Source organism: Paenibacillus anseongensis, from assembly GCF_009757995.1.
GTDB lineage: Bacteria > Bacillota > Bacilli > Paenibacillales > NBRC-103111 > Paenibacillus_E > Paenibacillus_E chondroitinus.
Genome location: NZ_WSEM01000034.1, coordinates 510,683 through 568,353, shown reverse-complemented (window position 1 = coordinate 568,353; position 57,671 = coordinate 510,683). Strand labels below are relative to the sequence as shown.

General features: G+C 39.6%; 51 protein-coding genes and 2 pseudogenes (1 of these 53 cut by a window edge). 41 read left to right on the top strand and 12 right to left on the bottom strand.

The genetic code is table 11. The annotated features are described in order from the left end of the window. Positions 1 to 1,271 carry the 5' portion of a DEAD/DEAH box helicase gene (locus GON05_RS33580; protein ID WP_157325725.1) on the bottom strand. Its footprint begins 520 nt before the window's first position, so only the first 1,271 of its 1,791 coding nucleotides appear in the window; it begins with the start codon at positions 1,269 to 1,271; its stop codon lies beyond the left edge, outside the window. A gap of 258 nt (positions 1,272 to 1,529) precedes the next feature. Between GON05_RS33580 and GON05_RS33575 the strand changes: the two genes are divergently transcribed. After that, positions 1,530 to 2,369: a lipoate--protein ligase family protein gene (locus GON05_RS33575; protein ID WP_157325723.1), complete on the top strand. Its 840-nt coding sequence runs from the start codon at positions 1,530 to 1,532 to the stop codon at positions 2,367 to 2,369. Positions 2,370 to 2,654: 285 nt separating this feature from the next. Here the strand turns inward: GON05_RS33575 and dat are convergent, their stop codons facing one another. After that, complete coding sequence (gene dat / locus GON05_RS33570; protein ID WP_157325721.1) at positions 2,655 to 3,482, bottom strand: D-amino-acid transaminase; 828 nt, start codon at positions 3,480 to 3,482, stop codon at positions 2,655 to 2,657. 323 nt (positions 3,483 to 3,805) lie between these two features. On the opposite strand from dat, the gene GON05_RS33565 reads away from it, so the two are divergent. The 10 genes from GON05_RS33565 (at position 3,806) to GON05_RS33520 (ending at position 18,151) form a co-directional block, all read left to right on the top strand. Then, a complete protein-coding gene (locus tag GON05_RS33565; RefSeq protein WP_157325719.1) occupies positions 3,806 to 6,457 on the top strand; it encodes an adenosylcobalamin-dependent ribonucleoside-diphosphate reductase in 2,652 nt (883 codons plus the stop codon). Between the two features lie 680 nt (positions 6,458 to 7,137). Then, on the top strand, positions 7,138 to 8,358 hold the full coding sequence (gene avs1a, locus GON05_RS33560) for an AVAST type 1 anti-phage system MBL fold metallo-hydrolase Avs1a (RefSeq protein WP_157325712.1): 1,221 nt from the start codon (positions 7,138 to 7,140) through the stop codon (positions 8,356 to 8,358). Positions 8,359 to 8,369: 11 nt separating this feature from the next. Continuing rightward, positions 8,370 to 9,452 (top strand): ABC-three component system protein, encoded by a 1,083-nt coding sequence (locus GON05_RS33555; protein ID WP_157325706.1) that lies wholly within the window; start codon positions 8,370 to 8,372, stop codon positions 9,450 to 9,452. Then, a complete protein-coding gene (locus GON05_RS33550) occupies positions 9,452 to 9,958 on the top strand; it encodes an ABC-three component system middle component 2 (protein ID WP_157325704.1) in 507 nt (168 codons plus the stop codon). The genes GON05_RS33555 and GON05_RS33550 overlap by 1 nt, the downstream gene beginning before the upstream one ends. Then, complete coding sequence (locus GON05_RS33545; protein ID WP_157325702.1) at positions 9,955 to 11,859, top strand: SMC family protein; 1,905 nt, start codon at positions 9,955 to 9,957, stop codon at positions 11,857 to 11,859. Before GON05_RS33550 ends, GON05_RS33545 begins: the two co-directional genes overlap by 4 nt. Before the next feature lie 52 nt (positions 11,860 to 11,911). Then, positions 11,912 to 13,066 (top strand): ATP-binding protein, encoded by a 1,155-nt coding sequence (locus tag GON05_RS33540; protein WP_157325700.1) that lies wholly within the window; start codon positions 11,912 to 11,914, stop codon positions 13,064 to 13,066. After that, positions 13,059 to 13,838: a hypothetical protein gene (locus GON05_RS33535; protein ID WP_157325697.1), complete on the top strand. Its 780-nt coding sequence runs from the start codon at positions 13,059 to 13,061 to the stop codon at positions 13,836 to 13,838. The genes GON05_RS33540 and GON05_RS33535 overlap by 8 nt, the downstream gene beginning before the upstream one ends. Positions 13,839 to 14,218: 380 nt before the next feature. Further along, positions 14,219 to 14,968, top strand: a complete 750-nt coding sequence (locus GON05_RS33530; RefSeq protein ID WP_157325695.1) for a PDDEXK family nuclease — start codon at positions 14,219 to 14,221, stop codon at positions 14,966 to 14,968. Positions 14,969 to 14,974: 6 nt separating this feature from the next. After that, entirely contained in the window at positions 14,975 to 17,080 is a 2,106-nt protein-coding gene (locus GON05_RS33525; protein WP_157325693.1) for a Mu transposase C-terminal domain-containing protein, read from the top strand. A gap of 120 nt (positions 17,081 to 17,200) precedes the next feature. After that, positions 17,201 to 18,151 (top strand): TniB family NTP-binding protein, encoded by a 951-nt coding sequence (locus GON05_RS33520; protein ID WP_157325691.1) that lies wholly within the window; start codon positions 17,201 to 17,203, stop codon positions 18,149 to 18,151. Positions 18,152 to 18,206: 55 nt separating this feature from the next. On the opposite strand, the gene GON05_RS33515 is transcribed toward GON05_RS33520, so the two are convergent. Beyond that, positions 18,207 to 18,551, bottom strand: coding sequence for a helix-turn-helix domain-containing protein (locus tag GON05_RS33515; RefSeq protein WP_157325688.1), 345 nt, complete (start codon positions 18,549 to 18,551; stop codon positions 18,207 to 18,209). Between the two features lie 147 nt (positions 18,552 to 18,698). On the opposite strand from GON05_RS33515, the gene GON05_RS33510 reads away from it, so the two are divergent. From GON05_RS33510 to GON05_RS33495, 4 genes are all read left to right on the top strand, one after another. Continuing rightward, positions 18,699 to 19,031 carry a hypothetical protein gene (locus GON05_RS33510; RefSeq protein ID WP_157325686.1) on the top strand — a complete coding sequence of 111 codons (333 nt, stop codon included), beginning with the start codon at positions 18,699 to 18,701 and terminating at the stop codon, positions 19,029 to 19,031. After that, entirely contained in the window at positions 19,031 to 20,752 is a 1,722-nt protein-coding gene (locus GON05_RS33505) for a TniQ family protein (RefSeq protein WP_157325684.1), read from the top strand. The genes GON05_RS33510 and GON05_RS33505 overlap by 1 nt, the downstream gene beginning before the upstream one ends. Before the next feature lie 972 nt (positions 20,753 to 21,724). Beyond that, complete coding sequence (locus tag GON05_RS33500) at positions 21,725 to 22,534, top strand: SDR family NAD(P)-dependent oxidoreductase (RefSeq protein ID WP_157325683.1); 810 nt, start codon at positions 21,725 to 21,727, stop codon at positions 22,532 to 22,534. Positions 22,535 to 22,952: 418 nt separating this feature from the next. Continuing rightward, entirely contained in the window at positions 22,953 to 23,384 is a 432-nt protein-coding gene (locus GON05_RS33495) for an Rrf2 family transcriptional regulator (RefSeq protein WP_157325676.1), read from the top strand. 199 nt (positions 23,385 to 23,583) lie between these two features. On the opposite strand, the gene GON05_RS33490 is transcribed toward GON05_RS33495, so the two are convergent. The 4 genes from GON05_RS33490 to GON05_RS33475 are packed head-to-tail and all read right to left on the bottom strand — an operon-like array spanning position 23,584 to position 27,534. Then, positions 23,584 to 23,802, bottom strand: coding sequence for a hypothetical protein (locus tag GON05_RS33490; RefSeq protein WP_157325674.1), 219 nt, complete (start codon positions 23,800 to 23,802; stop codon positions 23,584 to 23,586). Beyond that, on the bottom strand, positions 23,799 to 24,983 hold the full coding sequence (locus tag GON05_RS33485) for a Ger(x)C family spore germination protein (protein WP_157325672.1): 1,185 nt from the start codon (positions 24,981 to 24,983) through the stop codon (positions 23,799 to 23,801). The genes GON05_RS33490 and GON05_RS33485 overlap by 4 nt, the downstream gene beginning before the upstream one ends. Continuing rightward, a complete protein-coding gene (locus GON05_RS33480; RefSeq protein ID WP_246239647.1) occupies positions 24,980 to 26,083 on the bottom strand; it encodes a GerAB/ArcD/ProY family transporter in 1,104 nt (367 codons plus the stop codon). Before GON05_RS33480 ends, GON05_RS33485 begins: the two co-directional genes overlap by 4 nt. A gap of 8 nt (positions 26,084 to 26,091) precedes the next feature. Continuing rightward, entirely contained in the window at positions 26,092 to 27,534 is a 1,443-nt protein-coding gene (locus tag GON05_RS33475) for a spore germination protein (RefSeq protein ID WP_157325669.1), read from the bottom strand. Between the two features lie 287 nt (positions 27,535 to 27,821). Here GON05_RS33475 and GON05_RS33470 point away from each other — a divergent pair, with 287 nt between their 5' ends. The 4 genes from GON05_RS33470 (at position 27,822) to GON05_RS33455 (ending at position 31,579) form a co-directional block, all read left to right on the top strand. Continuing rightward, positions 27,822 to 28,256, top strand: coding sequence for an Rrf2 family transcriptional regulator (locus GON05_RS33470; RefSeq protein WP_157325668.1), 435 nt, complete (start codon positions 27,822 to 27,824; stop codon positions 28,254 to 28,256). 107 nt (positions 28,257 to 28,363) lie between these two features. Next, complete coding sequence (locus GON05_RS33465) at positions 28,364 to 29,542, top strand: MFS transporter (protein ID WP_157325666.1); 1,179 nt, start codon at positions 28,364 to 28,366, stop codon at positions 29,540 to 29,542. A gap of 73 nt (positions 29,543 to 29,615) precedes the next feature. Further along, positions 29,616 to 31,082 (top strand): amidase, encoded by a 1,467-nt coding sequence (locus tag GON05_RS33460; RefSeq protein ID WP_157325664.1) that lies wholly within the window; start codon positions 29,616 to 29,618, stop codon positions 31,080 to 31,082. A 101-nt stretch (positions 31,083 to 31,183) separates the two neighbouring features. Beyond that, positions 31,184 to 31,579, top strand: a complete 396-nt coding sequence (locus GON05_RS33455) for a hypothetical protein (protein WP_157325662.1) — start codon at positions 31,184 to 31,186, stop codon at positions 31,577 to 31,579. 152 nt (positions 31,580 to 31,731) lie between these two features. Here the strand turns inward: GON05_RS33455 and GON05_RS33450 are convergent, their stop codons facing one another. Beyond that, complete coding sequence (locus GON05_RS33450) at positions 31,732 to 32,256, bottom strand: RrF2 family transcriptional regulator (RefSeq protein WP_157325660.1); 525 nt, start codon at positions 32,254 to 32,256, stop codon at positions 31,732 to 31,734. A gap of 286 nt (positions 32,257 to 32,542) precedes the next feature. Here GON05_RS33450 and GON05_RS33445 point away from each other — a divergent pair, with 286 nt between their 5' ends. From GON05_RS33445 to GON05_RS33370, 16 genes and pseudogenes are all read left to right on the top strand, one after another. After that, complete coding sequence (locus GON05_RS33445; RefSeq protein WP_157325658.1) at positions 32,543 to 33,178, top strand: FMN-dependent NADH-azoreductase; 636 nt, start codon at positions 32,543 to 32,545, stop codon at positions 33,176 to 33,178. 252 nt (positions 33,179 to 33,430) lie between these two features. Then, complete coding sequence (locus tag GON05_RS33440) at positions 33,431 to 34,327, top strand: EamA family transporter (RefSeq protein WP_157325656.1); 897 nt, start codon at positions 33,431 to 33,433, stop codon at positions 34,325 to 34,327. A gap of 116 nt (positions 34,328 to 34,443) precedes the next feature. Further along, positions 34,444 to 34,905, top strand: a complete 462-nt coding sequence (locus GON05_RS33435) for a carboxymuconolactone decarboxylase family protein (RefSeq protein ID WP_157325654.1) — start codon at positions 34,444 to 34,446, stop codon at positions 34,903 to 34,905. 72 nt (positions 34,906 to 34,977) lie between these two features. After that, on the top strand, positions 34,978 to 35,439 hold the full coding sequence (locus tag GON05_RS33430; RefSeq protein WP_157325652.1) for a carboxymuconolactone decarboxylase family protein: 462 nt from the start codon (positions 34,978 to 34,980) through the stop codon (positions 35,437 to 35,439). A 64-nt stretch (positions 35,440 to 35,503) separates the two neighbouring features. Beyond that, positions 35,504 to 35,962: a carboxymuconolactone decarboxylase family protein gene (locus GON05_RS33425; protein ID WP_157325650.1), complete on the top strand. Its 459-nt coding sequence runs from the start codon at positions 35,504 to 35,506 to the stop codon at positions 35,960 to 35,962. Positions 35,963 to 36,032: 70 nt separating this feature from the next. Then, a complete protein-coding gene (locus GON05_RS33420) occupies positions 36,033 to 36,494 on the top strand; it encodes a carboxymuconolactone decarboxylase family protein (RefSeq protein WP_157325648.1) in 462 nt (153 codons plus the stop codon). After that, positions 36,433 to 36,714 (top strand): IMP dehydrogenase, encoded by a 282-nt coding sequence (locus GON05_RS39845; protein ID WP_397369782.1) that lies wholly within the window; start codon positions 36,433 to 36,435, stop codon positions 36,712 to 36,714. The genes GON05_RS33420 and GON05_RS39845 overlap by 62 nt, the downstream gene beginning before the upstream one ends. A gap of 14 nt (positions 36,715 to 36,728) precedes the next feature. Beyond that, complete coding sequence (pdxT, locus tag GON05_RS33410; RefSeq protein WP_157325646.1) at positions 36,729 to 37,307, top strand: pyridoxal 5'-phosphate synthase glutaminase subunit PdxT; 579 nt, start codon at positions 36,729 to 36,731, stop codon at positions 37,305 to 37,307. Between the two features lie 89 nt (positions 37,308 to 37,396). Beyond that, a pseudogene (locus GON05_RS33405) lies at positions 37,397 to 38,204 on the top strand (aminoacyl--tRNA ligase-related protein); the annotation flags it as partial. Between the two features lie 53 nt (positions 38,205 to 38,257). Then, positions 38,258 to 38,950, top strand: a complete 693-nt coding sequence (locus tag GON05_RS33400; RefSeq protein WP_157325644.1) for a YjjG family noncanonical pyrimidine nucleotidase — start codon at positions 38,258 to 38,260, stop codon at positions 38,948 to 38,950. A gap of 91 nt (positions 38,951 to 39,041) precedes the next feature. After that, a complete protein-coding gene (locus GON05_RS33395; RefSeq protein ID WP_157325642.1) occupies positions 39,042 to 41,357 on the top strand; it encodes a bifunctional diguanylate cyclase/phosphodiesterase in 2,316 nt (771 codons plus the stop codon). Positions 41,358 to 41,515: 158 nt separating this feature from the next. Beyond that, a complete protein-coding gene (locus tag GON05_RS33390) occupies positions 41,516 to 43,531 on the top strand; it encodes a methyl-accepting chemotaxis protein (protein ID WP_157325640.1) in 2,016 nt (671 codons plus the stop codon). Positions 43,532 to 43,694: 163 nt separating this feature from the next. Then, positions 43,695 to 43,901 carry a hypothetical protein gene (locus tag GON05_RS33385; protein ID WP_157325638.1) on the top strand — a complete coding sequence of 69 codons (207 nt, stop codon included), beginning with the start codon at positions 43,695 to 43,697 and terminating at the stop codon, positions 43,899 to 43,901. Between the two features lie 76 nt (positions 43,902 to 43,977). After that, positions 43,978 to 45,042: an ABC transporter substrate-binding protein gene (locus GON05_RS33380; protein WP_309491807.1), complete on the top strand. Its 1,065-nt coding sequence runs from the start codon at positions 43,978 to 43,980 to the stop codon at positions 45,040 to 45,042. 80 nt (positions 45,043 to 45,122) lie between these two features. Further along, positions 45,123 to 45,434 carry an ArsR/SmtB family transcription factor gene (locus GON05_RS33375; protein WP_157325635.1) on the top strand — a complete coding sequence of 104 codons (312 nt, stop codon included), beginning with the start codon at positions 45,123 to 45,125 and terminating at the stop codon, positions 45,432 to 45,434. A 321-nt stretch (positions 45,435 to 45,755) separates the two neighbouring features. Then, positions 45,756 to 45,932 (top strand): aspartyl-phosphate phosphatase Spo0E family protein, encoded by a 177-nt coding sequence (locus GON05_RS33370; protein WP_157325850.1) that lies wholly within the window; start codon positions 45,756 to 45,758, stop codon positions 45,930 to 45,932. Positions 45,933 to 46,197: 265 nt separating this feature from the next. On the opposite strand, the gene GON05_RS33365 is transcribed toward GON05_RS33370, so the two are convergent. Continuing rightward, a complete protein-coding gene (locus GON05_RS33365; protein ID WP_157325634.1) occupies positions 46,198 to 46,791 on the bottom strand; it encodes a TetR/AcrR family transcriptional regulator in 594 nt (197 codons plus the stop codon). A 213-nt stretch (positions 46,792 to 47,004) separates the two neighbouring features. On the opposite strand from GON05_RS33365, the gene GON05_RS33360 reads away from it, so the two are divergent. The 3 genes and pseudogenes from GON05_RS33360 to GON05_RS39540 form a co-directional block, all read left to right on the top strand. After that, positions 47,005 to 47,727: a DsbA family oxidoreductase gene (locus GON05_RS33360; protein WP_157325632.1), complete on the top strand. Its 723-nt coding sequence runs from the start codon at positions 47,005 to 47,007 to the stop codon at positions 47,725 to 47,727. Between the two features lie 122 nt (positions 47,728 to 47,849). Continuing rightward, complete coding sequence (locus GON05_RS33355; protein ID WP_157325629.1) at positions 47,850 to 48,971, top strand: NADH-dependent flavin oxidoreductase; 1,122 nt, start codon at positions 47,850 to 47,852, stop codon at positions 48,969 to 48,971. A 356-nt stretch (positions 48,972 to 49,327) separates the two neighbouring features. Further along, positions 49,328 to 49,547, top strand: a pseudogene (locus tag GON05_RS39540) (IS110 family transposase); the annotation flags it as partial. 201 nt (positions 49,548 to 49,748) lie between these two features. Here GON05_RS39540 and GON05_RS33350 read toward each other — a convergent pair. Next, positions 49,749 to 50,762 (bottom strand): aldo/keto reductase, encoded by a 1,014-nt coding sequence (locus GON05_RS33350; protein ID WP_157325627.1) that lies wholly within the window; start codon positions 50,760 to 50,762, stop codon positions 49,749 to 49,751. A gap of 197 nt (positions 50,763 to 50,959) precedes the next feature. Between GON05_RS33350 and GON05_RS33345 the strand changes: the two genes are divergently transcribed. Further along, positions 50,960 to 51,874 (top strand): AraC family transcriptional regulator, encoded by a 915-nt coding sequence (locus GON05_RS33345; RefSeq protein ID WP_157325625.1) that lies wholly within the window; start codon positions 50,960 to 50,962, stop codon positions 51,872 to 51,874. A gap of 387 nt (positions 51,875 to 52,261) precedes the next feature. Here the strand turns inward: GON05_RS33345 and GON05_RS40000 are convergent, their stop codons facing one another. Beyond that, entirely contained in the window at positions 52,262 to 53,173 is a 912-nt protein-coding gene (locus GON05_RS40000; protein ID WP_157325623.1) for an SRPBCC family protein, read from the bottom strand. Between the two features lie 13 nt (positions 53,174 to 53,186). Continuing rightward, positions 53,187 to 53,693 carry a MerR family transcriptional regulator gene (locus GON05_RS33335; RefSeq protein ID WP_157325621.1) on the bottom strand — a complete coding sequence of 169 codons (507 nt, stop codon included), beginning with the start codon at positions 53,691 to 53,693 and terminating at the stop codon, positions 53,187 to 53,189. A 1,063-nt stretch (positions 53,694 to 54,756) separates the two neighbouring features. On the opposite strand from GON05_RS33335, the gene lpdA reads away from it, so the two are divergent. Together lpdA and GON05_RS33325 are read left to right on the top strand one after the other, a co-directional pair. After that, positions 54,757 to 56,166: a dihydrolipoyl dehydrogenase gene (gene lpdA / locus GON05_RS33330; protein WP_157325619.1), complete on the top strand. Its 1,410-nt coding sequence runs from the start codon at positions 54,757 to 54,759 to the stop codon at positions 56,164 to 56,166. 153 nt (positions 56,167 to 56,319) lie between these two features. Further along, entirely contained in the window at positions 56,320 to 56,955 is a 636-nt protein-coding gene (locus GON05_RS33325; protein ID WP_157325617.1) for an FMN-dependent NADH-azoreductase, read from the top strand. Positions 56,956 to 57,671: the final 716 nt, after the last annotated feature.

The following is a 57,671-nucleotide window of genomic DNA, read 5'->3' as shown; positions in this document are numbered from 1 at the left end:
TTCATGCCGCCGCGATAGGGCACTGCTGTAATTTTATGCTCTTTCAAATAGTTGAGCAGATACTCCTGGGAAGCGCGATACTCCGTGAAAATGATGACTTTATCATTAATTTCCTGCACGAGCTTCATGGTGGTTTCCGCTTTGCTATTCGATTTGATGCTGCGAATCAGCTCGACAAGCTCCCATATTTTGGCGCGTACAGGCGAATCTTCCGCTGTTTTTTTGAACAAATTCACGAGCGTAATGAAGACGGCATCCCTGGAGGAGCAGACCTCGCGCTGGAGTGTGATGAGCGAAAGCATGCTGTTTAAATCGCCGGAGCTCTCCGCATACCGCGTGCGGACGAAATTGGTGACGCCATCATAGAGCGCCTGCTCGTCCGGTGAAAGTGTCAACGGGATATTTTTCACCACCCGTTTGGTGTAATGAACGCCGCCGTCGCCGCGACGATTTCGGATCATCACCTTGGACAGCTCCTGCTGCAGCTGAATCTCATTTTTCGGAATCCTTTTGCCGACAACAAAATTAGATTTAAAGGAGCTGTGAACACCGAGTTGGCCGGGCTTGAGCAGGGTGATGAGATTATAAAGCTCTTTCAAATCATTTTGAACCGGCGTGGCCGTGAGCAGCAGGCAATATTTTTTGCGCAGCTCATTAACGAAGGTGTAGTTGGTCGTTTTTTTATTTTTTAATTTATGAGCTTCATCAACAATCAGCATGTCGTATTCCAGACCCATCACGATCTCCCGGTGAGGATCGCGTTTGGCGGTATCCATGGAGGCCACGATAATGTCGCTTTGCTGCCACATGTACGCTTTTTTATGGGCGATGGCAGGTATGCCGAATTTGGTGTTTAATTCACGAACCCATTGCAGGACAAGGGATGCCGGCACCAGAATAAGGGTTTTGCGGACCAATCCGCGGATCATGTATTCTTTTAATATCAGCCCAGCCTCAATTGTTTTCCCGAGTCCCACCTCATCGGCCAAGATGGCTCGACCGCGCATTTCATTAAGCACTCGCTTCGCTGTATCGATCTGATGAGCCATAGGCTCAAGCTGTCCCAAATGAGGGAGGCACTGCATTTCATCAAATGTAGAAATAAGCCCCGACTCTTCCGATTCGTAGGCGAGCTGGTACAACGTCCAATCGTCCCACGGCCCTCCTCCGCGCACACGATGATCCAGCTCAGTAAACCAGTCCCTCTCAAAGTGCATGTCCAACCGATGATGAATGGGGCGAATGTTCTCTTGCTGTTCATGTTGACGCATGGTTGTGCCCTCCTAAGAGTTTTCGTAAGAAAACTGACTTCGTGAACCTAAGCTTGTATGAAGCACGGGCGCTAAACGCCGAATACGTGTTAGTATGTCCATAAGAGGCGCTTTCATAACTTTTTCCATGGTAAAACAGATGAGGAGTTCAGGGCGGGAGCTTGAAGAGGGAGCGGAATCGTAACTTAAGGCGGTTATGTGGTATGATAGAGGTTGTCTTTTGACAAGCATGGTTGGAAAGAAAGGGTGAAGATTTCGATGACGGCATGGCGATTTATACATACGGGGGATCGTTCTCCTGCTGAAAATATGGCTTTAGATGAAGCGATTTTGACCGCTCATAGCGAGGGAATCGTCCCTCCTACGGTGCGTTTTTATGGATGGAATCCAGCAACGCTGTCGATCGGTTATTTCCAAAAAGCAGCTGAGGTCGATCAGGAGGCCGTGGCGAATGAAGGCATTGGCTTCGTACGCCGTCCGACAGGAGGCAGAGCGGTTCTGCATGATAAGGAATTGACCTACAGTATCATTGTGGCCGAGGATTATCCGGGCATTCCCCGCAATGTGACGGACGCTTACCGCGTCTTGAGCGAAGGGCTGCTGCAAGGTTTCCGTGCGTTAGGACTTAACGCCGAGATGGTGCAGCTTGCAAGCGATGAGGAGAAAGAGAAATATGCCTCTGCGGGCTCGGCCGCATGTTTCGATTCTCCGTCCTGGTATGAGCTGGTGGTTGAGGGGCGTAAAGTCGCCGGCAGCGCGCAGGTACGGCAAAAAAACGTCGTGCTGCAGCACGGCTCAATCCTGCTCGATATGGATACGGACCAACTGTTCCGTATGCTGCGTTTCTCTAACGAGAAGGTGGCGGAGCGGATGAAGACGAGCTTTTTGAAAAAAGCGGTGGCCATTAACGAGCTGCTGCGGGCACAGGGGAAAGAGGCCGTTACCTTGGGGCAAGTTGAAGAAGCCTTCCGCCGTGAAATTGGACTCGGTTTAGGTGTGGAGCTGGTTGAGGACTCGTTGACACCGTTTGAGATTGAGTTGACCAATCGTCTTGTGAAAGAGAAATATGGGACGGATGAGTGGAACTTGCGGCGGTAATCGTGAGGCGTGTGGTTTGCTAGGATTGGGTAGCTAAACCAGTAGGATAGAGGAAATAGGAGAACTTCGGGACGCTATTTAGGGGTAAGGTGGTTGTTGAGGGACTTGAACGGAACTCAAGGGTCTTATTTCTGGAAATAGCGGGATATTCGTATGAAAACTCCGAAATAACGGCCTGGGGTTCCCTTCCGTCGCTATACACGTTCGATTTCGCTGAAATAGCGCCCTGGCGTTCCTCGTGTGGGATTTAAAAACCTAAGGCAGTTGCCTTAGGTTTTTTGCTGATTATGAGAACGTGCGAACAAACTCCTCTTGCAGCTTGCGGGTATGTGCACCTGGCGTGCCGGCTCCAATCGTGCGGCCATCCACTTCCAGAATTGGCGTTATTTCTACCGTTGTTCCTGAGATAAAGGCCTCGTCAGCCGCCATAAGCTGTTCCGTCGTAAAAGCTTCTTCTTTAACCGGCATCTCCAAACCTCTGGCTAAACGCAAAACGACTGCTCGGGTGATTCCGTGCAAAATCAAATGATTCGCAGGGTGCGTATAAAGTACGCCATCCTTAATTATCATCAGGTTAGATGCGCTGCACTCCGTCACCGTACCTTCGCGATGCAGTACAACCTCCTGCACGTTGTTATCGAGCGCTGCCTGCTTGGCCATGACGTTGGGCAGCAGATTGAGTGTTTTGAGATCGCATCTTAACCAGCGAATATCGGCGAAAGTAATCGCTTTGATCCCGTTATGTATGGTTGCCGTTGGTCTTGGTACTTCCGTGCAATAGGCCAGCATGATCGGTTCTGCCTGAGTCGGAAACGGATGCGCGCGTGGAGCTTCGCCACGGGTGATTTGCAGATATACAGTGCCATCGATCAGCTTATTTTTGGCTACCAGCTCGGTGAGAATTTGCCCGATTTTCTCAATGGTAAAAGGGAGTGTAAGCCGCACCTCGCTTGCGGTTCTTTGAAGCCTCTGCATATGGGCATCCTGCTCATAGAGCTTACCTTGATAGACACGGAAAACTTCATAAATACCGTCTCCAAAATAATAACCGCGATCATCGGGCGAGAGTTGAATGTCCGCTTTATTCATAAATTCATTTTTATAAAAATACATTTCTTTAACATCTCCTTAGAAAAAAATAAATAACGAACAAATGTTCTAAAAATGAGCGAATTGTGGTATCCTAAATATAGGTTAGCAGAGGAACACGCCATCGTCAAAAGCAACGAACCGCGAGCTCGCATTCTATAAAATAAAGAGAGATTTCGAGTAAATTCTAGCTAAAGCGATCATGACTTGTCTTATTAAACAAAATTGGTCCTTTGGCCATTCGAAGGTCCATATCTAGTGTTGTATAATGGATTTCTCACACCAGATATTGTAATTTTCAATTTAGTTGGAGCTGAATCTGTAGCTTATTGGGAGGGCATTTATCAATGGGGATTTCGCAATCAGGTAAGAGGCTGGAAGGGTTAAGCGAGAAAATATTTTTGGATCGCTACGCACTCAAGAATGCGGATACGAGCTTTGCTAAAGTGGGGGACACCGTACTCGTATTGACGAAGGATGATCCCAAATTCCCAGCCAAAGAAGTAGGCGAAATTATTAGCCGTGAAGGCGATATCGTGCAAGTAAGAACACGCAGTGGCGAGACAGTCAAATCTGCAGTTGAGAAGCTTACATTAAACATAGAAAAGACACCGGAAGAAATGTGGGATCGTCTGGCCGGAGCCATGGCATCCGTGGAAACGACACCTGAGAAACGCAGGGAATGGACAGAGAAATTCAGATATATTTTGGATGATTGGAAACTTGTTCCAGGCGGGCGAATTGCGGCAGGGGCGGATGCAAGCGATGAATTAACGCTGTTCAACTGTTATGTGATCCCATCTCCTCACGATAGCCGTGGCGGCATTATGAGCACACTTTCAGAGATGACGGAAATCATGTCACGCGGCGGTGGTGTGGGAATCAATCTGTCTTCCCTGCGCCCACGCCGTTCCGTTGTCAAAGGAGTTAACGGCTCTTCGAGCGGTGCTGTATCATGGGGCGGTTTGTTCAGCTATACAACAGGTCTGATTGAGCAAGGCGGAAGCCGTCGTGGCGCACTCATGCTGATGATCAATGACTGGCATCCAGATCTGGAAGATTTCATCACGGTGAAGTCAACGATGGGCCAAATCACCAATGCCAATTTATCCGTTTGCGTAAGCAATGGATTTATGAAGGCTGTGAAGGAAGATTTGGAGTGGGAACTCGTTTTCCCGGATACGACGGATCCTGAATATAACGAGAAATGGGACGGCAATTTGGAAGCTTGGAAACAGCTTGGCAAAGCCGTCAAGCCTTACCGCACGGTCAGAGCTCGTGAAGTGTGGCACACGATTATTGAGTCCGCTTGGAAATCGGCTGAGCCTGGTGTTGTGTTCATGGAATACTACAACCAAATGTCGAATAGCTGGTATTTCAACCCGATTATTTGTACGAATCCGTGCGGGGAGCAGGGGCTTCCGGCTTGGGGAGTTTGCAACTTGTCGGCGATTAACTTATCCAAATTTTATGATGTTGAGAAGCATGATGTCGACTGGGCGGATCTGGCGAAGGTTGTTCGCTACTCGACGCATTTCCTTGATAATGTCATTGACAAAACGCCATATCATTTTGAAGAAAACCGTGAGAATCAACAGAAGGAACGCCGCGTAGGCCTAGGATCAATGGGCTTGGCGGAACTCATGATTAAGTTGAAAATTCGTTACGGCAGTCCGGAATCCTTAGCATTTTTGGACAAAATCTATGGCTTCATGGCAAGAGAAGCTTATCTGGCATCAGCGGAAATTGCTGCTGAGAAAGGTTCTTTCCAAGCGTTTATTGCAGATAAGTTCCTGGAGAGCGGCTTTATGAAAAATATGACCAAGGTATTTCCGGAAGTTGGCGAAGCCATTAAATCGAACGGTATGCGCAACGTAACGGTTATTACGCAGGCTCCAACTGGAAGCACAGGGACCATGGTCGGCACTTCGACGGGGATCGAGCCGTATTTTGCTTTTGAATATTTCCGCCAAAGCCGCTTGGGCTTTGATAAACAATATGTTCCGATTGCTCAAGAATGGAAAGACGCCAATCCGAATCAGGAATTGCCGGATTACTTTGTAACATCCATGACGTTGACGGCTGAAGATCATATTCGCGCACAAGCAGCGATCCAGAAATGGGTTGACAGTTCAATCTCCAAAACAGCGAATTGCCCATCCGACTTTACAGTTGAAGAGACCAAACGGTTGTATGAATTGGCATTTGATTTGGGCTGTAAAGGCGTTACCATCTACCGTGATGGAAGCCGTGATGTGCAAGTTCTTAGCACAAGCGCTGATAAGAAAGAGGAGAAGAAAGTTGAGAAGGCAGAAGCAGCACCTGTTGCTGTAGCTGCGGAGGCTGTGAAAGAAGAAGCCAGCTTAACGAATCTCTCAGGCAAGCTTGCGGTTAATGTTGACGCCAAAACAGAGCAAGTATTCGATAAGCAATATAAGCGCCGTCCGCAAATTCTGCGAGGCGCAACCTATAAAGTGAATACACCATTCGGCATGGCGTATATTACAATCAATGATATGAACGGAACGCCGAGTGAAATTTTCCTCAACGTGGGGAAAGCCGGATCAGACGTTTTTGCGATGTCTGAAGCACTAGGCCGCGTGTGCTCGTTGTTCTTGCGTTACGGCGACCACGGTGACAAAGTGAAGCTGCTCGTGAAGCACTTGAAAGGCATTGGCGGCTCCGGCGCCATTGGATTTGGCACGAACCGCGTCGAGTCGATCGCTGACGCGGTTGCCAAAGCACTCGAGCAGCACGACGAAGTGATGAACGAGCAAGACGACGCGCGGAACTACGTGACCGCGACGAGTGAAGTGCTGGATGCGCCAGCACCGGCACCAGTGGCTGCTCCTAGCGGGCACGCCGCGCATGCCGCTCATGGCAGCAACGCTGCTAGCGCCGCGACGAAGGACTTGTGCCCGTCTTGCGGTTCCGCTTCGCTGATTAACAGCGAAGGGTGTAAGAATTGCGCGAACTGTGGATACAGTCGCTGCTCATAGTAGGACCGGGGGCGGGAGCCCCTGGTTTTTTTTGTGAGTTGTAACTTGTTTTGTCGGCGATTGGAAGATGATTTGTCGCTGAGTTTGAACATAAATGTCGTTAGCCCGTGCCTTGATGGTACGGGCTTTTTTTATATTTAATTAGAAAATTGCTTTGGTAAGAATTAAAAATTATAACTAAAAAAGTTGGTTTTGTTGATTTTTAAATTGGAAGATGAAATGTCGTTTTAAATAAGTTATCCGTATCAGCCTGAGAAGTAGCTTCCATTTTAATATGTGATTTTTATTTGGTAAGCGAATGGGAATAGAAATCCCTTGTCTCGACTATCGGGACTTTTTACTTCATATAGAATACTTAATTCGGTTTTTAATTAGGATGAAATTAGATAACTATGAGATTGCGTTTTCAAGACTAACTTTTTACCCTGTGTTCGAGGAAAATTAAACAATAGACTGGTTATGGGCGTTAAGTTACACAGACAACATTAGTTAAAAGATAGGAATATTAAATTTGATAAGATCAAGATACTATACCGAGTGAGCAATTATACTTTATAAGAAAAAACGTATCTATGGAGAATTAGAAAAATATAGGAGGTATATGACTAGTTCTGTCGAACTATGAAATATCAATCTAATGCTACTATTTTAAATTTTTAGTCGAAAGGAATATTGTTAATTTGAAAAAAATACGTGTCGAAATGTTTCCTTCTATGCATGGTGATTGTTTTTTATTAAGTTTTGGTTCAAGTCCCAAATTAAATCTACTCGTAGATTCAGGTCTAAAGGAGACATATCATAATTATCTTAGAGATAGAATTAATAAATTATCAAAAATTAATGAGGCTATCGACTTATTAGTTATCACCCATATTGACGAAGACCATATCAAAGGAGCATTGGAATTATTTAAAGAGAATGGTCACAAAACTGAATCTAAAATTGTAACGATTAATGAAGTCTGGCATAACAGTTATCGGCATTTACAATTTTCGAAAAATAAAGTTGAAGAAATAAGCGAATCTGAAAAGATGATCTTAGAGGGCATTATAGCAATGAATTTTAACTCCGAGACCAGCGACAATACTCAAAGCAAAGGTATCAGTGCTTTTCAAGGATCAACACTTGCTTCATATTTATTAAAGGGAGGTTATAATTGGAATACTTCTTTTGAGGGAAAAGCAATCAATTATGATTCGAGAAAAATTGTTTATATAAATTCAGATGTGAAATTGCGATTACTGTCTCCAGATACTGAAAAATTAAAAGCTCTGGGGAAGCGTTGGTTAATTGAACTGAAGAAAAAGAAATATAACTTTAACATCAGTGATGAAGAAATATTTGATGATGCTTTTGAATTTTATATGAAGAACTTAGTTCAAACAGTCGACGTTAATGAAGATTCCCCGATTTCAAAGAATAGTCTGACAATAGAATCATTACTCGAGATTGAAGGAGGGGGGGATACTTCACCAACAAATGGTTCTTCTATTTCTTTTATTATTGAATATGAAGATAAGAAACTTCTGTTCTTAGGAGATTCTCACCCCGACCTAATATATGAAAATATTTTAAAATTAGTCCGTGAAGAAAATTATATCCCTTATTTCGATCTTATTAAAGTTTCGCATCATGGAAGTCAGTATAATACAAATTCTAAATTGCTAGCACTAATTGATTCGCCAAAATTTTTAATTTCAACTGATGGGGTAGCACATCATCATCCCGATGCATCCACCTTAGCAAATATCATTTGTAGAGAAGGGACTCAAACGAGGCATCTTTTTTTTAATTATCCAATTAAAAATACTGAGATTTTTAATAACAATACTCTAATAGAAAAATATAATTTCTCAATGCATATTCCAATGCATTCTGAGACTATTATCATTGAAATTTAAGGGGCAGGGTTATGAAAACAGACACAATAAAAGTAGTAAGAGCAGTCTCAAGAGTTATTTGTGGCGATGGAGAAACTTGTAGTAAAGGGACAGCATTTTTAATATCACCAACTAGAGTTATTACAGCTACTCATGTAGTTGATAGCTACTTTGAAGACCAAAGCCCTATCATACTTCAATTTCTTAATGTTGAGAATTGTTTCATACTAAGACAGGCAGTGCCAATAAATAATCTAGAGATTGAGAAAAGTCCGGTAACAATCTTATCATTTGATGAACCAATTGATTGTGATTTTTTGGAATTTACCAATTACGAGATAAATGATCAGGATCAGTACGAAACATTTGGCTACCCAGTTGTAAAATGGGAAATGGGTCAATGGACAAGTCAGAAGGTCTCAAGAAAACTCGATGCAAGTATGATGAGACCGTTTGATTGGGACATTGACTTGAACCATAATTCAAAGATTGAAGATTTCTCTGGACTTTCGGGAGCACCGTTATTAGTTAATGGTGAGTTGACAGGAGTCTTGCTTACAGAAGCACTCGTAGAAAAAAAGTCTATCTCCCTCGGTGCAATAAGCATATCGAAATTCAAACAAGTTTTAGAGGATTGTAACATAAAGATTATAGATACAAGTTATACATTATATGATTCAGAACTCATACACCAGCCTGAGGGGCAAAATTATACTGAGTATACATTCATTGAAAAGTTAGAATCTGCTAATATTTTTGAACATGAAATGTGCCAAACAGAGTTTTATAATGCGGAGATACTTAAGAGAGTTATTGAAAGCAAAGGAATAGATAAGGATATTCTGTCCTTTAAAAAGCTGCAGGACAAAATCCAGAGTATTTGGCATACGAAATATATTGCTTTTAAAAACTTGGATGATGGAAGTGAATTATTATCAAGTGTCTACGAGAGAATTGAAGATTTAGATTCAGAACTTCTCGCAGCGGATAAAAAAGTTTCTTTATTTGTAAAAAAAGGAATGCTGCATCAACTTTCTGAGGAATGTAAGGTAGGTTGGGTGAAAAATTATAAATCAAAATTAATCGATTACCAAAGGATCAAAGGAGAAAGTTAATGGAAGACAAAAATCCTACCATAGAGTTTTCTGACTTTGTGGAAAGCGCGATGAGAATTTTAATATTACTTTCTAAATTTGAAAAGAAAAAGTCGTTTAAAATGACTTTTGATAAAATTATGTTATATGACTTTTATATGAAATTTCCAAATATTATGATACCGGAAAGAGAAGATTATTCCACTGGTTATACTTTCTTAGATCATTACTCATTCTATCATTGGAAGCCAGATAGGGATAAGTACCATGGATACTTAAGGTATTTAGTAGCGAAAAAACTAGTGGATAGGAATATTAAATCAAATGAATTTTGTTACGAAATCAATAATAATGGTAGTGATTCCCTAGAAATACTACGTTCAGCGTACGCTATAAAGCTCGGGGCTATAGCGGATTATATCAAAATTAATATTATTTCAAACAGTGATTCGAAAGTTGAAAACGACATAATAGAACAGAGCTTTAAACTAAGAAAGCTATTATCTGAGGAAGTGACACAACAATGACACGAAGATTATGGATAAATAAGTTGACGTTAATTGGTATAAGAAAGAACTACGAAGTTTTATTCAAAAGAGGACTAAATTTCATATCTGGCCCAATGTCTACGGGCAAATCAACAATAGTTGAAATGATAAACTATGCTCTTGGATCAGAAAAACACAAAAATTATATTGAGGTTAGAGAAAACTGTAGTGATGTTCAATTGGAATTTAATATTGGAGAAGATAGATTCAAGGTTATAAGACCTCTGTTTGATTTTGAAAGACCAATTAAATTATTCCGCTGGGATAAAATAGAGAAAGATTTTAATGAACATTTTGAATTACTTCATGTTGACTCACCAAAAAATGAAGATACTTTGTCTGCTTTTTTATTACAAGAGTTGGGATTTTACAATGTCAAAGTCGCTAATCAGTCATTTAGCTTTAGAGACTTATTTAAATATTGTTATATAAAGCAGGGAGATATAGATTCGGAAAATTTATTATCTGAGAAAACTTGGGGACCAAACATAAAAAGAAAGCCTACATTCGAACTGATTTTTAATTTATTTGATACGTTACTATCAGATCTAAAAGCCGAAATGAAAGTAAAGATAGATGAGTTATCTGATTTAGAAAAAAGGAGGAAAGGTGTTTTTGAATTTTTAAAAAGTTTAGATTTACTTGATTATGAACTTTACGTTAATCAGAAAAAACGTTTAGATGAACTTATTAATGAAAAAAAATCTCAGTTATATGGGATCAAATCCCGTGCAAAAATAGATCCTACATTAAGCCGCGATCTAGAGGGGAAGATTTTTGAGTTTAGGGAGCAACTTGAGATAATAGATAAAGAAATTTACGAACAGAAAGAATATATTAATAAGTTAGTATTGTTAAGGAATCAATATAAGAGTGAGATGGAGAAGATTGAATTTGTTTTGGAGGGAGCATTCACATTAAGTAGGTATAAGTTTGATTATTGTCCTGCATGCCTAAATGAGGTTCATCAACATGTTTTAAATGGATGTGAGTTATGTGGAAGTGAATTGAAAAATCTCACAAAAGAAGAGACGGCTGTCTATAAAAGCGATCTAAGAAAGTTAAACAATAAATTGAATAAAATCAGTATTTTTATATCTGAACAACAAGAGAAAATTGAGTTGTTAAATCGACTTAAGGATAGTAAAAAACTTGATTATCAACAAATACAGGAAGAGTTAATTCACATAAGTAAAGAATATGTCAATCCATTTATAGAACAAATTGAGACATTAAATTATGAAATCGGTGAAATAAACAATAAAATAAATGAATTAAGCAAAAACTTAACTATAATTAACCAATACCATCTACTTACTTCAAGATCTTCTCGACAAGAAGATGCTATTGAGAGATTAAAAAATCGAATTAAAGAAATCGAAGCAAATACCAATGATAAAGAAAGCATCGTCAATGAATTGAGTGAAATATTTTCAGATATACTTCAAGAATTTTCATTCCCTAAATTATCTAATGCATACATTAATTTAAAAGATTATTTACCGTATGTAAGAGATAGAAAATATGATGATCTCGGTAGTTTAGGTGCGGTTACAATGCTTACCATGGCATATTTCACATCTATTTTAATATTGGGAATTGGTAGTAACAACAATCATCCTGGAATATTACTTATTGATTCTCCCAGAAAAAATTTGGGATCAGATATTAAAGATGATCAGGAATTTAAAGATGAGAAAATATTTAATTCAATAATCAAATCATTTATTGAGATTCATGGTAAATATCAAAATGAATTACAGTTGATAATTATTAATAATGGATATCCTGAGTTTTTACAGGAGAATTTGCTTGTAAAAGAGTTTGATGGCAATGGTACAAGAGGATTACCATATGGATTAATAGACGATCTAAATTAACTTGGGCATATCAAGCTTCAAATTAATTTTAAAAAGAATAGGTGGTAATAAAATGAGTCAAATAAAAATCAAAAAGTTCTATCTCAATGAAGAAACTCAAATTTTATTTAATGATGGTGAAAATTATATTGTTGGTTTAACTGCAACCGGTAAGACAACACTTTTTAATCTGATTCAATTCATTCTCGGGATAAGGAAAAATTTTAATGGAATTATTAATAATTCTCAAAAGCCTTATATAACATGTGAATTTACAAATAATAGGTTGATAAAGATATCAAGGGATTTTAATTCGAATGAAGTTGTTTTTACAGAAGGAAATACAATTAAAACGGTTAAAGTCAACTCATCGGAACTAAACGAAGTATATTCTAGTTTTATGAATCCGAGTACAGAACATTATAAAAGATCTGCTTTGGATATTTTGAATTTCTCTTTTTTAACTGCAATAGATTTAGGGAAAAGTTATTTCTATAAAAAAAAACCGTTAAAATCAATCTTAGGCTACAATGAAGAATATTTAGAATCAATCGAAAATGATATTAATAAACTTAAAAGTGGATTGGAAATTGAGAAGCAATCACTAAATCTTTTAGATATATATATAGAGAACGTTAGAGCCTCTTTGCTATCAATCAATGGAGTTGTTGAGAATCCAGATCAAATTATTGGAATTTTGGAAATGGAACTAACAAAAGTTAAGAAAACTTATGAAAGTAATTATGAGCTGTTACAAAGGTCAAAAGAAATTTATGACCACGAACTTACATTATATGATGAATTTTTTCAAGGAAGAATATTAGAACTTCAACCGTACTTTCAAGAAGTACTAAATCTGATAATGCCATCTTTTGAATCTAAATTAAATAATCTAACTCTTAGTGATCTAATAAATAATAAAAATATTAATATGAATAATACTTCAATGGGCGAAAAAATTATTATTTATTTTGCGTTACATCTCACTTTATGTCGGAGTTTAAGTAATGAAAAATTTCAGAACGGTGGGTCTGGTTTGTTAGTAACAGATGAGTTATTTATTTTTAATGATAATTATTCATTAAAAAGAATCAGAAATAAGATCAATGAGGTAACTAAAGTTGGTGAATTGCAATACATAGGTTTTACTCAAGACAGTATGCAAATTCCAAAGGAAAATATCGTATTCAGTCTTCCTCAGAATAAAGGAGGAAGTATATTTGGGTAAAAATGTTTCTACTTTCATACCAATAGTTACTGCAGTTTTAGCACTTTTGACATTTCTTTTTGGACCAAATCTTTCAATGAGATTATCTTCTGACACTGATATTGTATTGGAAAGTTATAGTATTTACGAATATTATCCTAAAACATTAGAAGAAACAGTGAGTGAATATTATCAACGTAAAAATTTGAAAATGGCAGATACATTGAGAATAATCGATATCAAAAATGAAGGTGCTCCATCAAAGAATTTAAGGATATTGATTAAATTGGATGGGAAAATAGATGATTTCAAAATTCAGAGTAATGAAATTGTAAATGAAGCAAAGCTTGAAACAGAGTCAAGTATAGCGTTAAATATGACGAGATTATCAAAAAATGCGAATGTAGAACTAAAGGTGTGGTTAAGAGATGAGAATAAAAGATTAGAGGTATCTTATGCTGATGACATTTCTAACAAAACTGTGTTCGAGAAAAATAATGATGATGTAGTAAAGAAAACTATTTTTTACACAATCGTTGTAGTAATATTTTTTGGATCCGTTGTGTACTTGTTAAATAATATTCTAAGAAAGAATGCTATGAAGAAAAAGCAGGAGAATGATACTAGTTTGGTAGAACGGTTTTATTCTGATTTATTAAATGATAGTTTAGAGGAGCAACAGATTAGTCAAAGTGAAACTAATAATGGTGACAAAGTAAGCAGCTTAACTGAACGAGAAAAGGCCACGGAGAGACTAAGAGAGTTCGTCAAAAGAACTAATAGTGATAAGTAATCATAGGGACCATGCCAAAATACATAACTGCTGAGACTTGTGTGATGTGAGTACTTCAACGGACAACGGCAGACTAACGTATTCCAAATACCGTCATGTCAAAATTAAACTATAGTTTGCGCTTGCCGCATTATTATTAATATTTAAATAAATAAGTTGAGAATAGCTCCTTATTGAATGATCTGCTGGATAACCTATACGTAAGGAATGTTCTCTTATAACTAAATATAAAATGAAAAAGTCTCGATTCTTCAGGCATCCCTGATTAATTGAGGCTTATTTATTTACTCAGAGAGTAGTTAATTAGTTTAACCACAGGAGTATGGGCAATACTGACTATTATCCGGAACATATTCTGTCACTTTTCAGGAGGTCGGTAAATGGACTACAACTGGAGTACAAAAATAGATTGGAGCAAAGAGGACAAATTATATGCGCGGAAAAGAAATGTCACTAATAAAGGTAGCCGAGAATTCGAGCATCTAATAGGCAGTATTTACAGTCACAAAATGAAGCGAGGTGTTCAATACGAATCATTTTGGGGAGAGTGCCTTTTTTATTATTTACTGGAGCTTGATAAGTTAACGATTCGTTATTATGAGCAGCCAGTTAAGGTTCCAATAAATAGACTAACTAAAGAGCATATATTGAAAGAAGAAGTACACGTACCAGACGTTCTGACTTTCAGAGATGGATTAAGACCAATTCTAATCCAAATTAAAGGCGGGAACAGTAAGGTTGAGCAGAGACCAAATCTGTATAAGGTATGTGAAAATTTTGCTAACGAACAAGGTTGGGATTACACTTTGGTAAATCCTAAGATAACAATGCCAGAAATCATAAAGGAAAATATTCTATGGCTAGTTAATTATCTGCGACCAAGAGAATATTATTCTGCTCTAATTCCTGAAGTTAGACGCCGCGTAGAATACCTTCATAAAGTAGAGGTGTTACGTTTAGCAAAAAGTTTTGAACCAAGAATGGACTATCGGCATGTGCTGCCACTGATATTTCACTTAATTGCGACTGGTGTTCTGATAACTAATATAAGTAAAAGAATTGACCAAACAAGTGAAGTTTCGTATGGAACTATTTTTAATGATATTAATTTATTATTTGAGAAGGAGTAGCTGCAAATGAAGTTACATAATCCTTTAGCAATTGATGACGAGTTTTACTTAAATGGTGTTAAATTCTTCGTTCACGATATTCAGGCGCCAAATATTTTGTATTATCGGGAAGATGGAGATAAAAAAATAAGGGAAATAAACTACATTTCCTTATTAGAGGATTCTACATTTGTCGGCCCTGAGGAAGTCATGAAGAAATCAGCTAAAAATGAAACCAAAGTTGAAAAAAAAGTCACATTTATGTTAGATACCTTGATACCAGATAGGAAAAAGAAGACGATACTGCGGCTCAATTTAATTAAGCCGATACTTCTTTATGATAAGGCTAAACAAGGGGATTTGTACGCTTTAAATTCCTTCAATGAGATATATAAAGGATATCTGAATGGTAAAGAAACAATTGATAAGTTAACAAAAAAAGAACTTTTAGAACGTGTGTCTAAGAAATCAAAGGAGAGCGGAGAAAAGAAAATTTCTCCAAGGCAATTGGAGAGATATCTTCAAGCTTACTATGAGTCTGAAAACAACAGAGAGAATTTCGGAGTCGAAGGTCTCATTTCGAAGGCTTATTATAACTCCCACTCAAGGGAAGATGAGAAAGCTATTCAAATTATTCACCCCAAAAAGGATGAAATAATACTAGATACAATCTACTGCAGAGTTGAGAATGATGAATATGTTCCATTAATCGAGAACGGGATTAAGCGTTTCTTATCGAAAAAGCGAAAGAAGATTACTCATTTACATTCGGATTTGGAGATTCTATGTTCCAGCAAGAATTTAGAACCTCTTCTTTACGATACTGTCTATAAAATGGTTAAACGGATTAATATACAAATTTATGACCGATTATCGAAAGGGATTATGGAAGCGGAATATCAGGATCCAATAACACAAAGAGTATCGGGTTATTTTGCTAAATGTCCGCTCAATGTTATTGAAATTGACCATGTTAAACTCCCGATAAAACTAATTGATGAGACAACAGGCAGTGATCTTGGGGAGCCATGGCTAACTCTTGCTATTGATGTCTATACCAGAATGATTTGGGGATTTGACCTTTCTTTTCAAAATCCATCTGGTCATAAGGTTATGTGTGCTATTTACAATGGGATTTGTCTCAAACGAGCAAAAGAAATGTATGGAACAATTAATGATTGGGAAATGCATGGAATTCCAACTGTAATTTATATGGACAACGGTCCAGAGTTCAACAATGCCTATGTAAAAAGTATGATTGAAGATGAATTACAAGCAGAAGTTAGATTTAGACCTGTAGCTACTCCTCGATATGGTGGAATTATAGAAAGATTTTTTAGAACAATCAATGATGAATTTTTGGATCAATTACTGGGTTTCTATAGTAAAGGTAGTAAGGCTGAGGAACGTCAAGCAGCTAAAAAAGAAGCAATCCTAACCGTGAGTGATTTAAGAGAACTTCTGGTTCGTTACTTTGTTGATTTGTATCATTTTGATACTCATAGGGGCTTACCACTTGAAGAAGATACCCCTGCTGTTAGATTTCATCGTGCTGTCGATGTAATGGGTTACCCTCCAAGTATTCCTGCTAATCAAGAGACAAATTATTTAATAAAGCTGCTACCAGTGGACATGAAATCATACGACAAAGATGGAATTCGAGAGGAAAATGTAAGGTATGCTTCACCTGAAACAAGTCGTTTTGTTAATACTCGTATGAAGAAAAATGTGAAGATAAAGTTTGATGTACGAGATATATCCCATATTTATATTTTGGATACAATTAATCAGTCGTACATTGAAGTACCATCTATTTCTCCCCCTGCTGAGCAAGTGCAAGGAATGAGTCGTGATCTCTTCAAAGCAATTCGTAAGATATTAATTGAAAAAGGAAGAATTAATAAACGACAAATACCCGGTACGGAGCAAATAATTGAGGGAAAGAGATTGATTCAAGAGCGGTATGAAACAATGGTGAACAAAAATAGTTCAATGAGAAAACATATATTGAACAAAGGGGGGGCTTTGTCAGTTGCTTTACCAACAGGAGTGCCAATAAAGAGATCTGCTCCTAGTAAAATGCAAAACTTAAGTGAAAAATATAATAACCAGAGAAGCGGTAAAGAAAGTTAATGTTAAGGGGCCTTCGGCTCCTTTTTGCTTTACTTCGTTAGAATATAGCTGAAACAGAGAATAAACTTAGTGTAAGATGTCAATTCTTTTAACAAATATATTAGCGGGGGTTTATTTCTAATGAAAAATGATGAACATAAAGAGTTTCAAGCTCGAATTAGTAATTTATTCATTGAACACGATGAGGTTACACGTATATGGAGAAGATTGGATAAGAATCGTAGGAATAAAAGAGCGGGTACAGAGAGTGCAGAGTCTCCAATTCATATATTCATTGAAGGGAAGCCAGGGGCAGGAAAATCCATGACTTTAAAAAAATATGTGAAAAAGAATAAGGGATGGACTGTTGTGGATGAGGATGATACAGAGACTGATATTAAGCCTGTAATCTACATGACCTTACCTATTCCATTCACATATAAAGGGTTTTACAATAATATTCTTAAGGCAATGGAATTACCTGCTCGTAATGCAGATGTCGATCGAATAAAGACTCAAGCATTTGAAATGATGAAGGCATTGAAGGTCGAAATGCTCATCATAGATGAGTTGGATTACTTGCTAGCCTCAACTTTTGTTCAACGTAAAGCTGTAATGGAGAATATTAAAGATATAGCTAATTCTGCGGATGTTTGTTTAGTATGCGTTGGGACGCTTGCTATTGAAGAGCTTAGAACTTTAAATACTCAACACATTAGACGTTATCCTAAAACAGTCTTACGCCATTTTGAGAATTGTGATGACGCGTTTAAGGCTTTTATTAAGAATATTGAAGTTCAGCTTTCACCGCCTCCAGGGCTCTTGGATTGGACTCAAGATGGAAGTGTTTTTCCTGAGTTTCTTTACGAAGTTACTGGTGGGCTAGTTGGATGGATTAAACCTATACTAAGAGAAGCCTTTGATATCATAGGGGTTATGGAAGAGGACTTTAATGACTTCAATGTATTAAAGAATTTAGATGGTGACGTTATTGTAGAAGCACAAAAAAATATAATTGGAGAATTTGCTGATAACGATATGGCCAAAATTCTGGCCGATGAACTAGTGTCCGAAGAGGAAAGCACGGGGTAGTTGGCGTTAATTAATCCCGATCTTATAAGATAAGCGGTGGCATTTAAGCCACCGCTTATATTTTGTCTTCAAACATGTTATATACAAAATCTTTAATTTTTTTAACATCCTTACCTGGAAGTTTAATCAGTGCATCTAAAATTTTTTCGATGTCAGAAGTTTTTTTATCTGTAGAAAAATTTAATTTCGTATATTCAAATAAGTCATAAATCCCAACTTCTAGAGCATTTGCAATTTTTATTAAATTAGCAAGTGTGACATTTTTTTGTGCTCGTTCAAGTCCACCAATGTAAGTGTAATGAAAACCGGAAATCTCGGCTAGATATTCTTGAGAGTACCCTTTTGCTTTTCTTAAATCACGAATACGTTTTCCCAGCAGTACCTGTTCTCGATCTGTCATTGTCTACACCTCATAAAAAGTGTAGACAACATTAATAAAGAAAAACATGTTTGTTAAAATAACAAAATAAATAAATTGTTATGTATACGTATCATTTCTAGTCAATATGGCAACTCTAGTAATAATAGATTCATAGGAGGGATTCATATGGAGACAATTAATAGCGAGCTCATCAATTTATTCATTCCTGCAATGTCCGAAATAACTGAGAAAGGCATTAAGTACAAGGATATGTATTATTCATGTCATTGGGCGATAAGAAATCAATGGTTTCAATCGACAGCAAACACACGCATGCTTAAGGTGTATGTGGACACAGTAAGTGAAGACTATCTTTTAATCACCTTAGAAAATGGTTGTTTAGATATTGCGCTCCAAATACAACATCAAGTGGCTGATTCTGAGAAATTAGATGAATACTATCAACAACTAGATAAAATAAAGAAACAGATTAAAGAGCGCAAAAGGAAGAAAAAGTAATGGAAGTAAGTTCTATTATGCCAAAACGTCCAAAACAATTTCATAATGAGAGCATGTCAGGATATTTGTTTCGTCTATTTAAAAGTAATCATTTCATGCCTAATTCAAACTATTTAAGGGAACTAGAACTTACATATGCACAACTACTGAATAATGAAGTTTCTGACGAAATCTTTTATAGAATCTGCCCGTGGAATAGAAAAAGAGATTTTACTTATATGAACAATACAAAGAGTATTTTAGGGGTTTTAAACGATTCTTGGTGTAATAAATTAATCCAAAAAAATAATCTCAAATTTTGCCCACTATGTATTCAAGAAAATTTTTATCATCAACTAGAGTGGTGTATATTACCTTTAAAAATGTGTACTAAACATTTTGTAATCCTTCAAGAAGGTTGTGGTACTTGTAGCAAGCCTTTAGACTATTTTAGTTTCATTCAGCAAAGTTGTATTTTTTGCTTATCACCACTTAACCGTCTCAGTATTGATCAAATTCAATGTGATATATTTTCAAATTCGCAATTAAATCTTAAAAAAACACTAATTTTTAGAGAAAAGTCAGTTGTCTTTGACTTGGAAGCAAACGATTACATAGAACTAGTTTTTGCCAGCATCAGGTTCTTAGATGGATTTAAAGATTTTACTGGTTTTAGCCAGGATAATATGGATATTTTTCATAATCGCAAATATAAGACGAAGAGTAGCATCAATCTTGCTATAGCTTTCTCTAATGCCGATTGGTTGTACACTAACTTCCCTAATCATTTTTATTATGTACTTGATTTATTTATAGCAAAGTATAAAGGTATGAAAAGATATGGTGCATTTCAGCATTTTGAAACAGTAGTAAAACGTGATTGTTTTACTGAAATAAGAGATGCATTTCATCAATACTGCATTCAGAAATTAGAAAGTGGAATAATTAGAAGGGACTTTGGGGTTTTTAGGGAGGAGCCTAAATTACTTCAGAAACGAAAGATAATTCGCCGCGAGGAAGTTAAAATTGAAAAAGGGGTTACTTATGGGAAAATGTTTCGCCTAGCAAAGAACAACTTGGTTCAAATGAATCAAAGTAAGAGAAATGAATATTATATTGATCAGACTACCCTCGACATGTACCTCAAGGAAGAGAAAAGATGGATAACAAAAAAAGAAGCCGCCCTTATCCTTGGCATACATGCTGCTTCTTTGGAAAGTCTAATTCGTTCTGATTTATTTGAAGTAAGTTTGAAATACTCTGGAAAATCAAAACGGATAAATCTTGATGAAGTTAAAGAATTAGTTGCACGTTGTAGAGGGGAATTAGTAAAAAGTATTCCTTCTGATTACATTAGTTTCCATGATGCATTGATAAAGTACACAATATTTAACCTATCAATTGTATCGCTTATACAACTTATTTTATCTGGTGTATTAATACCTGTTCGTCAAAACTCAGAGGTAACACTTCGTGAAATATATCTTAATAACGATAAACTTTATAAATGTTTGATAGCCCATAAAGAAAGGAATCTAACAGAGAAGGGATATTTTTTTTCGGATTTACTTAAAGTGTTTAAAATTGGAGAAAAACGACTTCATCGCTTGCTCAAAGAACATAACATACTTCCGGATATTGTTAGTCACTATAAGGACGGACGGGCTAGATTTCTATATAAGGAAACGTCAAAAAAGAGAATTCAGGAAGTTTTAGTAACAAATAAAAAGATTCGAGATTGATTTTGAGGATACCGGAATTGGGAATTAAGTACCGATTGCATTATGCATTAATAATTGAAATATTTGAGGCAACCAGCACTAACCTGTTGCCTCTTTTAGTTGAAATATGAACTTTTTAGATTCAAACTGCCCTTTTTGTTTAATAAGAACGTTTGTTAGACACGGATTTGAAACCTGTTGGAATAAGCGAAAGCCTAGGGCATCCCCAGGCTTAATTTTTATTCTATAACATTAGTGCAGTACCTAAATACTTTCGACATAACTTCTCTTTCATAATCATCTTTCACATAAAAGCAGTGACGCTTCCAGTCTAGAAGCCGCAGGGCTCCATCAATATCTCCACCGATTGCATCATTAAAGCCTTCTCAACCTGTTCCAATGAAGGGACTCTTTGATGTTTTCGTTACAAAGCTGAAATTTATCCATCTACAGGAATCTAACGAGGAACTATAGCTTAATAGACGGCTACTGTTTTGTATAGTTAGTAGTTAGTGGAATCGAAAAGCGCGGCAGCCGACTAATCAAGCAGTTAGTTTTCTGTTTGATTTTATGATTGAAGGGGCCGATGATAAACCTCCGGGTTGCTTGCTTGTCAATATGGCGGTAGAGGTGGCTCCATGGGATCACGAAGTGGGTTTCAAGACCTTAGAAAGCTTCGATACGGTGGAGAAACTTCTAGCAGAACTGATTCAGGGTGGACAGGAAAGAGGTGAGTTCGCAACACAATGCTTGGTTTGCGTGTACTCGCCCGAACCTCAACTGACAAAGTGAAGCTTCACCGCATAGCTGGTTTTGCTATGTCTAGGCTAGCTCTCTAAATGGGACTTTATTTTTTGCAGTTATTAGAATGATTGTTCTCAATATTTATTGTGAGCTAAAACAGCAATTGAAATATGGATAATATTATCTACGAAACGTTTAAATCCAATTCAAAAATTTCTAAATATATAGACAAAAAAGGAGATATAAATAATGAGTAAAGTGTGGTTTATTACAGGAACTTCAACAGGATTTGGTCGCCATTTTGTAGAGCAACTCCTTCAAGCTGGTGATAGAGTAGTCGCTACAGCGCGCAAACTTGAAGCCATTCAAGATTTTAAAGCGTTGGCACCGGATCGTGTACATCTTGCTGCCCTCGACGTTACCAAAGTGGATCAAATTCAAGAAGCTGTTGCTATATTCGGAAAAATTGATATAGTCGTAAACAATTCGGGATACGGACTGTTCGGCATGCTGGAGGTATATACGGAAGAACAAATTCGGAAACAATTTGACGTTAATGTATTTGGCGTATTGGACGTCATTCGTGCAACGCTTCCCGTATTTAAACATCAGGGATTTGGACACTATATTAATTTCTCGTCTTTCTTCGGAGCAGTTTCCTTCCCACCTTTCAGCCTGTATGCCGCCTCTAAGATTGCAGTTGAAGGCTTCTCTGAAGCATTCGCGATAGAATTTGCAAGCTTTGGCATTAAGACAACGATTGTCGAGCCGGCAGTTTTTGCGACTGAATTTCTTGGGCATTCCTTAGAACAGACAGAAAAAAAGCCGGAGTATATCCCGTACTACGAAGCTTATGAAAAAAACTTATCAAACATCAAAATTGGAGAACCAGCCAAAGCTGTTCAATATATTAATTCTGTAATCAAAGAAGGAAATGCTCCGCTTCGACTTCCAGTTGGATCTCAATCAGCTTATTCAATTCGCGATGCTTATAGTAAACGACGAATGGAAGAACTCAACGCATGGTATGATCGATCAACTGAAGCAGATTCAAATTAGGATTTTTCTAAGAAGAAGGCAGTACGCTGTTTATAGCGGACCGCCTTTTTTGGCGTTCTCGGAGTAGAAAGTTTTCAATATATATCTTTACCCTAACACTTTAGGGAATGTTCAAAATAAGACTATTCTTAACAAAATCTAAATTAAGGAATCAGATGCTATATGTAACTAATCTTACAGTTGATGAGTATGTTAGTGAAGAAATATGAAATTTTCTGGTAAGTTACTGCCAGAAATTAATTAGTAAGAATGATATGTTGAGCATTAATACACCGCTTTCAATATGTAGAAGCTTGAAGATAGGTTCCATATTGTCTAATGAGCCATTAACAGTTGGAGTAGCCGTTAATTGACAAAACCGCTTAATAGCATTAGTGTAAAAACAATTAAAATAATTATATTACGAAAAGGAGATAGAATGAGTGCAAATAGTCGATTAACAGTAGCCTTTCATCTTATGACTTGGCTGGCGAACAAACAATTGAATAACGTTGAATGGGTTCCATCGGAACAAATGGCTATCAGTGTAAATACTAATCCAGTATTTATTAGACGCATCTTAAGCGTACTGAAGAAGGCTAATCTAGTCCAAGTGCAGCATGGGGGCAAACAAGCAGGTTGGAAGTTGGCTCGTAAAGCAAGCGACATTTTGCTGCTTGAGGTATTCGAAGCATTGGAGACAAAGCCGCTCTTTGATATGCACCATAGCATTCTGAACCCGGCATGCCATATTGCTCAAGGTATTCAACCGGCACTTCGAGACGTTTACGACGATGTGGAAGATTCTATAAGACGTTCATTTAGTCAAAAATCCGTTGCAGATTTGCTGGATCGTACATTAAACGGGTAATTTCATATTATACGCAACTAATAAACACAGTCACACAGAGAATGTCCGCAGACACAAACGAGAGTGATTTAGATCCCTGTCAATCTGGGATTATTTATAGATAAGCACTTTAAGATTATCGGATGGATATTCTGATTGAAGCGTGAGGGGGAAGAAGGTTAGAATCACCTTTTGAGTTCCTCTGATATCAACCCATTTACTATTCGATTAGTCCACGGAGTGGTTTAAAGACAATTTTAAAAATACTCGTTGGACCTGGTGTATTGGGCAGATCGAACATCGATAAAACCCAACCAGTGAGGAGTAACATTATGAATACAGCTTTGTCTCTTTTCGGTTTTTGCTTCAGTTTCGGCCATTCGAATAACGAGATTAGAATCATGGCGATCGTTACGATGCAGAATAAGCTCCATCTCATTGCCTCGTCTCCTCTTTAGGTATCCCACCAGGTGAGTTGATGCGTCCTTGCCTAAGAATCCGTGCTTCAATCTCCGTATGTATTTCAATTTTAGGGAACACTTCTTCCCAATGGTCTTTTACCTTTTCCCACTGTTCTGGATATTTGCGATGAAATGTCTTGGAGAAATCGAGAATGTCCGTTTTCCATCGTTTCTGAATCTCTTGAAGAGCAGCCTGCATACGTTTTCTTATGTCATTCTCGAACGCTTTATCCATGATGGCTATCAAATCTGGGTTCACAGGATTCAAAAGTGTAGTGTTCTGAACAATAATATCTCCTTCTGACCGTACTTTGATGTACATCTTCCAAGTATCACCTTCTATTTTCGGAATTAACTTTACATGAGTTTTGACCGGTTTTAGTGAGACCGAACCTCCGTTATCCGTAACCTTGAAGTAAGCAGTGCCTTCTTTTGTACCACTCTTAAGCCATGAAAGGTCGCGAGTTACTTTTTCTGAAAGATCTCCGACCATTTTGTCCTTTTTAAAAACCGCGGTACCAAGTAGATATGGAATTGTTTGATTTGACTCTGCTGATTCGGCTTTTGGAAGAATATGTATTATTGGAAGAGCTGCCGCTTGGGCATCCCCTTTTAACATGATACTCAATTGCTCCATGGTGACCCGCATTCCAAATTGCAAGTCGGATAATTTATTTAGTACATCAGCTGACGTACCCTCGATCGGTGGAAACAATTCCAGGGCTTCCTTTGCTTTTCCTTTGCTGACAAACATATAAGCTCTTTCTCTTGTCTGAGGATGGCGAACTAAGAAATCGAACTGCTCCTTGATCCCAGCTTTTGCGAAGGTCTCACCGAAAATGAATATTTTACATTGCCCCCAGAACAGTCTTCGGGGAATTTGTCCTTGAAGTTTGGAAAGAGCCTCAGAGATATCGAATCCTTTTTCCGATCGTATGGTAGTTTTGTTAGAGCCATTACCGCCTCCAGTCCCTTGACCACCCCCACCGTGGTTCTTTGGTATAACGATTTGTACAGTCACCTGTATGAGATTGTCCTCCGCCTGGTCAATGGCTAGAGCGGTAATGAGTGCTAGATCATTGATTTGCACACGGTCCCAGCAACCCCCTAGTATGAAGACTGACAGAATCGAAATGCTCAACTTTCTAAATGCTTTCATCGGGCAGACTCCCTATTAAAAGACTTACGTAGCTTAGCAATAAAAAGCAGAAGAACAGGGATGAGGATCATATATATGACTATATAGAATGGAGCCACATACTTAATATAAAATACTAAGACAGATAAACTTGGCAAACTTAACAGGCTGAAAACGATAATAAGAATCCCAATAGGGAATACCGTTGATCTGTAATCCGACAATTGAAAATTCTGCGCGCATGTAAGCACGGTAGCATAGTAAAATACTCCAATTTTCACAAAGTTTCCGACAATCCACATCGCGAGAAGGAGGGACTCCAGATTTTCGAAGAAATTACCGATACGGATATAACGGAATGCTACCAAGATGGGGTATGATTTGTTGCCTATATCCGTTCCAAGCAGAAATAAAGTAATCAGGTTTACATATGTTAAACTCATAATGACTGTAAGGAGCGATATTAACACGAACTTCTTCGCCTTTGCAGGGTCTGTTAAACAAGGCAGGAAAAACGTAATTAAAAAAAACTCAGACGTCCAAGCTATAGGCGTGGCCGCTGATTTAATAACAGGTGTGATACCATGATGCAGGAATGGAAAAATATTTCTTAGGTCCAACTCAGGGATTAAAAGCAATAGAAAGAATAGAGGAAAGCAAAAAATAATCGTGAATAATACGGAGCTTCTGGTAAGCATCTCCAATCCTCCGCGTACAGCTATTGCAGCAAGTAATATGAAGACGGAAATAATGAGCAAAAGTGGGGTTTTAAACAGAAAATTGCCTTTAACGAAATCAGCATATTCTCTAACAATAAATCCAGAATTAATAAGAAAGAACAATAAGTAACCCATACCAATGATTTTACCTGCTATTTTGCCCAGAATTTGTTCACTGGCCTGAATAACTGTTTGTTGTGGGTAAAACTCGTGCAGTCGAGTCGAAACTAGTATGGCAATAATTCCTGATAAGATGGGGATAAGTCCTGTTAACCAGAAATCGTTATGGGCTCCTTGGGCGGTGATACTCGGCAGAACAATAAAGCCTGTAGCGAGTATAGTCGGATACATTATTATAGCCATTTGTAATGAGGAAATTTTTCCTCTTTCTAACATAGACATTCACCATCCTACGGATTATGACGCCGAAAACGCATGCTTAGCTTCCACCAAGGAGCTCTGATCAGAACATCATTCATTTCATTTGTTTTGGGAGTTGTTAAAGTTGATAAGTAAGGAACGCCTAATGAGCGTAAGCTACTTAAATGGAGAACGATCGCTATAATTCCCATCATAATACCAAGCAGCCCAAGAGATCCCGCTAAAAAAATTAACGGAAAGCGTAGTATTCGTACAGCAATCCCTGCGATGTAGCGTGGAATCATAAAAGAAGCAATACCAGTTATCGCAACGACAATTACCATCGGCGCAGATACAAGTCCTGCATGCACTGCTGCTTGTCCAATAACGAGCGCCCCGACGATACTGACAGCAGCGCCTACTTGCTTCGGCAAACGCACTCCAGCTTCCCGCATAGCTTCAAATGCAATTTCCATAATTAACGCTTCGATGAGCGCGGAGAAAGGAACTGCTTCCCGCGAGCTAGCCATACTAATCAGCAAAGAACCTGGCACCATCTCCTGATGAAACGTCAGTATGGCGACATATAGCGACGGTAGCAACAGAGAGATCAGAATAAAGCAGTATCGGAGCCAACGAATAAAGGTGGAGATTATAAAGCGTTGATAATAATCCTCATGCGACTGAAAAAGAGAAAATAACGTGATTGGCGCGACGAGAACGAAAGGTGTCCCTTCCGTCAAGATAGCAATACGTCCTTCTAACAGACAACTGCAAACAACATCTGGCCGTTCGGTGCTGAGTAGTTGGGGGAACGGAGAGTAAGGCTGGTCCTCAATCATTTCCTCGATGTATTCACTTTCCAGAATTCCGTCGATCTGAATGTTGCTTAATCGGCTTCTTACTTCCTCAACAAGTGAAGTATCAACTACACCATCGATATATGCGATTATGATATTAGTCCGAGTATATTCACCAATTTTTAATGTTTCTGTTCTAAGTAAGTGGCTTTTAATAATACGACGTATTTGCGATGTATTGGTCCGCAATGTTTCAGTAAAGCCTTCACGAGGCCCCCTAATTCCAGCTTCGGCAGCGGGCTCTTCAATCCCGCGTTTCTCCCAACTGGCCAAATTTAAAGCAGCACCGTATGCCTCATTATCCCACAGTAAAATCGGGCACCCCAATGAAAGATGTTCGATGCATTGTGCAAATGTGGTGACTTCCGTCGTTTGTGAAACGGGGATTTTGCTGGAGACCAGTTGAGCAATATTTTCAAAAGCTCCATGTTCTCCCCGCATAAGTGGATCGATAACATAATCCTCGATACGTTCACAGTTAGATAAACCATCAATGAAAACAAGTAGAGCTTTTATAGAACCACTGATGAGAAAAGTGCGATAAACGATATCCGAACAGTTAGCGTAAAGAGAGTGGAACATATCTTCATTTTGCTGCATGTTCGGAAAAAGCTTTTGTTGAATATCATGCATGTGGCTGAGCCCTTTCAATGAAAAGTATGTATATGTAATATTATCTAATTTATATATTCTAATACATTTACCGGTTCTTAAAAGTAAGCAGAAGAATAAAATTTAGCTCCTTCATCGGTGCAATAATGAAGTGCAGCATCTAATTAAAAACTCACAGGTGAAAAGTCAAAATTTGCATAGATATAACAAACATATCATTAACCTCCCGCCAAATTGTTGACAAAAGCGCTCAATAGGTTTAACCTCTAAATAGAACTGAATTAGTTACATTGAAGAGAGGAGATAGAATGAGTGCAAATAGTCGATTAACAGTGGCCTTTCATCTTATGACTTGGCTGGCGAATAAACAATTGAATAACATTGAATGGATTCCATCAGAACAAATGGCTACAAGTGTAAACACAAATGCTGTATTTATCAGGCGCATTTTAAGCTTGTTAAAGAAGGCGAAGTTAGTTCTTGTTCAGCACGGGGGCAATCATGCTGGATGGAAGTTAGCACGTAAAGCAAGTGACATTTTGCTACTAGAGGTTTTTGAAGCTGTGGAATCAAAACCACTTTTTGATATGCATCATAGCATTCTTAATCCGGCCTGCCATATTGCACAAGGCATTCAGCCGGCGCTCCAAGACGTTTATATCGACGTAGAAAACTCAATAAAACGTGAATTAAGCCAAAAAACCGTCGCGGACCTACTAAACCGTACATTAAACGGACGTTAATTATTTGTGTAGTACATACAATAAAAAACATTATGAGTTTCCATTCGTTTTTTTTGCTTTTCAATGTAACTGATTTAGTTCTATTGAAATGAAGGGAGTATTCACTGATGAATGCAAAATTATTTTTATTAGCATTGGGAACATTTGCAGCAAGCACAGAAGCCTTTATGATTGCGGGCATACTGCAACCCATTGCAAGAGATTTAAATGTATCTATATTCTCAGCAGGGCAGTTCGTAACTGTGTTCTCACTCACTTATGCAATTGGTTCCCCTATCCTTGCAACCTTGACAGGTAATTGGGAGCGTAGGAGGTTACTTGCAGTCGCAATGTTGATATTTGCTATTGGTAATCTTATTTGCGGTTTGGCGGACAGTTACACTGGTTTTATGGTCGGAAGAGTAATCGCTTCAATTGGAGCGGCAATATTTGTCCCAACAGCTTCTACAACAGCATCAGTGCTAGCAAAGCCGGAACAAAGGGGCAGAGCATTGGCAATTGTAATCGGAGGACAGACGATCGCGTTAGCGACCGGAGTTCCACTTGGTGCTTGGATGGCGCAAGCATTTCATTGGCAAACAGCTTTCTGGCTCGTGACTCTGCTGGCATTGATTGCGGCATTGCTTATCCGCTTGCGTTTTCCTGTACTTGCTCCACAAGAAGTTCCGTCTTTGCGAAAAAGGGTAGCTGTTGCCGCACAGCCGAATATCGGTAACGCCCTACTTATGACACTACTGTGGGCGTGTGGAGCTTTCACCTTCTATACTTACGTATCAAATACCTTTATTAATTTGGGAGCAGCGGAATCTACCATTACGCTTGTTTTACTTATTTGGGGCATAACCAGCTTTTTCGGCAGTAGTCTCGGAGGATACGCATCGGATAAGATTGGCACTCATCGTACACTTAGTCTTGTATTAACATGTTCCGCTCTGCTTTTGATTGGACTATCCGTTTTGGCGGGCTCTTCGCCATTCTCTGGAGCAGTAACTGTTGGAATGATTCTAATGGCCGTTTATGGTTGCTGTCTCTGGGCTTACATCCCGACTCAGCAGTCCAGATTAGTGACGCTTGGGGGAAAATCTGCCGGTGTTGTGATCTCGTTGAATGCGTCAGCTATTTATCTAGGCAGCGCAGGTGGGGCATATATAGGAGGTTTAATTGTAAATCACGGTCTAGTTGAAACTTTGGGTTATTTCGGAGGAGGAGGAATGTTACTAACTTTGCTTGTCTACACGTTGGGCCATCTAAACAGACGTGACGCATCAAAAGTAGCAAGCGATTAAATACAAATGTACTAATGCTATTGTTTTAATTAGTTGTAATTGTTGATAAAGGTAATACTAGGGGGGATGTATATTGAAAACTACAAATTTCACATACAAAAGTGCAACCGAACTGGCCAAGGATATGGCAGCAGGTAAGGTATCTTCTGTTGAGCTCACTCAAGCCGCAATTGATCGAATCAATGATTTCGATGAAAAAGTTAATGCCATCTGCGTACCCGATTTTGAGGAGGCTCTTGCAGTCGCGCGTAAAGCTGACGCAATACGCGCACGAGGTGATGAGCGGCCACTCCTAGGAATCCCGATGACGGTCAAAGAGTCATTTAACATTGCTGGGTTGCCGACAACTTGGGGGATTCCACATTTTAAGGATTTCGTAGCAGCGGAAGATGCTGTTGCTGTTGCACGCCTCAAGGCTGCTGGCGCTGTAATTCTCGGCAAAACGAATGTTCCGTTAGGATTAGGTGACCTGCAAAGCTATAACGATGTTTATGGAACGACGAATAATCCATGGGACCTAAGCCGTACGCCTGGGGGTTCATCTGGTGGTTCCGCTGCGGCCCTCGCTGCTGGCTATGGGGCACTTTCGATTGGCTCCGACATTGCTGGCTCACTGCGGGGTCCGGCACATTACTGCGGCGTCTATGCGCACAAGCCAACACTTGGGCTCCTGCCATCGCGCGGTCATTCGGCACCGCCAGCTCGTCCTCTCGCATTTGAACAAGACCTCAGCGTTATTGGGCCAATGGCACGCAGCGCCACCGATCTGTCGCTTTTGCTTGACATTTTATCCATTCCCGAAGAAAGATCTCTTGGCATTGCCTACAAACTCGTATTGCCACCAGCAAGGCATGATAGCCTGGTAAACTACAGAGTACTTATTTTAGACACGCATCCCCTGATACCGTCGGATTTGAGCGTACAGGAATCAATCAATCGACTTGCTGATCAACTCACCAAAGTTGGTACTAAGGTAGTAAGACATAGCTCTTTGTTACCAGATCAGACGGAAGCTGCGCGACTGTACATGCGCTTACTACTTTCGACTTTTTCTGCCAACTATCCTGCAGAAGTATATGAGTACTTCCAAAACGAAGCAAAGAAACTTGATGCAACGGATCTGAGTCTTGCCGCGGAACGCACGCGTGGATCGGCTCTGAGTCATCGGGACTGGCTTGCTGCCAATTACGCACGAGCAGAGTTGCGTCAACGTTGGAGTGAATTATTTGTTGAGTTCGACGTTGTTCTTTGCCCGGCAATGCCAACGGTTGCTTTTCAACATGATCATAAACCGGATATATGGCACCGTCAAATTATGATCAATGAAGTGAACTACGATTATCCTGACCAACTAGTGTGGGCAGGTATTGCAACAATCCCAGGACTTCCTGCAACGGTAGCTCCCATCGGACATTCAAATGAAAACCTGCCGATCGGCATACAGATCGTTGGTCCATTGTATGAGGATCGCACAACGATTCGGTTCGCTGAACTTCTTGAAAGGGAGTTTGGTGGTTTCGTGCCGCCAACGTTTGTTTAGATCTGTGTTCTAAACGGATACTCGATTATGGAAACACAGGCCAAAGATTTGTAATCATACAATGCGATGGATAGGGAAATATTAACTGGAGGAAAATTCTTATGCTTTTTTACAGTTCTGAACATGGACAAGTTTTATGGAATGAAGAGATTCATGCATCATTAATAGAATGGAACGGTTTTTCGTACGGTGAGAAGTTTCAAACAATTCTTCTCAAAGGAATTGAGCTGTTAGAACAAAAGAAAAGCGAAAAAATGTTAATGGATGTACGTAGCGGATCCGCAATCAATCAAGAAGATCAAAAGTGGATAGCTCATCAGTTTGTGGAACGGGCATATAGAGCTGGGCTTAGGCATATTGCCATTGTTTTACCTAAGCGCGCAATTGCCAAAATGAGTTTGGATAGAACCATAGTAGGTTTAGGGGAACTTCCGTATGAACTTTTGAATTTCAGTGAAATTAATGAAGCTGTTAAATGGTTATCTGATCTACGTTGAAATTTCTTTCCAAGAAAATTAGGGGGATGATTTGTATATGAATATTGTAATCGAGTAGTGGGTGTCAGAAGGAGTTAGAAGCAGGGAATTGGACATATTACAAAGGGAGATGCTACGGCATCTCCCTTTTGCAATAGAGGCGTTGTTTAGTATTAGACAATAAATTTTTCATCAGGAATTTGGTTGACATTAGCAAAATATTCATGGGTCTTTTTGCGAGACTGAGGGGTTAGTACGCGTTTGAGTTCCTCATTCAGCCAGCTAAGTGTTTTACTGCGCAGCGAATTGCGCATACTAACTTCAGCCTCGAGCATTGCTTGATTAATCACGCAGGGGGTGGCCCGAGTGCACGCGGCAACGTCTTCATCGAGACACAGAAAACTATTGTCTTTGATGTTTTTACATTGAAAAATGGGGGTCGCCCCTTCCACAGCTTCAACTACATCCCAAAAAGAAATATCTTCAGGAAGCTTGGCTAATCGATAGCCTCCTTTTACACCAGAAACAGAACTGACAATTCCAGACTTTGCTAATTTACTGAAAATTTTCGAAAGATAGCTCTCCGAAATACCTTGGAAAGTAGCAAGGTCTTTAATGCCAATACTGGAGTTCGGAGGAATATCAATTAAATATACCAAGCAATGCAGTCCATATTCAACACCAATACTATACTGCATGCAAACACCTGCTCTCTAAATATAAAAGTTGTAGTTATTAATATAAATCATCTTAGGTGGATTTAAGTCTCTTGTCAAATAGGGTTATTAGGTATTGGGAAGTAAAAGGTTATTAATTAATTTAAACAAAATACCTCGAAAATTAATGGTTGACAGCCATGTAGTAAAAAGATATATTAAGGACAAGGTTAATCGCCGATTAATTCAGTCGACGATATAATCTATTAAGTAAAATTAATATTTATGGAGGAAATTACACTATGCTAACCGGAAGGAGAGATAAGTCATGTCAACCGTTTTATACGTAACCGCACACCCACTAGAGATGAGTGCTTCCCATAGCTTGTCTGTCGGGCACGAGTTCATCCAATCATACAGGGAAGTAAACCCTAACGATGAAATTATTCATTTAGATCTTTTTAAAATGGATATCCCTAAATTGGACGCTGATGTATTAGATGGTTGGAAACAATTAAAGAACGGTGTATCTTTTGAAAATTTGAATAGGAGTACTAAGTTTAAAGTATCCCGCTTGAATGAAATTGTAGATCAATTTCTGGCGGCAACTAAAATCGTTGTCGTCAATCCAGTATGGAATTTTCTATTCCCATCCGTATTGAAAGACTATATTGACGCAATATGTGTAGCAGGAAAAACCGTTAAGTATACTTCTACAGGTATTATTGGATTGGCATCTGATAAAAAGTTACTTCATATTCAGGCTTCTGGCAGTGTGCTATCTGAGGGACCATGGGAAAGTTTCGAATTTAGCCATCGCTATGTGACTGCGATATCCAAGTTTATTGGCATCCCTTCGATTGAAGTTATATACATTGAGGGCACGGGGGCTTCACCAGATCAAGCACCTACGATCAGAGAAAATGCCATAAAAAAAGCGCACGAATTAGCCCGAACTTTCTAAAATTTGTAAATCTAATTTCATAAATTTATTGAAATCAGGTGTGACTATGATCCAAACGAATTCATCATATCGCCACCATGGAGACTTGGATTGGTTAAACAGTAATTTAGGTTTCACCTCTTCAAATGACAATAAGTCTAAAATGATGAGCTACGGATCGAAGTGGCGTTTGAATGATGACTTTGTATTCAGTCATATCAGTCATATTAACTCCATTAGTCTACTGGGTAATTTAGAACACAAAGAGGCATCATGAAATACATTTTCTTTGTTTTAGCTGGAGCTTGCAGTTATGGTTTATTATCTACCTTTGTAAAAAAAGCTTATGAGTCTGGTTTTAATGTTGGGGATGTCGTTGGCAGTCAAAGTCTTTTCGGTGTAATTATGCTGTGGATATTGGTATTTTTGACTACGAAGTCGGCCAAAGAAACTTCATCATCGAAAGAAATGAAAGTAACACGTCGCCAAGTACTTACACTTATGATTGTAGGAACTACGACAGGTTTAACGGGAATTTTTTATTATACCGCTCTGCAGTATATTTCAGCCTCATTTGCAATCATATTATTGTTTCAATTTACGTGGATAGGTATTTTATTGGAAGCACTGGTTGAACGCAAACGTCCTGGTAAAGACAAGATTCTATCACTAATCATTCTATTTGCTGGGATTACTATGGCAAGCGGCTATCTAGGTAGGGACCATGAAGCAGTATCCTGGATAGGTGTTTCACTTGGCCTCTTGTCTGCAGTTACTTATACGCTATTCATTTGGTTTAGCGGGAAAACAGCCAAGAATATTGCTCCAATTACACGAAGTGCAATTATGTTATCTGGTTCGTTTGTTCTCATCATGTTTCTGTTTCCACCACATTTTCTTATAAATGGATCTTTACACGAAATGCTTTTACCTTGGGCTCTGCTGCTTGCACTATTCGGGATCGTCATTCCACCTTTATTTTACGCCATTGGCGTACCTCGTGTTGGCGGTGGTCTAGCTACAATTTTGAGTGCAGCTGAGCTACCTGCGGCCGTTATTATGTCGTATTTCGTATTGAATGAATCAGTCAACTGGCTGCAATGGTTCGGTGTAGGAATTACGATGTTCGGAATTGCCTTGCCCGAAATTATGAAGCGAAGGATTAGTTAAGTGAAAAAAAATCGCAGTAATGTAACTTTGCAATTATCGCTTTAAGTCCACAATAAATGAGCGATATTAATAACATAAATGAGGTTATTTAATTCAAATAAAAGGAGAAATGACAAATGGAAATCAGATTGGACTATATGAAAGTGCGCCCTGAATCATTGCAAACACTATTAAAATTGGAAGGGTATGTGCAGAAGAGTGGTCTTGAGCACAAACTGTGGGAGCTGATTAAAATTCGTGCCTCACAAATCAATGGATGCGCCTTCTGCATTGACATGCATACGAAAGATGCAGTTGCGGCGGGGGAGACGGAACAGCGATTGTACCTACTCAATGCATGGCGAGAAGCTCCATTCTATACAGAATCAGAGAGAGCTGCACTCGCATTAACGGAAGCTGTGACTAGAATTTCGGATGCTGGCGTACCGAAGGAATTGTATGAACAAGTACGTAAACATTTCGATGAAAAACAATTTGTTGATTTAATTATGGCTATTAATGGTATTAATTGTTGGAATCGAATGGCAATTTCAACTGGTATGATACCTGGTGAATATCAACCGGCTGCAAAAAAATAAGAGATTCTACAACAGTGAAAATCATAATTTATGAATGATGTTATCTAAACCAAATAAAAGGAGAAATGACAAATGGAAATTAGATTGGATTATATGAAAGTGCGCCCGGATTCATTACAAACACTATTAAAGTTGGAAGGCTATGTGCAGAAAAGTGGTCTTGATCAAAAATTAGTGGAATTGATTAAAATCCGCACCTCGCAGATTAATGGTTGTGCCTTCTGCATTGATATGCATACAAAAGATGCACGAGCAATGGGAGAAACGGAACAACGATTGTACTTGCTCAATGCATGGCGGGAAGCTCCGTTCTATACAAAATCGGAACGTGCTGCACTCGCATTAACAGAGGCTGTGACCAAAATCTCGGATGCAGGTGTGCCAGAGGATATCTATGAAGTGACACGCAGATATTTCGACGAAGAACAATTTGTTGATCTAATCATGGCAATTAATGCAATAAACTGTTGGAATCGAATGGCGATTTCAACAGGTATGGTACCAGGAGATTATCAGCCGGCTGCAAAAAAATAAGAGATTTTACAACTGTGAAAATATGATTGATCCTATCCAAACCAAATAAAAGGAGAAATGACAAATGGAAATCAGATTGGACTATATGAAAGTGCGCCCTGAATCATTGCAAACACTATTAAAATTGGAAGGTTATGTACAGAAGAGCGGTCTTGAGCACAAACTGTGGGAACTGATTAAAATTCGTGCCTCACAAATCAATGGATGTGCCTTCTGCATTGACATGCATACGAAAGATGCAGTTGCGGCGGGGGAGACGGAACAGCGATTGTACCTACTCAATGCATGGCGAGAAGCTCCATTCTATACAGAATCAGAGAGAGCTGCACTCGCATTAACGGAAGCGGTGACCAGAATTTCGGATGCTGGCGTGCCGAAGGAATTGTATGAACAAGTACGTAAACATTTCGATGAAAAACAATTTGTTGATTTAATAATGGCAATTAATGGTATTAATTGTTGGAATCGAATGGCAATTTCAACTGGTATGATACCTGGTGAATATCAACCAGCACAGAAATAAGGGATTTCAACACTGAAACTAAAAATATATGTAAGATGCTATTCAAACTAAATAAAAGGAGAAATGACAAATGGAAATTAGATTGGACTATATGAAAGTGAGCCCCGACTCCTTACAAACCTTATTAAAGTTGGAAGGGTATGTGCAGAAAAGTGGTCTTGATCAAAAATTAGTGGAATTGATAAAAATCCGCACCTCGCAGATTAATGGTTGTGCCTTCTGCATTGATATGCATACAAAAGATGCACGAGCAATGGGAGAAACGGAACAACGATTGTACTTGCTCAATGCATGGCGGGAAGCTCCGTTCTATACAAAATCGGAACGTGCTGCACTTGCATTAACAGAGGCTGTGACCAAAATCTCGGATGCAGGTGTGCCAGAGGATATCTATGAAGTGACACGCAGATATTTCGACGAAGAACAATTTGTTGATCTAATCATGGCAATTAATGCAATAAACTGTTGGAATCGAATGGCGATTTCAACAGGTATGGTACCAGGAGATTATCAGCCGGCTGCACATAAATAATAGTCTGTTAGTAACGTTTGATGATGTGCTATTGGTGCCAAGGAAGTCTGAAGTGTTCGGTAAGGAGATCGTCGTTTCAACGGTTCTTGCTCCTCATGTGAAATTGAATATCCCGTTCATCAGCCTCAGTTTTAAATTGATTGCAGAAATCTCCAAAAACATAGGCAGCCATATGAAGGGAAACGAAATCTCCAAGCTGCAAGTTTCCGAGCATATGTAGGAGCGTGGCTGGTAATGACAAAAATTGGGGTTCTCGCGCTTCAGGGCGCGGTAGCAGAGCATATTCGTGGCATCAAGAAAGCGGGCGCCGAGGGCGTTGTAGTTAAACGTCCAGAGCAGTTAGCTGAGCTTGATGGCATTATTCTACCAGGCGGAGAAAGTACGACAATTGGTAAGCTGATGCGTACGTTTGGTTTCATCGAAGCGCTGAGACAGTTTTTTGCGGCAGGGAAACCGATTTTCGGCACCTGCGCAGGGTTGATTGTTATCGCGAAAGAGATCACCGGACAGCCCGAAGCCCACCTTGAGCTGATGGATATTACGGTGACTCGCAACGCGTTCGGGCGTCAGCGCGAAAGCTTTGAGACGGATCTGCCGATTAAAGGCATCGACGAGAATGTTCGCGCTGTTTTCATCCGTGCGCCACTGATTGAAAAAGTGGGCCCGGGTGTGGAAGTTCTGGCTACGTATGACGGCCAGATCGTTGCGGCGCAGCAAGGGCATCTCCTTGCGTCATCATTCCACCCAGAGCTGACAGACGATTTCCGTCTGCACAGCTATTTCATAGATATGGTAAAACAAAGTCAAGCATAATTGATGGTACAAGCACCTTGATATCACCGGATACTTCGGTAAGGGTGCTTGCTTCCATATATAACCATTTTTCGCTAACGGGAATTTCCTTGTTTGATGTAAAGTTACTTCGAAACGATTTGGCAGCCGTGCAAGCAGCGATGCAAAATCGTGGCAAGCAGATTGAAGGGCTGAACGGTTTACAGCCTTAGATTTAATTCGCAGAAAGCTTCTCCAAGAAACAGGAGAGTTCAAAAATCGCCGCAACACCGTTTTCCATGAGGTGGCTGGTCGTAAAAGGCTGATGAGTTGATCCAGGAAATTCGGAGACCGTATTAAAGAGCTGGATGATGAGATTCGCGTATTCGACGAGTCCTTTCAACAAAGTTCTCCTCTCTATACCGTATATGCCCCATACTAGCGTGCCTGTAGGCCGCTCAGAAGAAGAGAATGTGGAGATGTGCCGTGTAGGGGATACTCCATAATTCGATTTTGAAGTGAAGCCGCACTGGGAAGTGGCGCAGGAGCTGGGCATTCTGGATATCGAAGCGGCGGCGAAGGTAACGGGCTTGCCGTTTCGTTTTCTATAGAGGGCTTTGCGCAAGATTATAACGCGCATTGATCAACTTCATGATGGACCTGAACAGCGATGAGCATGGTTGTGAAGAGATGCTGCTGACATATATCGTTAATCTCGATAGTTTAACAGGTATAGGTCAACTTCCGAAGTTTGAGGAAGATGTCTTCAAAGTTGAGTATTCGGAATATTTCCTAATTCCGACGGCAAAGGTCCTGGTTACGAATTATCATCGGGAAGATATTTTGACAACCGAGCAGCTGCCTGTTAATTTCGTTGCGTTCAGCACATGCTTCCGCTCGGAGGCCGGTTCGTCTGGAAGAGAGACACTCGGCTTGATTTATATTTGCTTCTGTCTCTCTCATTCTATTGATAAATATGCAAGGGAGAAAATATGAGTTATAAAATACTTTTATTTGATTTAGATGATACTTTGTTAGATTTCGGTGCGAATGAAAAGGATTCGTTAAACAAACTATTTCAGCATTTTGGATATACACTTACGGATGAATTGTTTCAAGCTTATAACTCTGTCAATAAACATTTATGGACTGAATATGAAAGTGGAAATATTGTGCTAGATAAAGTGCTAAATTCAAGATTTTCAGAAACAATGTTAAGACTGGGGATAGTTGTGGATGGCCACGCATGGGAAAATATATACAGAGAATTTTTAGGTAACGGATGTCAGCTTATGGAGGGAGCTTTAGAAATCTGCCAAAGCTTATCTGTATCCCATAGACTGTTTATTATTACTAATGGCATAACCCAAATTCAGATTAAGCGATTGAAACAGTCAGGCTTGTATGAATATTTTGAAGATATTTTTGATTCTCAGAGTATAGGATTCCAAAAGCCATCGAAGAGTTTTTTCAATTACGTTTTGAGTCGTATTAAAGATTTTAACTTAACGGATACGCTAATTATCGGTGATTCGTTAAATGCTGATATAAAAGGCGGCCAACTCTCAGGAATTGATACATGCTGGATTAATAGAAAATCAGAAAAAGAGGATGGGGACATCCAAAGTACATATATGGTTACAAACTTAGCAGATATATATGATATTTGCCTCCCATTAAAATGAGCTTATCATGATAAATTAATAAAATCACAATTGACACGTAGATGTAATAGAGAAGATTCGGTGTGCCAATCTATGATGGAAGGAGATCACCATGGAACGAGACATAAAAAATCACTTGAAATCGAACCAATTCGTTCCGGAGCTTCCCTATCAAATATCCTCTTTTGGGGATTGGAACTCGAACGTTAAAGATCAAACAACACCACTAAACAAAGATATGATGGACTTTATTCAATCCGGCAAATTACTACTTGATACTATCAGTCGTCTAGATATCGTTCTCTGGGTTAGGGACTATACAACAAGACGCTTATTATATATATCAGAAGGTAGCAAGGAAGTTTTTGGGATTTCTCAAGAAGACGCTTTTAAATATTCAAGTTTCATTCACGTTGTTCACCCTGAGGATGAACATATACTTGAAGAAAAAATTTTCGTAGGACATCATGAATTACTCGAATATCGGATTATTCATCCGTGTACAAAAGAAATTAGGTGGATACAATCACAAGTTAGGTTGGAAAAAGATGATAGTGGTCAAATAAAGGTACTTCACGGTATTTCAATTGATGTGACCGACCGCAAACACTCTGAAGAGGTCGTTAGAGCCCAGAACGAAGTCTTAAATCAGATCGCACTGGGAAGACCTTTATTGAAGATACTACGATGTATTGAAGAACAGACGACCGCAAAGTTGCCGGGAAGAATAGCTTCCATCCTGCTTGTAGATCCACAGAGGAATGTGTTTCTCGAAGGTGCTTCTCATATGATACTGCAGAATTACCATAAAACGATTCTTGAGAAACCACTTGAAACATTACATGATCCAATCTCTAAAGCTGTAACTCTGAAAATGCCTATAATCATTCCTGATATCAACGATGATTGGGAGCAAAGTGTGTTTAAACAAATGGCTATAAAATGTGATTTAAATTCGTGTTATGTTTATCCAATTATATCGAACGAGCATAGGGTAGTAGCAGTATTTACACTTTATTCGCAAATCTATGCAGCACCAAAAAAATATGAACTCGAGTTGATTGAAGCCTTAACTCATCTTATTTCTCTTGCCATTGAACGTAATGATTTCGAAGAAAAAATTTATCGCTTCGCCTACTTCGACACGTTGACAGGATTATACAACCGAAGTTATTTTAATGAGCATGTGATTCAAACCTTGAAAGAAGCAGAACAATCAAAACAGAAATTTGCGTTGCTGTACATCGATGTTGATAAATTCAAATGGATCAACGATTCACTGGGGCACAACATGGCAGATCAGCTTCTTGTCCAGATTGCAGAACGAATGAAACTAATTGTTACAGGAGAAGAACAAGGGTTATTTCGTATTGGTGGCGATGAATTTATGTTATTGGCTAGGGATGTTGCAACGGTATCAGATGCAATAGACATAGCTGAAAAATTGATAAATTATTTTAAAGAATCTTTCTTTCTTATGGATCATGAACTCCGAATCGGTTTAAGCATCGGTATCAGTGTTTATCCTGATCATGGTCTGACAGCGAATGAGCTAATTAGTCACACTGATACTGCTATGTATCAGGCAAAATCAAGAGGGAGAAATAACGCCAAGGTTTATCATACTTCCTATGACGCCACTTTTTATGAAAATTTTTTGCTGCATACCCAGCTTCATAAAGCTCTAGTTGATAATCAGTTTATTCTTCATTACCAACCAAGAATAGAATTAGAAAACGGATTGGTTCAGAGCGCGGAAGCGCTCATTCGTTGGAATCATCCAGAGAGGGGATTAATTATGCCTGGTGATTTTATTCCTCTTTCTGAAGAGTCCGGATTCATCTTAACGCTTGGAGAATGGGTCTTGAAGGAAGCATGTAGACAAAATAAAGAATGGCAAGATCGCGGTTATCCAAAGATGCGCATCGCTGTGAATGTTTCTGCACAGCAGTTTCAGCAGCAATCATTCATTTCGAAGATAAAAGAGGTTCTATCGGATACAGGATTGGCACCTGAGTACCTGGAAATTGAGATTACGGAAAGTGCATTAATGAATCATGAAGAAAAAAACATCAAAATACTTCATCAATTGAATCAAATGGGTGTGTATGTTTCCGTCGATGACTTCGGCACGGGCTATTCCTCTCTCAATTATTTGAAGAGATTCGAAGTTAAAGCACTGAAAATTGACCGGTCATTTATTCACGATCTGAATGACATTCAGGATGTGGCCATAACAAGGATGATTATCTCTTTGGCTCAAAGTTTGAGGCTTGAAGTTATTGGAGAAGGCGTTGAAAATTTGGATCAGCATACATTTTTACTTAATAACGGCTGCCATTACGCTCAAGGGTTTCTCTATAATAAACCTTTAACGACTTTTGAGATGGAAAATCAAATAAATACCGAAAGATTTCGTGCTTTATAGTGACGTAAGACATCACATAGCTAATTTCAAATCTTAAACTCCCAATTATTATTGCTCATCGCAAAATAAAGATAGCATATGTCCTTCAATCCAATTGAAAAGGATCGGCCAAGGCAGTTGCTTTTCAATATATATTATAACCTTAGGAGGGTTTTTTGATGATTATGTCCCAACTCAAGGTACACTCATTAATATCCAAACTTCGCTTAGTGAAAAGTAAACTCATAATAGCCTTCGTGTTGATACTACTAGTACCAAGTTTCTCCATTGGTTGGTTTTCTTATTCGATAGCAAAAAGCAAAGTGGATGAACAAATGGAGCGATCAGCTACTGAAAATGTAAGAATGCTGAATCAAACAATTACTCTAATGTTAACGGGTCAGATGAAAAGTATAGATTTCCTCTCTCGACAAATTGACAACGAGTCAATAGGTACAAAACAGGTGGATAAAGAATTAGAAACTAAAAAAATATTGGATCGATACTTAGTAGTTCATCCTGAATTTGAAGACATTATTATTTCGACAGAAACAGAGGGAGGTGTGTCCCTAATTGGTAGCGAAAAGCTTCCCAATCATTTAAATTCAAAAGAAAGTGCATGGTATAAACAAGCAACAGAAAACAAAGATAAAGTTATTATAACGGAACCGTTTATATCTCAAGGTACCAATAACACGGTTGTTGGAATGGCAAAGGTTATGAATGAAGGTCATGGCATTATTATGGCAGTACTTAGTCTTAAACCATTTGAAGAAATAGTGAATGGAGTAAAAATAGGTAGTAAAGGCTATATATTCTTATCTGATGAAAAAGAACGATATTTATTTCATCCAACACAAAAATCAGGTGCTGTGTTAATAGGTAATACTACACAAATCATATATGGTTCTGATTTTGGAAAATTTGCTTATATTAATCCAAATGACGGAAAGTCTAAAGAAATGTATTTTACAACGAATCCCTTAACCGGATGGAAGTTACAAGGAACTTGGTATACTGAAGAATTAGCTCAAACAGCAGCCCCGATTTTTAACAGAACAATACTGATAATTGCCATCGCTCTAATTGCAGGAAGCCTAATTGTATTCCTCATTGTTCGTTCTATTGTATCCCCGCTGCGTACTTTAAAAGATACTGCCTTGAGGATCGGCTGGGGGGATTTAAGTAAACGTGTAAATATTAAATCGAAGGATGAATTCGGTGAAGTTGCTGCAATATTTAACCATATGGCCGATACACTCAAGTCTGTTCTTGTAGAAGTTCGTGAATCCTCCAACCAATTAACTACTTCTGCAGAACAATTGTCGGCAAATGCCGTTCACACCTCTCAGGTTACTGAAGATATTGCTATTGCAGCTGAACGTATGTCAAACGGAGCAAATTTGCAAGCCCAAACCGTAGAGGAAAGCGCACAAACAATTAATCAAGTTTCTGTTAAAATACAACAAATCGCTTCAAGCGCGCTAACCGTTGCCGAGACGACCACAAAAGCAGTAGAAAAATCAACGGAAGGTGGACAAGCAATTCAGTCTGCCGTAAAACAGATGGATTTCATTAGTGGTTCTGTAAATGGATTGGTACTTGTCATTGATCATCTAGCTAATACTTCGCAAGAGATAGGGCAAATCACAAGAGCCATTACAGAAATTGCTCAGCAAACTAATCTGCTTTCTTTGAATGCAGCAATTGAGGCTGCTCGTGCAGGTGAACACGGTCTTGGATTTGCTGTTGTTGCTAGTGAAGTGAAGAAACTTGCTGAACAATCTTCGATCTCTACGGAAAAAATCACAACTTTGATCCATGCTATTCAAGAGGAGATCGAGAAGTCTCAACAATCCTTGTTGTCGGTAACTCAAGAAGTAAATGTGGGTATGGAGGTTATGCATAGTGCAGGTAACTTATTTTCTGAAATTGAAAGTTTTATTGATGGGGCAAATAGCCAGGTCCAAGAAGTGTCTGCAGCTGCACAACAGATCTCTACTGGAGCTTTTAAAGTCGTCCAAGGCATTGAAGGTATAGCTAGAGTCGCACAAACCACAGCAGCCGGAACAGAGAATGTATCTGCGGCCGTTGAAGAACAATTGGCTTTCATGCAAGAAATCTCTTCATCTTCTTCTACTCTTGCGAACATGGCAGGTGACTTGGAAGGATTAGTGGACAGATTTAAATTGTAAGTTGGTTCGAAGGATTCTGAATTGAGTTCCTAGATAACAAAGGTATTTAATAGTAATCACGTTCCGGTGAAATCAAAAATCTAGAAATTATAAAAAATAGAGCTGTATGATAAATACGAAAGAGTGCTCTATACATTTAATAGATGGAGAGGGAAGTGCGAATATGAGCATAATTCAATACGATAATGAGTTAGAGAATGCTATCTTTTTCTGCGATTATATAACAGTTATGAATGACGGAGTAATGACAGGTGGGGGTAATATTAAAGCATATGATGAAAAAAAAGTTCAGATCGGTGATGAATGGTATTCACGTGAAAAATCAACTTTTATTGTTTCTCTGCCTCCTCAAGCCTATATTAACTTCTAAATGAAGATCCATATTAAAAACATAATTATTGTGCGGAAAAGTTTTGATCTCTTTTTTGTGATATAGATGTAAAAGTGTGATATATAGAATTATCAAATTGGAGACTTGGAGGGAGTCGAACTTGAACGGGTTTCAACTAAAATTATTATCACTATTGCTCCTCGGAGTAGTAATATTCATCTGGTTGCTAAGCGGATGCGTTTCTCATGAAAATAAATCTCCAGACCCACCGAGAGAATCCGATAAAAGAACTTCACTCACGACAACTTCAGGATCCCGTTTGGTTAAGCATCTAAAAGGAGTATCTATAATTCCAGTCAACCCGAAGCGTATAGCTGTATTGGACTACAGGATAGCTGACTCTCTGCTCGCTCTGGGGATCAAACCAGTGGCGACTGGAAGTTTTATAGGATCGACAGATATTCCCTATATGGACGGTCATCCGTTAAAAGAGTCAATTAATCTCGGAGATGCGCCTAACCTAGAAGCAATCTTGGCTACCGAACCGGACTTAATCATTGGGACTGATGCGCAGACGATCGCTTATGAAAGCTTGTCTCAAATCGCTCCAACTGTCATTGTACCAGTGGCTCCTAAAGATTGGCAGGTTGCTTTACAAGAAATGGGACAGATGTTGGACCGAGAGCGGCAAGCAATAGACTGGATCACACGATATTCGGAGAAGGCAGATGAAGCGAAAAAACAAATAAATGGGCGAGTGCCATCGAATGAAACGGTCATGTTCTTGCGTGTACTTAAGAAGGAGTTCAGGCTTTATGGAGAGCGACAGTTGACCGGAACGCTTCTGTATCAAGACCTTGGGCTAAAGGCTCCTCTACAAGTATCTTCCATCGAAGGAGTTAACAAAGTAATTTCCATGGAGATGCTTCCAGAAATCAACCCTGATTATATTTTGTTAGATGTTGGTGCCATTGCGCAAGCAGACGACAAACAAGGCGAGGCGTTGTACAATGACTTGCTGCAAAGTTCATTGTGGAAAAGCTTGAAAGCTGTTCAGAATAATCATGTGTATCGCGTTCCTGAGTGGTTTTTCCGTACGGACTTTCCTATCTCCCGAGGCAAATCACTGACGTTCGTCATCGACGCGCTTATTAACGGAAAAGGAACTCTGCAAAAGTAAGTTAGTAGACTTTTAAGCGTATGCCCCATTCTAATAATGTCATTTGACATCTAAGTATTTTAAAACTAGGAGGAGTGGTAATGTCGGACATGACCGAATCACAATTTGCTAAAATATCTAGAGCACTCGCTGAACCTAGGCGTTTTCAAATTCTGAAAGAAATTAGAGTGGCTGTTCAGCCACTGCCGTGCAGTGTTTTGCTCGAAGCCCATAAAGTAAGTGCATCTACAATTTCCCACCATCTTAAGGAGCTTGAAATCGCAGGTTTAATAGAGAATATTCGTGAAGGTAAAAATGTAAGCCTTATTTTCAAACCAGAGGTACTCCAGGTTTATCTAGATAAAATTTCCAAGGATCTTATTAAAAGTCTTTTTCCATTTAAAGAAAGTTAAGTAACAATCTTGGGTTCTTCATTTTGGCCATTTATGAGAGATAGGGATGTGGTTGATGCTATTGAAGCGGTAGTTTCACCCGAAGTTGGAATTTTCTACACCTCATCGGCTTTGGTGGAGTGCCGGAGGGTGTATTGGCAGCCGCAGCGTTGAAATATTGAGGAAGCATACCTACCCAATCAAGAATTGTAAACGCATTCTATAGTGATGCGTGCTAATTGAAAAAATCGTTATATAAAACCATTTTCACTTGCCTAGTGAACCCTTTTGAGTAAATTTGCTTACTCTTTCCCCCTTAATATTTCTTTGGGAGGAGTTATATTGCTAAATTATCAGAATGTTATATCAGATATAGAATTAGCCATCGAACGGAAACGTTATGAATTGAATAATGCAGCTGAAACTTACGGAGTACTATCTGATTACATATTAGGACTTTCAAAAGAGCTTGACGAGCTCCTTAACAAACTTGATAGGGAAAAACAGTCGGTTAAATAAAGGCTTTAAAGGAGATTTACAAATATATAGTGTTGAAGTATTAACCATGCTATTCTCTGAGCAGGGAGGTCAGCAACTTATTTGAGTAAAGGGAGATGCTACAGCATCTCCCTTCTTTGTTATCCCGAAACAAACCGAAAAATAGTGAAAATTACGTGTCAGAGTTTATCGTTAAGGTCAAACCGGCTATATGCTTGAGGATTTAGTTTAGTTGATGATCGTTTGTATTGTGAAGTGATTGTCGCATTGATGGTGATGGAATCGCTCATATCGATCTTGGTCCATTGATATTTGAATTTTTCGGCACATAATAGCCTTCTAACATGTCCCACAATTGCTCGGCAACATCCTGCGGAGATAGGGGCATGTTGTTTTTGATCCACCATTCCACGACGCCTACGTAAGCAGATAATATAAATTGAATGGCAACCTCATTGTTTCTTTCCTCATAATTCCCGCTTACTTTCAATCGTTCCATAATTCCATTTTTGACAAGCTCAATTAATTGCTTTTGAAAACACGGAACTCCTTTATTGGTAAGAACTGTGAAATAAAAGGAAAAATGTGCTTCGAAATAAAGAAACATCGACAGAAGAGAGTGATCAAAATCTAATTTCTCCTCTGGAAGTTTCGATAAAATGCAAAAATTCAACATGTTTTCTAAATGATCTCTTATCGCTTTATCAAGTAAATCAAATTTATCCGCATAATGAAGATAGACGGTGCCCCTATGTATATTAGCTCTATTCGAGATATCGTTAATTGTAATCGTATCGAAGTCTTTCTCGGACATTAATTCAATTAAAGCTTGATAAATGGCATCCCTAGTCTTAACGGTTCTTCTGTCTACTTTAGTCATGATTTTTCACACTTCCCCCCAGCTTAAATTCTGATCAAATTTGAACGATGTGTCAATTAGTTGACACAAATCACTTTTTTGAACATTGAGATACAATGAGGACTCTTTATAATTTAAATCAATACATGTGAGTTAATCAACAGATGTCAGTAAATCATGTTGAAAACTAACCATGTATAGCAATAAAAAAAACGGAAGAGAGGCGGAGTGATCATGAAAATTGAAGTTTGGTCGGATGTCATGTGCCCGATGTGCTATATCGGGAAAACGAATTTAGATAAGGCTTTACAAGAATTCGGACAGAAGGAACAAGTAGAGATCGTCTATAGACCGTTTCAGCTATTTCCCGATGCTCCCAGCCATACAGGCAAAAACTATTATGATTGGACAGCTATGATTCATGGAGGCGGAATGTCTTCCGAATATGTAAGAGAGAGTAACAAATCGGTGGTTGAGATGGGTAAAAATATTGGCCTCACTTATAATCTTGACACTTTGATTCCAGCCAATACGACAGATGCACTACGCGTGGCAATTTATGCACAGGAACAGGGGAAAGCAGCCGAATGGATGGCTACCATTTATAAAGCTTACTTTACCGATGCTCTGGATATCAGCGATCATGAGACACTTGCTAAGCTAGCTGGAGAGAGCGGTCTTGAAACCAGTGTTGTTCTTGGTATGTTGTCCAGTGATCGATACAAAGATACGGTCAAGAAAGAACGTCAAACAGGATCTAGAATGGGGATTTCTGGGACACCATTCTATATCTTTAATGATAAGTATGCTGTATCCGGGGTAAGAAGCAGCCATGCATTCCTCGAAATAATTGAACAAGTGTGGAGAGAGGAACACCCTCTGCAGATGATTGACAACGGAATAAACGGCAGTTCCGAAGGTGGTATTTGCGGGGTAGATGGTTCGTGCAAAATATAATGGATCGTAATTTTAAGAACGATTAAAAAAGAATATTATTGACACGCACAGCAGTTAATTTCGAAATCATTTCTTTTTCTCAGAGTAATTAACAATGTATAAGATAAAGGAGAGCATCCAAAATGAAGACTAACTATAAACCAATCTTTGAAACTTTAAAACTTCGTTCAGGTGTACAACTCAGAAATCGGGTGCTCATGGCACCGATGACCAATTCTTCCTCTCATGAGGATGGCACCGTGTCAGAGCAAGAGCTGGCTTATTATCGAGAGCGGGCAGGAGGAGTTGGTGCAGTTATTACAGCTTGCGCTCATGTCACGCCAGAAGGACAGGCTTATGTAAATGAACTCGGTGCGGATAATGATAGCTGCATTCCAGGTCTGACTAAATTGTCACGCACAATTCAGGACCAAGGCTCGAAAGCAATTTTGCAAATATTCCATGCCGGAAGAATGACCTCGCCAGATTTAAATGGCGGCCAGCAGCCGATTAGTGCCAGCGGAATTGCCGCAGTACGTCCGGGTTCAGTTTCGCCGAGGGAAATGACGGAAGATGAAATCAATACCATCATTCATGCCTTCGGCGAAGCAACTCGTAGAGCCATTGTAGCGGGATTTGACGGCGTTGAGATACATGGCGCGAATACGTACTTGATTCAGCAATTCTTCTCCACTCACTCTAATCGCCGTACCGATGGGTGGGGAGGAACGCTTGAAAAAAGAATGGCTTTTCCACTTGCCATTATTGATAGTGTCCAGAATGCGGTAGCTACACATGCCAAAGAACCGTTTATCGTAGGTTACCGGATCTCGCCTGAAGAAATGGAAAATCCGGGCATCACTATGGAAGACACGCTTCACTTGGTGGACGTTTTGGCTGAACGGAAGCTCGATTACATTCATGTGTCAGTAAGAGGTTTTTGGGATGGATCAATTCGGGATAAAGAGGATACTCGGTCACGCGTCTTGTTAATTCAGGATAGGGCAGCTAATCGAGTCCCCGTAATAGGAGTGGGAGGACTATATTCGCCGGAAGATGTTACTAAGGCTCTAGAAACCGGTGTATCTTTAGTGGCCTTAGCGCATGCAATCATAATGGAACCTAAGTGGGTTGAAAAGGTCCTAACTAATCGGGATGCCGAAATCAGATCTACCTTACCGAAATCGGCTCAAAAAGAACTGGTTATACCTGATCCCATGTGGGATTTACTTCTGAGTGTTCCTGGTTGGTTTCCGGTTGTGTAAATACGCTAGCGCCACATCAGAGCCAACAATGTTACTTGGCGAGTTTCAGCACCTAATTATTATTCTGTCAAAGTCAGTCCCTATGCATGCATGGGGATTGACATTATTATGTCATGTTCCTCGAATATATCGTAAACAGTTCAATTGATTAATCGCGACAGGAGAAGTTTATAAGTTAGAAACAACTTAACTAACGATGTATTTTTTACAATGAAGACATGAAAAAAGTATTTATTCCAACAACAATTTTCACATCACGATCGATGCTTCAGATACTGCCTTCGCGGCAGTACATACAACAGGTGATATCAGTCAAATTGCAAATGCAGAACTCTCAACAAGAATAGATTCCATGCAAAGAGTCGGTGGAGCTTATGGACAATTCCCCAACAAAGAATGACATTAAGGACGCAAAAGTTATCGCACGACTGGAGATACGCTGTACTGAGCCTTCTTCAAGATGTTTATGCCGAACTGAGGAAAGCCATGAAAATTCGCGAGCACCTGACAACTGACCTTCGTGTTTTGCAATTACGTTTCCATAATTGGCTAGATCGGTATTTTCCAGAGTTCATCGCCCGAACTGTCTTATTGAAGACGACATTAACCTAGTGAAGCTGGTTGTCAAAATCCATTATGAGCTTTATTTCATGCCTGGGATAAACAAATAAAAAAACAACAGCCGGAATAAGGCTGCTGTTTTATTGTACAGAGAGCTCTTTTTAATCTTTAAGTCAATAATAAACTCACAATTGCCGTGTTGCTCTAAAGTTATTATTATCTGCGGCGTAAACGCTTATCATCTATGGCTGGATTTATCAAGAAGGTATTGTCTGCTTCGTTAAGATCGGTGCCAGGAGGAACGATTTTGTCGATGCGATCAAGGGTATCCTCGTTCAGTACAACGTCCGCACCAGCCAAAAGATTTTTAAGTTGTTCTGGCGTCCGCGGGCCAATAATGACGGACGTTATAGCCGGATGTGACAAGACAAACGCAGTTGCCATGTGCGCTAGAGGTATTTCCACTTCTGTGGCAAGTTGAGTGAGCTGCTGAACAGCAGCCAATTTCAACTGATTTCCCGGTACCGAGAGGTCGAATGCACGCTTTTGAAGCGATGCACGATTACCTGTAGTTGGGTCCATCTGTCCTGACAACCAGCCGCTGCTCAGAGGCCCGTAGGACAGAACACCCATTCGATAGCGTTGCGTTGAGGGGAGCACAGCCGATTCGTTCGTTCTATTGAGTATTGAGTACCTAGGCTGCTCCGTAAGGAAGCGGTGATGATTGTGCTTATCCGCGACCCATTGTGCCTCGACGATCTGTTCCGCCGGAAATGTGGAAGAACCAATTGCACGAACCTTGCCTGAGCGAATTAGATCTGAGAGTGCTGAGAGAGTCTCACCGATGTCCGTATTCGGATCGGGACGATGCATCTGGTAGAGATCGATATAGTCGGTACCAAGCCGCCGTAAACTATCTTCGACTGCGCGGATGATCCAACGTCTAGCCCCCCCGCTCTGGTTGGCATCATGCGCCATCGGTAAGCCAAATTTAGTTGCCAGCAACACCTTATCACGCTTTCCCTTAAGTGCCTTCCCAACAATCTCCTCGGACTCACCCTTTGAATACACATCTGCTGTGTCAATAAAGTTGATACCAGCATCCATGGCAGTGTGGATCATGCGAATAGATTCTTCATGGTCGCTGTTACCCATTGTTCCGAACATCATCGTCCCAAGAGCGAATTCGCTAACCGACATGCCTGTTGCCCCGAGAATTCTGTATTTCATATATTAGCCCCCTTTTTGACCAGTTGGAATTTCTGTGATTGAAGATTCCATCTGCCTTCAACTTCAACTTAATTATGAGCCAGTTGAGGTACAGGACGGTAGCTAAATGACCGCAAATCATTGCCTAATCCTCTCAAATAGGTTTATGCCACTTCAAAAAGGGGGTATAATGGCAAAAAGAATAAGGAGGGAATATCATGCCGATTTCGTCCGCTCAGCAAGATTCCTTGGTTCCATATCAGACAGAATTGGCGCAGCTAATCGAAAATAATACAGACGGGGATGGGGTTCACCCTACATTGATTCCGTCTCTTTCTATGATACGTGACTCAGCTACGACATTGCCTTCCTTTTCCATCCATGAGCCGAGCATTTGTATCGTTGCCCAAGGAACCAAAGTAGTCATATTAGGGGATGAGTGCTACAAGTACGGTCCATCCACTTATTTAGTCGTGTCCTTAGTTTCACCTGTTTCCGCACAAGTAATTCAGGCGACGCTGGATGCTCCTTATTTATGCATCCAACTCAAATTTGATCCAAAAGATGTCCTTGGCTTGATGAACGTTTCGGATCAGCCGCTCCCTGCTAAGGGAGATTCACAGCGAGCCTTGTTTGTAGACAAAACGAGATCTCCCCTCTTGGATGCCGTTATCCGGTTGGTCCGGTTATTAGACAATCCAGAGGATGTATCAGTACTGTCCCCGCTGATTATACGAGAAATTTTATATCGGGTCTTAAAAGGGGGACAGGGAAATGCGCTTAAACAAATCGCCATGAGTGGCAGTAACTCAAACCGAATTGCTAACGTTGTGCAACAGATTAAGCAAAATTACACCAAACCTTTGCGTATTGAAGAGCTCGCCTTGATCGCAAATATGGCTCCTTCCTCTCTGCATAGGCATTTCAAAAAGGTCACCACCATGAGCCCACTCCAATATCAGAAGCAATTACAACTGCAGGAAGCACGCCGCATTTTATTGTCAGAAACTGCGGACGCCGCAGACGTCGCCTATCAGGTCGGCTATGAAAGCCCCACCCAATTCAGTCGTGAGTACACTCGTCTATTTGGCCTTCCACCAATCAGCGATATCAAACGTCTGCGTGGAGAATAAGATTTTTATGATAGCAAGTGATAGAAGATTTTGTCTTATTTGTAATCCAACTTTTGTGCTTTAAAACACCGTTTAAAACTTAAATTTGTAACTTACTTTTATTAGGAAAGCCAGCAAACCTTTGGGTTTACTGGCTTCTTGCACTTCAAAGTTTATTTGTCATGTAACATATTGTTATGTGTTTTATGGAGTAAATTATTATTACCCTCTACATAAAGAAACTACCCTAATTAAATTGTTATTATTATTTGATGTCAGAAGAAAATAAAGTATTAAACCGTGACAATAAAGTATTAGACTAATACCAACCACGACCCAAAATCGGCCTAAGAACACTCAAAGTTCTTAGGCCGATGCTGTTTAAGAGCCATGCTTCCAAGCAATAACTTATACGCGCTGTCCATCTAGCACAGCCTGAAGACGGTCCAGATTCTGCTCGTTGGAGTCTGGGCAATATGATTTTACTTGCTCGAATATTTGCTCGTCTTTGAACTGTTGACGGAATACAACACGCGTCCGACCAGCGTTATCGGTAAATATCACCGTCAACCGGAACTCAGGAGCTCCTTGATGTTCCAGTACGATACGCTTCTCCGACTCGATCTCGATGAACTTGTTCTCGTTCGGATAATCCTTGCCGTCCGGTCCGTGAAAGGTAAAGCGCCAGAAGCCGCCTACTCGGAAGTCGAATTCTCGGAAGGTGCTCGTAAAGCCGTTAGGCCCCCACCACTGCGCCAGAAGCTCCGGTTCCGCCCAAGCCCGGTAAACCTCTTCCCTTGGGGAGTCGTACAACCGCGTATGGAAAAACTCCAATTCACCTGGAGCCAGATCGGCATCGTCCTCCGCCACAACGGATTCTCCACTCTGAGCAAGCGAATTGCCCAGCAGCTCTAGCAGCTCCCTCGACCCGTGTTCCCGATTCTCCACTGCATCGAGCCCATCGAAGAAGGTACCTTGCTCCGTGAAGGTCAGCTTCGTGCCGCCATCCGCGTCTGCAAGCTCAATCGTAGTAATGGAAACCGAGAATCGCACGCCGTTAAAGTCCATCACGTACGTATAAACAATCCGCTCGAGCGGAACGATCTCCTGGTAAGTCGCGTCGAACGTGAACAATCCGCCGTCCGGCGCTTCGCCGCTGCTGAATTCCCGTCCGCCTACCCGGAATTCGAACACTTCCGGCTTCGTGAACCAGCGTGCTTTGGCTTCGGCGTCAGCCATTGCTTCGTACACCTGCTCCCTGGATGCCGGATACGATTTTTCAATTACGAATGTTCCATGGTTTACAAATTTTTCTCTCATGATCTTAAACCTCCTAGTTTTCTTCTTTTTTATTGTTTGTTTTCTCATCCCCGCCCGCTAAGAACATCCCCAGCAGGCCAAAACGTTGCTCCCAACTTTGTTGACGATTCAGGATCGGCTTCTCGTAGTCGTTCTTCATCGCTTGTAGCAACGTGGTGAAATCGTCTACCGTTACCTGCTTCTTTCCTTTCATCAGCTTAGACACGTGCCTCAGTTGATCCAATAGCTTCTGCTGCCGCCGAATTTGCTCTTGTACTCGCTCGATTTGCAGGCCTACGACCTCGAGCGGGTCAATTCCGCGGCCTGTCAGCGCCACCTTCACTTCGTCGAGCGTCAGGCCCAACTCCTTCAGCGATACAATTTGATAGAGTCGCGACAAATCATCGTCGTCGTAGAGCCGGTGTCCCGATTCCGTGGCAGCCGACGGCGAGAGCAGCCCAATTTGGTCGTAGAAGCGCAACGTGCGCACCGTTAGCCCCGTTAGCTTGGCCAGATCCCCGACCTTCCAATATCGTTTCATTGATCATCTCCAATCTATGTCGCTAGCTCGATTGCCGGTATCCTCATTATAAAACCTTACGTCACGTAAGGTGCAAGCTATTTGTTCAATCTTTTTTTCAAACTAAAAAGAACCTTACAAAAGTAACTAACATTCAAAAGTTCCGCAAACGATAACGATGTTTCAATGACAGCGGCAGTCTATGACTTTATTTTCCCGTTCCTAGCTACTGTCGTTTGCATTATAGGGGTCAGTCTAAAACTTATTTTTCAAAAGCTGACGATTTTTCAACTCAATAACCGCGCTTAATCAACAACTCCAGTCTAATACTTTATTTTCTTCAAAGATTTGAAACTGTTAAGGAATGTATAAACCTAGTGTCATTAAATCATAAGTTATATATGACTCAGAGTGTGTTTAAAAGCCTTGTCAAATAGAGGCCTATAGAAGAACTTATTTAATTTTCTAAGTTGACTAACTTATTTATCGAAAGAAGATGCTCATCTCGGTTATTGGAATGAGCATTTTCTTGTTCTTAATCTATTGACATCATTTTGTAATCGATTGTTTTAGTTTTTGCAAAAGTGGTGAGTTCACAAGGCTAGTGGGACATTACTTTGTTTCTGAGAAGAGTATTTCAGCTCCATGTAAATAAATGTATTTTTAAGTTAAATGGCTTACGATTCATGGTTGACAGCCATAAAGTAAAGAGTTATATTATAGACAAATCTAATCGTCGATATACATTGTCGACTTTAGGTAATTGAATTCATGAAATTCATTAGTGTCCTTAGAGTAGAGCGTTTATCGTAAGAAAGAAACGGTGAATCGCTGAATTTAATAACCGTATAAAGGAAAGAACAATCCACGCGAGAAGGGGCATCGAAGAAATGAAGGAAACAATTGTAACGAGAAAAGCTCTATTATCGGCGCCTAAGAGTGATTCTTGGCGTGCTACTGAACTTCTCACTTAATCCTTAATGGACGGTGAGGCGAATTATTGAAGGAGGCACGACCAGAGTTTCATGAATGAGATTAAGCGGCTACTTGCCGATCGTGAATTATATATGTTGGAGGTGCAGGTATGGTAGTTGGAGACGCATCATTGGAAATTGATCTATTGGTGATCGGAGCAGGACCAGGCGGGTATGTGGCTGCAATAAGGGCTGCACAGCTTGGACAAAATGTTTTAATTGTTGAAAAAAACGAGTTTGGTGGGGTGTGTTTAAATCAAGGATGTATTCCATCTAAAACTCTCATTTCAGCAGCACATCAGTACGAAACAATGAATCGTAGTGCTAATATTGGCATTTCAGCATCTGATGTGACAATTGATTTTGTCAAAATTCAAGAGTGGAAGTCATCCGTCGTGAAGAAATTAACAAGCGGCGTAGGAGGGTTGCTTAAAGGAAATAAAATTCTAACTTTTCAAGGTGAAGCTATGTTTATTAATGAACAGGAAGCGCGTCTATTTAATGAGAATGAATCGTTGCGCTATCGCTTTAAACATTGCATCGTTGCGACTGGCTCTCGTCCGATCGAGCTTGAAGCTTTTCCGTTTGGTGGACGAATCCTTTCTTCTACTGAAGCTCTTTCTCTTGAAGCTATTCCACAAAGTCTTATTGTGGTTGGAGGGGGGTACATCGGTATCGAATTAGGTCAGATGTATGCAAAATTCGGTACGAAAGTAACGATCCTAGCAAGAACACCCGCCATCCTACCCGGATTTGAGAAAGATGTTACTAAGCTGGTTCAACGTAAATTAGAAAAGGAAAAAGTCGAGGTTTATACGGAGACCCAAGCACAATCTGTTGAGACAACAGATCACAATGTAACCGTTACGTATGAAGTGAAAGGTGAAAAAAAGAAGGTAACTGCCGATTATGTACTTGTTACCGTAGGGAGGCGTCCCAACACCGATGGAGATTTAGGGTTGGATTTAATTGGAGTCAAATTATCTGAACGCGGTTTAATTGAAATTGATGGACAATGCCGCACAAATATTCCTTCCATTTTTGCAATCGGTGATGTTGTTGCTGGTCCAGCATTAGCGCATAAAGCAAGCTATGAAGCAAAGGTCGCTGCTGAAGCAATTGCTGGTCAAAGTAGTCAAATTGATTATAAAGTAATACCTGCTATTGTCTATTCGGACCCGGAAATTGCCAGTGTTGGTTTGAGTGAAGTAGAAGCTAAAGAAAAAGGCTATATAGTGAAAATAGGAAAATTCCCATACTCGGCCAATGGCAGGGCGCTTTCACTTCAGAGCACGGAGGGGTTCGTGAAGCTTGTAGCTGATGAGAAAACAGGTCTAGTGCTTGGTGCGCAAATCGTTGGAGAGGAGGCTTCCAATCTTGTGGCTGAGCTCGGTTTAGCCATCGAGATGGGGGCAACCTTAGAAGACATTGCTTTAACCATACATGCTCATCCTACATTAGGCGAAATGGTGGGAGAAGTAGCTGAGACAGCATTGGGCCATGGAATTCATCAGATGTAGGGAGTTCAGTTATAAAGTCTAACGAACGGATAAACTTTGATGCCAGTACTCAAAAACGTGCTTACTGCTATTTGAACCATTAATTCCAGAAGTATATGTGTCATTCTTAATTATAATCAATATCATGTAATTTACCTAAAGGAGAGATCAATCATGTCAACCGTTTTATACGTAACCGCACACCCACTAGACAAGAGAACATCCTATAGTTTATCCGTAGGCAATGAGTTTATCCAAACCTACCGCGAATTAAACCCTAATGATGAAGTTATACATCTAGATCTATATAAAATGAATATCCCACAACTAGATGCTGAAGTGTTAAGTGGATGGAGCCAATTGAGAAACGGCAGTTCTTTTGAACAATTAAGTTCGGGTTCTCAAACAAAAGTGGCACGCTTGAGTGAACTAATTGATCAATTTCTAACTGCTGATAAAATCGTCGTCGTCAATCCGGTTTGGAATTTCTTATTCCCACCTGTATTGAAAGCTTATATTGACGCTATTTGTGTAGCTGGAAAAACATTTAGTTATACGCCAAATGGTATTATTGGTTTAGCATCTGACAAAAAACTGCTTCATATTCAGGCCTCTGGCAGCGTGCTTTCTCAGGGACCAGCAGCAAGCTTCGAATTCAGTCACCGATACTTAACAGCTATATGCAAATTCATAGGAATACCTTCAATAGAAGTTATTTATATTGAGGGTACGGGAGCTGAACCAGATAAAGCACCAACTATTAAAGAAAAAGCCATTCAACGAGCCCTTGAACTAGCCAGAAGTTTCTAAAGCAAATGGGCAAACTTTAAAATGAAGTAAAAATAAACTGGAATCGGTGGGAGACTATGATTCAAATATTTTCAGAATTAACCCGGCACCATTTAGATTTATATAGTGCTTCGATTCCAATTAATATTCAGAATTGTAGCTAAACTAAAACTTTTAATAACAAAAAACACAGCGCGTTTTAATCCCAGCTAGATGTTTAACTAAATTATTGTAATCTCTACACTGTGCAGAAGTGAGCTATAAAAAAAATCAAAGGTGAAAATTGAACAAGAAAAAATCGATATTTTATTTTATCTTAGCATTATTTTTATTCGGCGGAGCCATCTGTCTATTCAAGAGTATCTTCAGGACTTTATTCTTTCTAATATTTATAGGTTTTCTATTAACAATCAAGATCTCAGATGAAAAAAGAAGTTTCGGGAAACAAATGTTTAGTGCGTGTTTAGGTCTTTTTTTGGGGATGGCTCCCTGTTTTGGTCATTTTGCTTATTAAAATATTCTTAATCTACTTGTACTCCTCGTTAATCTAATGGCGAACGATAGAACAACGACACCAGGCTGCCTATATAAATGGCAGTCTTTAACGTAAACATTGATTATGGTTGGAATTCCATAAAATATTGGAATTTATTGGAGAAACTCATCCGAAATTGGTTATTATCTAAATTAGGGGGAATACCAATGAAGAAGTCATTGGTCATTGTTTTTTTTTTTTT

What these genes read in the sequence shown, in the direction of transcription:
- GON05_RS33575 (WP_157325723.1), top strand. Translation starts at nt 1,530, where the DNA reads ATGACGGCATGGCGATTTATACATACGGGGGATCGTTCTCCTGCTGAA.
- dat (WP_157325721.1), bottom strand. Translation starts at nt 3,482, where the DNA reads ATGTATTTTTATAAAAATGAATTTATGAATAAAGCGGACATTCAACTC.
- GON05_RS33565 (WP_157325719.1), top strand. Translation starts at nt 3,806, where the DNA reads ATGGGGATTTCGCAATCAGGTAAGAGGCTGGAAGGGTTAAGCGAGAAA.
- GON05_RS33555 (WP_157325706.1), top strand. Translation starts at nt 8,370, where the DNA reads ATGAAAACAGACACAATAAAAGTAGTAAGAGCAGTCTCAAGAGTTATT.
- GON05_RS33550 (WP_157325704.1), top strand. Translation starts at nt 9,452, where the DNA reads ATGGAAGACAAAAATCCTACCATAGAGTTTTCTGACTTTGTGGAAAGC.
- GON05_RS33545 (WP_157325702.1), top strand. Translation starts at nt 9,955, where the DNA reads ATGACACGAAGATTATGGATAAATAAGTTGACGTTAATTGGTATAAGA.
- GON05_RS33540 (WP_157325700.1), top strand. Translation starts at nt 11,912, where the DNA reads ATGAGTCAAATAAAAATCAAAAAGTTCTATCTCAATGAAGAAACTCAA.
- GON05_RS33530 (WP_157325695.1), top strand. Translation starts at nt 14,219, where the DNA reads ATGGACTACAACTGGAGTACAAAAATAGATTGGAGCAAAGAGGACAAA.
- GON05_RS33525 (WP_157325693.1), top strand. Translation starts at nt 14,975, where the DNA reads ATGAAGTTACATAATCCTTTAGCAATTGATGACGAGTTTTACTTAAAT.
- GON05_RS33520 (WP_157325691.1), top strand. Translation starts at nt 17,201, where the DNA reads ATGAAAAATGATGAACATAAAGAGTTTCAAGCTCGAATTAGTAATTTA.
- GON05_RS33515 (WP_157325688.1), bottom strand. Translation starts at nt 18,551, where the DNA reads ATGACAGATCGAGAACAGGTACTGCTGGGAAAACGTATTCGTGATTTA.
- GON05_RS33510 (WP_157325686.1), top strand. Translation starts at nt 18,699, where the DNA reads ATGGAGACAATTAATAGCGAGCTCATCAATTTATTCATTCCTGCAATG.
- GON05_RS33505 (WP_157325684.1), top strand. Translation starts at nt 19,031, where the DNA reads ATGGAAGTAAGTTCTATTATGCCAAAACGTCCAAAACAATTTCATAAT.
- GON05_RS33500 (WP_157325683.1), top strand. Translation starts at nt 21,725, where the DNA reads ATGAGTAAAGTGTGGTTTATTACAGGAACTTCAACAGGATTTGGTCGC.
- GON05_RS33495 (WP_157325676.1), top strand. Translation starts at nt 22,953, where the DNA reads ATGAGTGCAAATAGTCGATTAACAGTAGCCTTTCATCTTATGACTTGG.
- GON05_RS33490 (WP_157325674.1), bottom strand. Translation starts at nt 23,802, where the DNA reads ATGAGATGGAGCTTATTCTGCATCGTAACGATCGCCATGATTCTAATC.
- GON05_RS33485 (WP_157325672.1), bottom strand. Translation starts at nt 24,983, where the DNA reads ATGAAAGCATTTAGAAAGTTGAGCATTTCGATTCTGTCAGTCTTCATA.
- GON05_RS33480 (WP_246239647.1), bottom strand. Translation starts at nt 26,083, where the DNA reads ATGTCTATGTTAGAAAGAGGAAAAATTTCCTCATTACAAATGGCTATA.
- GON05_RS33475 (WP_157325669.1), bottom strand. Translation starts at nt 27,534, where the DNA reads ATGCATGATATTCAACAAAAGCTTTTTCCGAACATGCAGCAAAATGAA.
- GON05_RS33470 (WP_157325668.1), top strand. Translation starts at nt 27,822, where the DNA reads ATGAGTGCAAATAGTCGATTAACAGTGGCCTTTCATCTTATGACTTGG.
- GON05_RS33465 (WP_157325666.1), top strand. Translation starts at nt 28,364, where the DNA reads ATGAATGCAAAATTATTTTTATTAGCATTGGGAACATTTGCAGCAAGC.
- GON05_RS33455 (WP_157325662.1), top strand. Translation starts at nt 31,184, where the DNA reads ATGCTTTTTTACAGTTCTGAACATGGACAAGTTTTATGGAATGAAGAG.
- GON05_RS33450 (WP_157325660.1), bottom strand. Translation starts at nt 32,256, where the DNA reads ATGCAGTATAGTATTGGTGTTGAATATGGACTGCATTGCTTGGTATAT.
- GON05_RS33445 (WP_157325658.1), top strand. Translation starts at nt 32,543, where the DNA reads ATGTCAACCGTTTTATACGTAACCGCACACCCACTAGAGATGAGTGCT.
- GON05_RS33440 (WP_157325656.1), top strand. Translation starts at nt 33,431, where the DNA reads ATGAAATACATTTTCTTTGTTTTAGCTGGAGCTTGCAGTTATGGTTTA.
- GON05_RS33435 (WP_157325654.1), top strand. Translation starts at nt 34,444, where the DNA reads ATGGAAATCAGATTGGACTATATGAAAGTGCGCCCTGAATCATTGCAA.
- GON05_RS33430 (WP_157325652.1), top strand. Translation starts at nt 34,978, where the DNA reads ATGGAAATTAGATTGGATTATATGAAAGTGCGCCCGGATTCATTACAA.
- GON05_RS33425 (WP_157325650.1), top strand. Translation starts at nt 35,504, where the DNA reads ATGGAAATCAGATTGGACTATATGAAAGTGCGCCCTGAATCATTGCAA.
- GON05_RS33420 (WP_157325648.1), top strand. Translation starts at nt 36,033, where the DNA reads ATGGAAATTAGATTGGACTATATGAAAGTGAGCCCCGACTCCTTACAA.
- pdxT (WP_157325646.1), top strand. Translation starts at nt 36,729, where the DNA reads ATGACAAAAATTGGGGTTCTCGCGCTTCAGGGCGCGGTAGCAGAGCAT.
- GON05_RS33400 (WP_157325644.1), top strand. Translation starts at nt 38,258, where the DNA reads ATGAGTTATAAAATACTTTTATTTGATTTAGATGATACTTTGTTAGAT.
- GON05_RS33395 (WP_157325642.1), top strand. Translation starts at nt 39,042, where the DNA reads ATGGAACGAGACATAAAAAATCACTTGAAATCGAACCAATTCGTTCCG.
- GON05_RS33390 (WP_157325640.1), top strand. Translation starts at nt 41,516, where the DNA reads ATGATTATGTCCCAACTCAAGGTACACTCATTAATATCCAAACTTCGC.
- GON05_RS33385 (WP_157325638.1), top strand. Translation starts at nt 43,695, where the DNA reads ATGAGCATAATTCAATACGATAATGAGTTAGAGAATGCTATCTTTTTC.
- GON05_RS33375 (WP_157325635.1), top strand. Translation starts at nt 45,123, where the DNA reads ATGTCGGACATGACCGAATCACAATTTGCTAAAATATCTAGAGCACTC.
- GON05_RS33365 (WP_157325634.1), bottom strand. Translation starts at nt 46,791, where the DNA reads ATGACTAAAGTAGACAGAAGAACCGTTAAGACTAGGGATGCCATTTAT.
- GON05_RS33360 (WP_157325632.1), top strand. Translation starts at nt 47,005, where the DNA reads ATGAAAATTGAAGTTTGGTCGGATGTCATGTGCCCGATGTGCTATATC.
- GON05_RS33355 (WP_157325629.1), top strand. Translation starts at nt 47,850, where the DNA reads ATGAAGACTAACTATAAACCAATCTTTGAAACTTTAAAACTTCGTTCA.
- GON05_RS33350 (WP_157325627.1), bottom strand. Translation starts at nt 50,762, where the DNA reads ATGAAATACAGAATTCTCGGGGCAACAGGCATGTCGGTTAGCGAATTC.
- GON05_RS33345 (WP_157325625.1), top strand. Translation starts at nt 50,960, where the DNA reads ATGCCGATTTCGTCCGCTCAGCAAGATTCCTTGGTTCCATATCAGACA.
- GON05_RS40000 (WP_157325623.1), bottom strand. Translation starts at nt 53,173, where the DNA reads ATGAGAGAAAAATTTGTAAACCATGGAACATTCGTAATTGAAAAATCG.
- GON05_RS33335 (WP_157325621.1), bottom strand. Translation starts at nt 53,693, where the DNA reads ATGAAACGATATTGGAAGGTCGGGGATCTGGCCAAGCTAACGGGGCTA.
- lpdA (WP_157325619.1), top strand. Translation starts at nt 54,757, where the DNA reads ATGGTAGTTGGAGACGCATCATTGGAAATTGATCTATTGGTGATCGGA.
- GON05_RS33325 (WP_157325617.1), top strand. Translation starts at nt 56,320, where the DNA reads ATGTCAACCGTTTTATACGTAACCGCACACCCACTAGACAAGAGAACA.